This window comes from Pseudophaeobacter sp. (assembly GCF_048267565.1).
Lineage (GTDB): Bacteria > Pseudomonadota > Alphaproteobacteria > Rhodobacterales > Rhodobacteraceae > Pseudophaeobacter > Pseudophaeobacter profundi.
In genome coordinates this window covers 223,474-280,221 of the sequence record NZ_JBLWXG010000004.1, presented here as the reverse complement: position 1 = coordinate 280,221, position 56,748 = coordinate 223,474, and the positions used below count along the sequence as shown (strand labels likewise).

The window sequence follows — 56,748 nt, the reverse complement described above, 5'->3', positions numbered from 1 at the left end:
CGCATACGGCCCTGACCATAGCCGAGCATTTCCGCGACAAGCTGAATCGCGATGTAATGGTGTTGATCGACAACATTTTCCGCTTTGTCCAGGCAGGGGCGGAGGTCTCAGGCCTGCTGGGGCGCATCCCTTCGCGCGTGGGATACCAGCCGACACTGGGTACAGAACTTGGTGAGCTGGAAGAGCGCATCTGCAACACCGAAGCGGGCGCCGTCACCTCGATCCAGGCAGTCTATGTCCCAGCCGACGACTTCACTGATCCGGCCGCGACGCATGTATTTTCGCACCTCTCCGCTTCAGTGGCGCTTTCGCGCAAGCGGGCCAGCGAGGGGCTCTACCCCGCCATCGACCCGCTGAAATCCACCTCCAAGATGCTGACGCCCGGCACCGTGTCGGACCAACACTACCGTATCTCGCGCGAGGTGCGGCGCGTGCTTGCGGAATACGAGGCGCTGGCGGACATCATCGCCATGCTGGGTATCGAAGAGCTGACCGAGGCTGACCGCGCCACGGTGGCACAGGCCCGGCGGCTGGACCGTTTTCTGACCCAACCGTTCTTTTCCACCGAGCAGTTCACCGGATCGGCGGGCCGGTTTGTGACGCTGGACGAAACCCTCGCAGGGTGCGAACGGATCCTGTCGGGCGAGGTCTCCGGCCTGCCCGAAAGCGCGTTCTACATGGCCGGCACTATCGACGAGGTTACCGAAAGGCAGGCGCCATGAAGCTGACAGTCTTGACCCCAGAGGCCCAGGTGTTTCACGGCGATGTTGCCAAGGTAACGGCCGAGGCCACGAATGGCGCATTCACCCTGCTGCCGCGACATATAGACATGACAGCTCCGCTGGTCGCTGGTGTGCTGCTATGTGATCGCATGGACGGCAAGACGCAGTATTTCGGCATCGACGAAGGCATTCTCGTAAAATGCGCGGATGATGTAACGGTCGCGGTTCGGCGCGCCTTGCCGGGACGCGACCTGGCCGAACTACGACGGCGGGTGCAAGCGGAATTTGTCACCTTCGACGAAGAAGAAATGGCTGCACGCAGCGCACTGGCCCGTCTGGAGGCGGGCGTGCTGAGGCGCATACTCGAACTGGAGCGTCGATAGTGTGCGCACAGGAACAAGAGAAGGCGGACGCCATAGCACGCAAGGCCGAACGCAAGCAGCACGCCAAGGAAAGTGGCAAGCGCCGCACCTTCTGTTTTGGGCTGGGCATGTTCGGGCTGGTTGGCTGGGCTGTGGCGGTGCCGACGCTCCTGGGTGTCGCCGTAGGGGCATGGCTGGATCGCGCCGCACCGGGAGAGTTTTCCTGGACGCTCGCGCTACTGCTGGGCGGCGTCGCATTAGGGTGCATCAACGCCTGGTGGTGGGTCAGCAAGGAGAGCGGAAACGATGACTGACGCATGGGCCCTTGGAGCAAGTCTATTGCTGTCGCTGTTGCTGGGCGCGGGTTTCGGGGCGCTGTATTTCCGGCTGTTGTGGCGCGCTTCGCAGGATCTGACCGGGCTGCGTGGCGCGCCGGGCAACAGGCAACAGATTGGCGCTACGCGCCTGTTTCTCGGCTTTGCCATGCGCATGACCCTGACGCTGGTGGTTCTGGTATTGGCGCTGGCAGCAGGCGCGGAGGCCGCACAGCTGCTGGCAGGCGTTCTTGGCTTTGGCCTTGTTCGTCACATCACAGCCGGACGGCAAAGGCGAAGGGAATAGGCCATGGGACTGACCCCCGACACATGGATAGTCGTGATGCTTGGCCCGGTGCCGATCAATGCGACGATCTTTTTTACCTGGGTCGTGATGGCGCTGCTCGTGCTTTCCGCCCTGGTGGTGCGCCTGCGCCTTTCGCAGACCGGCGATCTCACAGCGGCCCAAAACTTCTGGGAGGCGCTTGTCGAGACCATGCGCACCCAGATCCGCGAGGTCAGCGGCCAGGAGCCAGGCCCCTATTTACCCTTCGTAGGTACGCTTTTCGTATTCATTGCGGTGTCGAACATACTGGCGGTGGTGCCCGGTTTCCAACCTCCCACCGGCTCGCTCTCGACCACCACGGCGCTGGCGATCTGCGTGCTGATCGCGGTGCCGCTCTTTGGGTTGGCGCGCAGGGGCGTTGGCACCTATCTGCGCTCGTACATTCAGCCGACACCGCTGATGGCGCCTTTCAACATTATTGGCGAAATATCACGCACGCTGGCGCTGGCGATCCGGCTATACGGAAACGTCATGAGCGGCACCGTGATCGCCGGAATTCTGATCTCGATTGCCCCTTTCTTCTTTCCGATCCTGATGCAGCTTCTGGGGCTGCTGACCGGGGTGATCCAGGCCTATATCTTCGCCATCCTCGCGATGGTCTATATCGCATCGGCAACGCATGAGCACCACGGCGCCGATGCCGCGAAAGGAGACTGACATGACCGACGCGACCCTGATCGGGCTAATATCCATCCTCACCGCCGGGCTGACCATCGCCATCGGTTCGATTGGACCGGCACTTGGCGAAGCGCGGGCCGCCGCTCAGGCACTGGCTTCGATCGCCCAACAACCGGACGAGGCCAACACGATCACCAGAACCCTGTTCGTCAGCCTCGCGATGATCGAATCCACCGCGATCTACTGTTTCGTCGTTGCGATGATCCTGATTTTCGCCAATCCGTTCTGGGATGCCGCGATGCAGGCGGGGACCGCAGCAGGAGGCTAGGTGATGCAAATCGACTGGATCACCGTCGCCGCCCAGATCGCGAACTTCCTGGTGCTGGTTTGGCTGCTTCAGCGGCTGCTCTATCGGCCCATCGTTCGGGCCATGCGGAACCGGGAGGCGGCGATCCGCGACCGGTTCGCCGAGGCCGAAAAGCGCGAGGCCGAGGCCGCCAGGGAAGCCGAGACACTGAAACAGCAACAGTTGGGGCTCCAACAGCGGCGCGCGGCGATGCTGGCACAGGCTCAACAAGAGGCGCAGGACCTGGAACAAAGACTGGAAGCAAAAGCGCACGAGCGCGTTGCTGCGCAGCGCGCCGCCTGGCAAAGGCAGGTCGACCGAGAGACGGCAGCCTTCCTTGTTGATCTTCGGCGCGAAGTAGCAGGGCATGTTGGGCGGGTGGCCCGCCGGGTTCTGGGCGATCTGGCCGACGTGCGTCTGGAAGAGGCGATGGCCGACACTTTCATCACCCGGCTGAACGGGCTGACAGGCAAGACGCTCGATAATCTGCGCGCCGAGGCCGAGGCCGGCGGCAGGATCACCGTGACCAGCGCCTTCGATCTGCCCGATCCGGTGCGCAACCGTTTGCGCAAAGCGGTGTGTGCGGTCCTGCACGAAGAGGCGCAGCCCGATTTTCTGCGCGACGCACAGATCGGCTGTGGGATCCAGCTGAAGGTGCGCGGCCAGACCCTGCACTGGAACGTGAATGCCTATCTCGACGATTTGGAAAAGGAAATCGGCGCGTGGATGGGCCGCGAGGACGGACAGGAGGCTGCGGAATAGCCATGGGAGTATTCGACGGCATCGCAAAGGACCTTCTGGCCACGCTCGACAGTGGGCTCGACGCCTACGACGCGCGCCTGCGCAGTGAACAGATCGGCACGGTTGTCCGGGTGGGCGCAGCAGTTGCGGATGTTGAAGGATTCACTGAACTGGGCGCAGACGAGCTGATTGCCTTTCCCGGCGGGCTTATGGGCGCTGCCCTGGATATTGACGAAAAACGCGTCGGGGTGATCCTGCTTGACCCGGCCGCAGCGCTGGCCGTCGGAAGCGAGGCACGGCCTACCGGCCGCGCCATCGACGTTCCCGTGGGGCAGGCGCTTCTGGGGCGGGTCGTTGACGGGCTTGGCCATCCCATCGACGAAGCCGGCCCGCTGCGTGCGACAGAGTGTTGGCCGGTCGACCGCCCAGCCCCGGCGATCCTTGATCGTGCCCCGGTTGAAGTCCCGCTGCAAACCGGGGTCAAGGCCGTGGACGCCGCCATCCCCATTGGGCGTGGCCAGCGCGAATTGATCATCGGCGACCGTCAGACCGGCAAGACCGCCATCGCCGTCAGCGCCATGCTCAACCACCAGGCAGGGCGGCCCGGCGGTCAGGGACCGGCTGCGAAACCGGGGCTCTGCGTTTATTGCGCCGTGGGGCAGCGCGCCTCGGCGGTTGCGCGCGTCATCGACACGCTTCGCCGCGCGGGCGCGCTGGAACGCACCGTGGTCGTGGTGGCAGGCAGCGAGGACACGCCGGGACTGCAGTTCATCGCCCCCTATGCCGCCACTTCGATAGCCGAGTTCTTCATAGCCCGCGGCGAGGATGTCCTTGTTGTCTATGATGATCTCACCCGCCATGCCCGCGCCTATCGCGAGCTGTCGCTGCTATTGCGCCGACCGCCAGGGCGTGAAGCCTATCCCGGCGATATCTTCTATATTCATTCGCGGCTTCTTGAACGTGCGACCCATCTGCGCCCCGAACGGGGCGGTGGGTCGCTGACCGCCCTACCGATTGTCGAAACCCAGGCGCAGAACATCGCCGCCTATATCCCGACCAACCTGATCTCGATCACCGACGGTCAGATCTACCTGTCCCCGGTTCTGTTCGAAAAAGGCATGCTGCCGGCGGTTGACCTTGGGCGATCGGTCAGCCGGGTGGGCGCCAAAGCGCAGCTGCCCGCCTATCGCAGCGTTGCCGGCGATCTGTTTCTGTCCTTTGCCCAGTTCGAGGAACTGGAGGTGTTTTCGCGCTTTGGGACGCGCCTGGACAAAGCTACGCAGCTGAAACTCACACGCGGTCGCCGTGTACGCGAGGCACTGAAACAACGCGAGCAGGCGCGGCCAGCGCCCCCCGAACAGATCGCGGTGCTATTGGCCGCAACCCATGGCTTGATGGACGCACTGCCGCTAGATCGCGTGGCCGATGCCGAGCGAGCCATATCCCAGGCGATCCGGGAGACGGAGGCCCCGCTCTGCCGCCGAATTGAGAATGGCGAGCCTTTTGACGACGACGCGCGCACGGCCCTCATCTCGACCATCCGGCAGGCCCTTGCGCCATTGACACAGGAGGGCGGCAATGGAGACGCTTGAACTGCTTCAGCGCCGGATCGCCACAACGCGCGACCTGCAATCCATCGTGAAGACGATGAAGACACTGTCTTCGATCACGATCCGGCGCTGCGAGCGCGCGGCCCAAGCGGTGCGCGCCTATGACGAAACCATCGACCATGGCCTGCAGATCGTTCTACGCGACAAGGAAGTCGCCGATGCCGCCATTGCCGCCTCTGAGGCGGAGCGGAAGACCGGGCCTATGGGGCTGATCGTGGCAGGGTCGGACCACGGGTTCTGTGGTCGGTTCAACAAAGTTGTCCTGAATGCCGCCTTGGAAAATATCCTGTCTGGCCAAGCCGAAAATGTCGCTCTGGCCGCGATCGGCACCCGCGCCGCCGAATTGCTGGCAGGCACCGGCCATACACCGGACGTGATTCATGCCACGCCAGGTTCGGTCGAGGGGCTGCGCGCGTCGACACGCAACCTGCTGGCCCTGGCCGATCACTGGCGCACGCAGCGAGGCATCGCCCGGCTGCGCATTGTCCACGCCGTCCAGACACCAGAGTCCCCTGCCCGCCCGGTGACCATGTCGCTGTTACCGGTCTCGCCCGCCTATCTGTGCCATCAGGCCAACCGGAAATGGCCGTCGCGGCACCTGCCCATCTATACCGAAGAGCGCAATATCGTTCTGACCTGCCTGATCCGCGAGCATGTCTTCGTCCGTATCTTCCGTGCTCTGGCTGAAGCGCAGGCCTCTGAACATGCCTCGCGGCTGGCTGCCATGCAATCCGCCGAAAAGGGCATAGGTGACCGGCTGGCTGAAATGAACAGCGCGTTCCGGTTTCGGCGCCAAGAGCAGATTACCAGCGAAATGCTGGACGTGCTGGCAGGGGCAACCGCGCTAGACAAGCGGTAGAAGCCGCCGCGTTGGGTAGGAACTGATCCCAAGGTTTCAAAGTACCAGATAAGAAAAGCCCGCAGTGGCCGTTGTCCGGCGTCAATGCCACCGCAAGGCAAGTCAGAGATGCTGGAGGCGCAACCCTGTTGAAAAAAAGGAGAGCGCAACATGATACGCACAGCCGCAGTCCTGGCCATTTTGCTCTTGGGAACCGGAGCGCCATTGCAAGCCCAGGGGCCGACAGAACAGCCCCATCCTTGGGAACCCGTGATAATCGAACCGATGGAGCGGGAGTTCTTGAATTCCTGTGCGTCCTGCCACGGTAGGGACGGAACGGGCGCGGGCTTTCTGACGCGCCTGTTTCGCGGTATCGACCCTGGTGACTTGACCCAGCTTTCGGCCCGCAATGATGGCACATTCCCGATGGAACGCATCTTTTCGGTCATCGATGGCCGAACCGAAGTCGCCGCACATGGCGATCGCCAGATGCCAGTCTGGGGTGATCGGTACATGGATGCCGTCATGTCTGAATACGGACCGGATGAAATCAACGAAACCCGGGTGCGCAACCGCATCTATGAACTGGTCCACTATCTGCAATCAATACAGGCAGTCGACACAGAGCCAGAGAACTAACACTGTCATCGTGCCTGCACCGACCTGATCCGGCAAGGTGATGCCGCTGTGGCCGATGATCACGCTGCCCCCATGCCCACCAAGACCCGCGCCGCGCGGATCAGCACCATCGGGTCCAGATCGGTGCGCACGACAGGCGGCGGCGGATCGGCCTTTCCGGTCAGGCTTGCCACGGCGGTGCGCGCGGATCGCACAGAGTACTCCACGGTAAAGACGCAGTCGCGGGGCAGTTCGACATATTGCCCGATCACCGCGAAGTTCCGGGCACCCTGGGGGCGCACGTCAGGGCGGTCGCCGAGGATGCGCGGCATGAACTGGCTGGTGATGAAGGGCATCCGGCAGGGCACGCAGCGGGCGTCTTTGAACCATTTTCTCCGTGCAGCCTTAAGGTTCAGGTGCCCACAGAGTTCTTCGATGATCTCGTTGCCCGTGGCCTCCCACATCGGTTTGGACACGAAATCGCCCTTGCGATCACCGCGCAGCCCATAGCCCCAAAAGACATATGTGCCATGTTTTTGCCCGCAGAAATGCGGCTGATGGATGAGCACGATAGAAAGCGTCCAGCCCGACGCGGCAAAGGTGATCAGCCCGCCCGTGCCCGTGCGATTGTTGGTGAAATCCTCCATGAATTCAAAGAAGTCAGGGCTGTCCATCGTTACGGAGAAGGAATGCCAGGCGGTCTTGCTTATGTCGCCGCAGAAGGCTTCGGGGTTACCCAACCCTTCATGCTCTGCCGCAAGGCTGCGCCAAAGCGCCCATGCACCGCCTTCGTGATCGTCGCGACCGGGTGCCTTGGTGTTTGACCCCAGAACCGACCCTTCGGTCATGGACCCCAAGGTGAGATAAACGCGGTCTGCCTCGCTGATCGGCACCCTTTCGTCACCAGCGAGGACCAGCGCGACAACGCGGCGATCCTGCCGGGTACCCTCGATCCTTACGTCGGTGACCTGCCCGCCGGTCGCAATCTGAACGCCCCTGTCCTGAAGCCAGGTCACAATCGGCCCGATGAGCGAGTCATACTGGTTGTAGCGCGTCCGCAAGATCCCGGCGATCCGGCTGAACCCGGGAAACAGGTGGATGAAACGTCGCAGATAGCGCCGCATCTCAATGAGCGAATGCCAGGGTTGGAACGAAAACATAGTGGCCCACATCAGCCAGAAGTTGCTATCGAAGAATTCGGGCCGGAACCATTCATCGATCTTGCGCGCGCCCAATGTGCGTTCCGAATGCAGCAACAGCCGGTTGATGTCGACGATGTCGTGAGCGCCAAGCGTGAGATCGTAGCGATCCTCGGCGGGCTTTCCGTCACGCACCAAGCGGCAATTGGATGAACCGGGCACCATCTTGTTGAAGGCCCGGATGTCTTGGCTGACCGTCAAGCCCGGATCGTCGGCAGAGGGGATCGTATCGAGCAGGTCGAAGGTGCAGGCGAAGTGGTCTTCGAACATCCGACCGCCACGAACCACGTAGCCGGATTCGGCTGCACCCGCGCCATCCAGCGACCCGCCGACGACGTCGCGTTGTTCGTAGATCCGGATACTCTTGCCTGCGACCCCGGCATCGCGGATCAGGAATACCGCCGTGGCAAGGCCGGCGATGCCGCCGCCGACGATATGGTGCTGCCCTTTGGCGTCGTCGCTCGGCATGGCGCGAGGCTCCTGTTCACTCTGGTTCCGCTCATCCTGGACAATCTGCCCGGATGCCTTGACCAGGATCAATGGCGAAGGTCGGGTTATCCGTCTGTCCCGCCAAAGAGCTTTACCCGCATCAACTTTGCAACGTCATGCAGGCTGTCGGATCGGTCTGATTGCTGGCCGCCACCCGACAGGCGCTTGATCCTGCACGGTGAGACGTTGAAATACCTGGCGATCTCATCGTCACTCAGCCCAAGGTCGCGAAAGGTCGCAACCGCCCGTTCGGGATGCCGGCCGAGCAGATCTTCGGCATCGTCTCGGCAATTCTGGTATTCGGTATGCCGCATTGGAAAAAGAACCCACGGTTTACTCTCAGAGGCGAGGACCGATGGGTCATCCGCTTTGAGTGCCGCATCATCAAATCTCGTCATTGCGTAACCCCCTCCAAAAGTAGAAACCAGATGGAGTATGGCGATTCTCAGATTCGCCACATTGTCAGTCGTCAATCGGGATGGTTTCCCGCGCCGTTGGACCATGTTACGTTGGCCATATTCCGCATATCGACGCGCATCGGTTGCCCGGAGATGCCCCCAGTCAATCAAACCGCACGTATTTGACAACCGTCTCAGAAATGAACGTACCGCAAGCCAATGTAGCTGCGCTGCACCCGATAAGTCTGGCTTTGGCGTCTATGGCGGGTATTTTCAGGATTTGACGATGCCGTGTGTTCCGCCATCGGGGAGGAGGTCACGGATAAGGGGAGGCAACATCTGGCAGGATTGGATGGTGCCACCGTTCCCGGTTCACGTTTCGCTTTCGTTGTCATCGTTTTTGCGCGACAGCGGCCTGACCACGGATACGACCGATTTCAGACAGGTCTCGATTTCCTTGAAATCGAGCACCTCCTTGCCCTCCAACTCGTCGATCAGCGCACGGACCTCTTTTTCGTGGCGGGTGATGATGCCGGTCGCCTCTGCCTCGGCATCTTTGAGAAGCATTGATACTGCATTGTCGACCCGGGCGGCGGTTTCATCGGCGTGTTCGCGCGGCTGGGCCATTGACTGGCCGAGGAAGGGATGGTCCTCACTCTGACGCAGGTCCACCGGGCCTATGTCGTCGCTCATACCCCACCGGGCAACCATCGAGCGGGCCAATTCTGTGGCGCGTTTGATGTCGTCGTCGGCACCGGAGCTGACAGTACCAAGCAGGTGTTTTTCTGCCGCGCGCCCCGCCAGCAGGATGGTCAACTGGCTTTTCAGGTAATTCTCGGGCAGGGTGTGATGCTCCTCACGCTCGAGCATGTGTGTGCCGCCCAGGCTGCGCCCGCGCGGAATGATCGTCACCTTGTAGAGCGGATCGGCCCCCGGTGTATAAAATGCCGCCGCAGTATGACCAGCCTCATGCACGGCCAGGCGGTGTTTTTCCTCGGGCTGGATTGCCAGCGTGCGCACGGTGCCCATCATCACCTTGTCGCGGGCCTCCTGAAGGTCCGCCATGGTGATGGAGACCGCGCTGCGCCGGGCGGCCTGGATCGCGGCCTCGTTCAGCAGGTTTTTCAAATCGGCGCCTGAAAATCCCGGCGTGCCATCCGCGATCGCACCCAGATCCGCAGGATCGGCAAGCGGCAGTACCCTGGCATGGATGTCGAGGATTGCCCGCCGATCCAACCGGTCGGGCAGATTGAGCACAACATGCCGATCAAAGCGTCCGGGGCGCAGAAGAGCAGGGTCAAGCACATCGGGTCGGTTGGTCGCGGCCAACACCACTACTGCCTCTTTACCCTCGAACCCGTCAAGCTCAGCCAGAATCTGGTTCAGCGTCTGTTCGCGCTCATCATGGCCGCCGCCAAGCCCAGTACCCCGGGTGCGGCCGATGCTGTCCAACTCGTCGATGAAGATGACCGACGGGGCAGCATTGCGCGCCGCCTCGAACATCTTGCGCACACGGCCGGCACCGACACCGACAAAAACCTCGATGAACTCGGAACCCGATGTCGAGAAGAACGGAACATCAGCCTCGCCCGCCAGCGCTTTGGCCAGAAGCGTCTTGCCGGTACCGGGAGCGCCCATCAAAAGCACCCCATGCGGCACTTCGGCGCCCACGCGTTGAAAGCGTTCGGGTTCGCGCAGAAACTCGACCAGTTCGGCCACCTCCTTCTTCGCCTGGTCCTGACCGGCCACATCGGCGAAGGTTGTCCTAGTTCCGCTTTCGTTGGGCTTGGAAAACCGTCCGCTGAACAGCCCCCCCAACCCGCCCGGGCCAAGGCCGCCCGCACCAAATCCGCCTCCCATCTGGCTCAGCATCCGCCGCTGGAACCAGAAATAGACCGCGAGGATCAGAACCCACGGCAGGAGATAGCTGAGAACCGACACCCGCCGGGGTTCTTCGGCGGTGATCTTGACGCCATGCGTCTCCAGCAGCGGCAGAAGCTCGGGATCGCCCTGTGAAGGTGTCACTGCGCGGAACCGCGGCGGCGCTGCGGCAACGTCATCCTCACCCGAGACCGTTATCGCGTGCTCCTCCAGAAGCGCCTGACCAATTTCACCGTTTCGGATCATCTGCTTGATTTCACTGTAGGAAACGATCTGAATGCTGGAATCAACACTGGTGAGTGAGGCAAACGCATAAGCCGCAAGAATTAGTGCCCAGAGAGCAAAAATCATCCGCCGCATCTGGGGGTCATCGGTTGGCGGTTTGCGAGACGGAGAGTTTGACATTCGCGATCCTTCCTGACTTCGTCCGGTGTCGCGGCAATGACGGCCAATTTAACCGGTCCCGAGTGAATAAGACATAGGACGCCTGGGTTTCGATACAGTCCGGTGGCGGCTCATTCGGCCAGGGCCACCCTTTCTTGAGGAATTCGCGTTTGCCCTTCAGCGACAGGTCAACCGGATCGCATTCCGTTTGAGCCAGGGTGCCGACGGGCAATGACATGTGGCCTACGCCTATTCCCAAAGTTCCTGAACAGATTTGCGCATGGCGTGCTTGACCTGCTCGAATTCGCCCCAGGATACATGCCGACGCAAAAGGTCGATGACCGCCGCCACTGCCCGGTCCGGCTCCTCCAAAGGATCCCTCTGAAACCGCGATGCGACCCGTTCGATCAGGTCACTTTTGTTGCGTGGCTTGGCTGGGGTTTTTGAAGGGTTCCAACCTTCAAAGTAAACGCCGCGCACCAGCACCGGAAGCTGCGCTGCAAGATCTGCGGCTTCATCAACCGTCAGAAAATCACGAATGGCGTGCAACGTTTCGTGTAGAAGCATGTATGCCCGTGGCTTTGAAAAACCGAGATCATCGCAGAGTTCATTCAGCCATTCGGCAAAAACCTGCGGGGCATGATCGAGCGTGGCGATACCGGTTGTGGACATGAAACACCTGTCGCTTGAATATCGTTGAACTTCATGATGGGTGGTAATCGCGCGCAGTGCATTGATGGCCGTCAATGCCGAGAGCGTCCCGGCCCGCGTTGACGGGATTTGCTTTTCTTTGCGCTCAACAGATCCGACAGGATGGTTCGACAGATTGCCCAGATCGGGGAATTCGAGATTTCCCGGCACGAGGAGCGCGAGGCACTGGAAGAGGTGACAGGCGGTGCGCGCCCACGGTGCCCCGAAGTGCATGCCATCGCAACGCAGGATCTGATCACGAATGCGGCGATCTCGGCCTTTTCACAGACCACTCTGGTCGACACCATCACCTTGACCAACAGCGTTGCCGCTGTTGCGGCAACCAGCGGCACCCTAGCCGACCGCATGCGCGTCCTGACATTTTCCCAGCTGATTACCGATACGATCAAGCGATTGCATCATCCGCTTGACGGCAGTCAATGAAACTGGCGCGCCATAGCCCCTATCATGTCCCCAAAACAAAGCTGAAAGGAGTTCCCAAATGGAAATTACTGCGGCAATGCACCGACAGGCCGATTGGGCCAGCGCCGACACGCCAGTCAGCGAGGTGGCAAAGATAATGCAGATAAACGATATAGGCGCGATTCCGATCGGCAAAGATGACAAGCTGGTCGGCATGGTCACCGACCGTGACATCGCGCTTCGGGTGGTTGCGGAGGGACGCAATCCGGCGAAAACAACCGCCGAGGAGATCATGACCAAGGGCATCGTCTATTGCCGGACGACCGAGACGGTGGAAGACACCATTCATCTCATGGATCAGAAGAAAATCCGCCGTCTTCCGGTCATCGACGATGACAAGCGGCTTGTGGGAATGCTGAGCCTCGGCGACATTTCCCACGCGGTCAGCAGGGAATTGTCCGGCGAGCTTCTGCATGCCGTGGCGGATCACCATCCCTGATCCGCAGCGCCTGCGTGCTCGATTTCCGTGATATCCGCGATACGGGGCCCAAAGATGCAGATTGAACCGATCATCTCCTATCACAATATTGATCACTCACCGGCGGTCGAGAACCTCGTGCGTCGGCGCATCAAGGCGCTGGAACGGCGGGATGACCAGCTCACCGGATGCGAGGTGACGATGGAGGCACCACAGAAAAGGAAACGGCACGGGCGCGTCTTCCAGGTTCGGCTCAACCTGCATCTGCCCGGCCCGGATGTGTCGATTTCCCGGGAAAGCGCCCAAGGCAGCGCGCAGAACGATTTGATTCTAGCCGTGAACCGCGCTTTCACCGCCGCCGAAAAAGCATTGAAAAAGCGCAAAAAGAAGATGGACGGTATTGAGGTAAAGCACCATCCGCCCGTGCATCACGGCAAAATCACCGAACTGGAGTCTGAGCTGGGATATGGCTGGGTCCAGGCCGATGATGGACGCAAGGTATATTTCCAGCGCGACAGCCTGACCTCTGACAACTGGGAGCGTCTGGACAAAGGCACCCGGCTCCGGTTTCGCGAGATGCAGGGCGACAAGGGCGCCTACGCCGCGTCGGTGACGATTGCAGATTGAGGGCAATCAGCAGTGGCGGAACCGCTGACATGCGAATAGCCACCGCGATCCGGGCCGACCTCTCGACATCATTCAGTGCGCGGGGCGATGGTTCTTCAACAGATCCTGCAGAGTGGCAAGGGCCTCGATTTCGTCTTCGTCCGCCACACGGGCCAAGGCTTTTGTGTCCCGGATCAAAATGCGGTTGGGTTCGAGAATGTCGATAACCCGTTGATCGTTGAGCGAATGCAGGGAGCGAGATATCGATTCCGGCCGTGTGCCCAGCAGATGGGCCAGATCGGCACGGCTGATAGGTATCTTGACCTCGATGCCCTGCGGACCTGGCTGCAGGATATGGTCGATATCGCGAAAGCGCGAACACATCAGGAGCAGGAATCCGGCAATCCGCCCGGCGATCTTCTGGTTAGACAGAATGATCAGCCACTCGCGCGCCCGATCCAGCTCATTGGTGATAGCCAACATCACAGCGCGTTCAAGGTCGGGCGATCGCGTCAGCAGGGCCTCGAATTCCGCACGGGGAAAGGCGCAGATTTCCGCGTCTGTCGCTGCCTCGATGGAAAACTCTGCCGCGCCGTCGAAAGCCCTTCCGAATGTGTCCCCCTCGACAAGAAGCCCGACGATATGCTCTCGCCCATCGGCCAAAGTCCTTTGAATTCGAAAAATGCCGGACTGAACGCAGCCGATGAAATCGCATTTCTCCTGCGCATGAATGACAGTTTGTCCAGCGCGATAGCTTTTCGAATGGCACATCGCGTTCAGCGCGTCCCGTGTTTCGGGGCGAAGCTGCGAAAACGCCATCGATCCAGACAAAGCCAAGCGCACCCCTTTGTGAGTCTTTTTCGTCATCCCCCCGTGCCCCCCAATTGTCAGACCAGTTCAACGAGTCGCGCCACCTTCGTGTTGATCACCAGTATTTGATCAGTACCATGATTCCGCCGCTACGACTACAAGTGGCAAACCGCTGAACCGGGGGCAGCGTTGACAGGTATCAATGACCTTTCGGTGCAAATCGGTTTCCATACCAGATGCGCAACCTGTGCACAGTGGAGGATGTGATGCGTCAAAAGACATGGGCCCTGATAAGTGATGGCGTCCGTGCCCGCATTCTGCGGCACCTTGAAGACGGCGATTCGCATGACCCGATAGAACTCGTCAGCAAGGCAAAATCGACGCATCTGCGCGAATATCTCTCCGACAAGGCGGGCCGCAGCTTCGCATCGGGCGGCGAAGGGCGGCGCTCTGCCATGGAACCCGGGTCCGACCCGGTCCTGCGCGACATGCAGGATTTTGCGCGGGAAACCCTCAGCGTTCTGGAAGACAACTTTCGTGAGGGGCATCTGACCCGACTGGCGGTTTTCGCCGCACCAAAGATGCTGGGCATCTTGCGCCGAGAAATATCCGCCACCCTGAGTCGTGCCGTGATCCTCGAACGCGATCTCAATCTTATCAACCTGCCGGAGACGGATCTGCGCGACGCCGTACTCCGGGCAATTAGAAAGGAGCCATAGACATGATTCAGACTGCACGTGATTTAGGAATGGGTTTGCCTCGGCCCCGAACCGAGATCCACGCAGCATTCAAAGCGTGTCGCACATGCAAGTTACGCGGTTCTCAACTTTGCCGCATCATCAAGAATGAGCCTGTTTTCGGCACTCATCCGCCAATTCTGCGCCGTTTTGGCCGCGGAGAGCGAATCTTCGAACAAGATCAGAGCAGCGGCTTTTTCGGAATTGTCCGACGCGGGTATGCACGAAGATCAGTAATAAAGGTGAGCGGTAAACGCATCCTGGTGGGACTAGCGATACCCGGAGACATCGTTGGCGGGCTTCTCAGTCAGGAGCATGGCTATGATTTCGAGGCCGCCACCGACATCGAAATCTGTTCTTACGACAGCGCGACGATCAAGCGGCAGCTGGAAATCAACCAGCCTTTCCGAAAGTCACTGCTGCAGGAAATGAACCATCAGCACCACCGACTTTTGGACGCGCTTTGGCACAATGGTTCGTTGACCAGCCGCGAGCGGATCATTGGCTTCCTCATCAGGGCAGTAGAGTTCATGCCGACCGAGCCACTCCCCGATGGGAGCCTTATCCTGAGCATGGAACTCGACCGGGGCGACTGGGGGGACCTGACCAATACCGTCGTCGAGACGATCAGCCGGACGTTGCGATATCTGGAAGGGAAAAAGCTGATCACCTGCCTTACACCCTACCGGTTCCGGATTCACGATCTCGACTCGCTCGCGACCATTGCGGGCGTGGAACTGCCCGCTCGTCGCGTGGCAGAGGGTGACCACTCAAAGCGGATGGAAACCTGCTTCAGGTCGCTGAAATCTGGCCACCGGATGACCGCCGTCAATGCACTGGGGCATGGTGCAAATAGATTAAACGCTGTCATGAAACCTGTGTCCGTGCAGAAGCGCGGCCTTGACAGAAGGAGACCTGAGGATGTCCAAGAAAAAGTCCGAGATTGAAGTTCGCAGAGAGACGCCACCAGCGACCGTCGAGGGGTGGCCATCAATGCTTTCGCTCAGAAACGAGATTGATCGGTTGTTCGACGATTTCGGTACGGGGTTCTGGCGGCAACCGCTGCTGCCGCGCCGGGTCCATTCATTGTTCCCCGAAAGCGCTGAGTGGGCGCTGCAGCCGGCGACGGAGTTCGTGGAATGTGACGGTGAATACCGGGTCACGGCCGAATTGCCGGGCATGACCGCCGAGGACATCGACATCAAGCTGAGCGATGGAACGATGACTATTCGCGGTGAAAAATCGGAGGAAAAGAAAGAGGAGAAGGAAGACTACCTCGTCAGTGAACGCCGCTACGGGGAATTCCAGCGCACCCTTTCCATGCCCTCCGGTGTCGACGCCGATGCCGTTTCTGCAGATTTCGCCAATGGCGTGTTGACCGTGACGTTACCAAAGACCCCGGAAGCGAAACAGAAGGAACGCAAGGTGGATGTGAAATCCGCCGCCTGAAGCCAACGGCGCAGTCCAAATCCCCGCCCCCAGATGGAGGCGCATTCTTGCCCCGGCAGCCTTGTCCCTGATCTGTCCCTTGACTGCCTGCTGCCGGGGGTTTCTTTTTGATCGCCGCCTTGTGGATCTGACCGAAGGCCATGGGTGTCCATTCAGCCGTGGCCGAACCGAGGTTTTGTCCCACAGTGACAGCCAAGACGGCTGGCGCGCCAGTTTCTCAAGCCCCCCCAATCCAGCAGCCAACCCAAATCAAAGAAAGGCCCGCCCCATGCCCGCAGCCAACGTTTCGAACGTTAACCAGCAACCCGGTAGAACATGCTCCCGTTGCAGCGGGTATGACCTCATTGAATGCGAAACCACGACGTCAATCTGGAGCGGGGAAAAACCTTATGTAATAGAACGAATCCCCGCACTGCGTTGTGCAACCTGTTCAGAAGTCCTGATTGACTGCGAGACCGCAGAAACCTTGAAGCAGATCGGTCATGAGGTTCTGAACGGAGGCATGACCGGGCGCAAGATCGAGGTGCCGGTGATTACCTTCCCGGCGTCCGCCTTCTAAGCAGCGCGCATTTTTCCCACCACACCGACGACCTTGTTTTAGCCATGGGTTTTGGCGCAACGTGGGCAGACGGTGCAGAAGAAATAAATATCGCCGGGCGTTCATGCCCTCGCGCTGGCCTGTCGCGTATGCTTGATGCTGCCGCGGCAGACTTGCACGTGAACCTGGCGGGGCGATCCGTCGGTTGGAAACTCCACGAGCATCCCGTCTTCACCCTTCCCATCCTGCGTATTGGCAGAACTGCCATCCCTACAATCGACCTGCTGCACCTCTATCGCAATGGACCCGGCCTGTCCCCGCACCGTCGCGCGGTAACCGGTCCAGTCCGAAGGCAGGCAGGGGGCGATGTGCAAGGCGCCGCCCCGCAGTTCCAGACCAAGGATCCCTTCGACCGCCAGGCGCCAGCCCCAAGCCGCGGCGCCGGTATACCAGGTCCATCCGGCCCGACCTTCAAACGGGGCCGCACCACCTACGTCTGCCGGCATGATGTAAGGCTCACCGCGATAGTCGAGCACCCCCTCAAGAGTTGTGCTGCGCCGCGCGGGGTTGATCAGGTTGAATATCCGGTAGGCTTCATCGCCGTCGCCAAGCCGCGCGAAGGCCAACCCGAACCACGCGGCCGCGTGGGTATACTGGCCACCGTTCTCGCGGACCCCCGGCGGATAGGCGCGAATGTAACCGGGATCGCGTGGCGTCTTGTCGAAGGCCGGAGTCAATAGCCGCACAAGCCGGTGTTCGGGGTCGATCAGATGGGCGACCGCCGACCGGAGCGCCTGTTCGGCGCGCGCCCGGTTCGGAGCGCCCGCCAGAACCGCCCAGGACTGGGCGATGCTGTCGATCTGACACTCGTCATTCTGCGCCGACCCCCACGGCACGCCATCATCGTCAAAGGCGCGAATATACCATTCGCCGTCCCAGGCGCAGGCTTCCGCAGCCCGCCGCAATTCCCCTGCACGCTTGCGCCAGAACCCTGCCTCATCCGCGCGGTCAGACAGATCGGCCAGATCGGCACAGGCATCGCCGCAATACGCCGCGAACCATGCCAGCCAGACACTTTCACCGCGACCCCGGCAGCCAACCCGGTCCATGCCGTCGTTCCAGTCTCCGCTGCCGATCAGTGGCAGACCGTGCGCCCCCTTGGTCGCGCCGCGCTGCATCGCACGCAGGCAGTGATCAAGCAGCGTTGCCTTTTGTCCGATCTCGAACGCAGCATAGCGGTCCTCTTCGTCCTCGGCCAATGGCGGGGCGGAAAGAAAGGGCACCTGCTCGGTCAGGATGGATGTGTCGCCGGTGGCGCGGACATAGGCATGAGTGGCGTAGACCAGCCAGAGCATATCGTCCGAACAACGGGTCCTGACACCGCGCTCCTCTGGTGGGTGCCACCAGTGCAGCACATCACCCTCTTCAAATTGGTGGCCTGCGCAATCAAGGATATGGGCGCGCACGCGATGCGGCTCGGACAGCAGGAACGCCATCATGTCCTGCAGCTGATCGCGGAACCCGACGCCACCGCTGGCCTGCTGGAACCCGGCGCGCGCGAGGATACGGGAGGCAAAGGACTGATACGGCAGCCATCGGTTCACCATCAGGTCGAAGGCCTCGTCCGGTGTCTCGACCCGGATCGCGCCAAGACGGTGCTGCCAGACATCCGCCACAGCCTGCGTGGCCGCAGCCGCCTTTTCAGGTGACGCAAAGGTCTCGGCGAAGGTTTCTACCTCGGCCAGGCTGGTGGCAGCCCCGAGCACGAAGACCACCTTTTCCGTCGCACCCGGCGCGATATCAAGATGCAACTGGTAGGCTGCGCAGGCGTCCTCCACTGTATCTGTCCGCCCCCAAGGACTCCACCGCCGCAGACCTTCGGGCAGTGCAGTACCACCGGGCCCCAGAAAGGCATCACGGTCACATGTCATCGCATGCGCCTGCCGGCTGGCAGTCAGGAACGCGATCTGGTCAGCAAATGCCGGTGACCAACTGCTTTGCGCGATCAGCGCCCGGGCCGTGTCGTGATAGCCTGTCCTGACATGCGGCTTGGCGATCGACGGCGTCGCCCCAAGTTGCCAGTCGGCATAACAGGTCGCAGTGATGCGCCGCGGGCGGTCGGTGGTGTTCGTCAACTCCAAGCTGATCAGCTTGACCGGCGCATCCTTTGGCACCGAAACCGAAAGCCGCTGTGTAAGCCCCTGCGAGAACCGCTGCCAAACCGTCTCGCCCGCCCGGTGCGTGGTGCGGCAGGGTGCCTGATCGCCCGCTGGCAACGGTGTGACCGTCCAGATCCGTGCGGTTTCTTCGTCTCGCAGATAGACCGCTTCCCCCTGTGTGTCTGAGACTGGATCGTTTGACCATGGCGTCAGGCGGAACTCCCCGCTGTTGAGGCTCCAGGTGAAACCCAGCCCAGATTCCGTGACGATTGTGCCAAACTTGTCGTTGGCAATGACATTGCACCACGGCACTGGGGTCTTCAGGCCCGGCTCGGTCTGTATGAAATAGTCCCCATTGTTGGGGATAAAGCCCCCGAGACCGTTGTCGAAAATCAGGTCTTTGGGCCCCTCAGAAGGCTCGAACGTCTCGGTCATCGGTTGGCCACCAGGGGAGAAGACCGGTGGTTTGACGTAGTTTTCCGGCGCTGTCGGCAGCGCCACATCCAGCGTTGGTGCAGCCCCATCAAGCGTCACCCGCGCAAGCGTTTCAAGGGCGCGCACCTGTGACCGCGAAATACGGTCAACGCTGTGCAGATGAATACCGCCGTCGCCGCCAATCCCCTCAGCGAGCCCGGCATCGCGAAGCGCATCGCGCAGTCTCGCGGCAATCGGCGCTTCGTAACTTGAAGCCTTCGTGCCAAGAACCACAAGATCGGACCGCAGGCCATTTCGTCTAAGCCAACGCTGCGCGCGCACAAGGAAGGGGAGAAGATCAGCCTTTTCTGCGCCCGCGACCCGGACCAGCATGATCGGGAGGTCACCAGAAACACCCAGCCCCCACAGGTCGGGTTGTCCTGATCCTGTGGTCTCTCCGGTCGCGGCGCTCCTTGCAGGCGGCCTAAGCAGATGGGTGGCCAGGCGCTGTGTTTCGGCCATTTCCGATGGTGTCAGCCCGACACGATTTGCCTCATCTGCGGCTGATCGGGCGGCATCCTCAAAGGCCCAGTCCAGTGCGGGAGCGGTCGCGTAGCGTTCTGCCGTGTCGATTGCCGCCTGCCGTGACCCGGCCGCAATCGTTAGAAAAGCGAATGTTGTACGCTGTCCCGGCGCAAGACTGGCCCGCGCCCGCAGCGCAGCAACCGGATCGAGAGTCCACCCTGTCGTCCCCGTCATTTCCGCGTTTGCAGCGGCGAGATAAGTTCCGTGGCGACCGACCAGCGCCCGCCTGTCCGTCTCGGTGCCCTCAAGGACCACGCCCCGGTCCTCACATAACAGCCGGTGCAGCATCACCGGCGGCGCATCTTCGGGTCGGCGTGGACGCCGGGTGAAATACACAGCGTTCATGTCCGACAAGATCTCGCTCCTGACGAAGAGCTTGCTAAAGGCAGGGTGGCGTTCATGCGCCGTATGCGGTGCAAGAACCGGTTCCGCATAGGTCGTGACGTCGATCACGCGGCGGCGGTCGTCATGATTGACCAGCGTAACGCGCCGGATCTCCACGTCATCGGCGGCAGCAACGCAAATTTCCTGTGTTGCGGCGATGTCATGGTGCTGCAGATGGAAGGACGCTTTTTCGGCGTGAAACATCACATCCATCCATTGTTCGGGCCTGCGCCGGAATTCCCATGTCGCGCCATCCTCGGCATCGCGTAGCAAAAGCCGCGCCGCGCCGTTGTCGCTGACAGGATTCCCGCCCCAGCTGGTTAGCGACTGCCCGTGCCGCCAGATGCTTCCCGTTGCTGCGCTCGACAGCCAGATTGACAGATGCCCGTTCCCGAGTGTGTGGACCTGCGGCGCATCTGTGTTCTCGGCGGGCCAGCCGTGCAACGGGCGAACGCGTCGTTCAATCTGCTCGGGCAGCGTCGAGCCTGCGTCTGGCAACGGCTCCGGTATATATTCCCACGGCACCCGTTCATGCATCAGCAGATCAATGGCGGAAATGCGCGGGTCCCGGCTAAAACGACGCACGAAAATACTGTCGTTGAGCGCGTTGCCAATGGCAGACAGAAGCATCCCCTGATGGTGTGCCATATAGGTGAAAACCGGCACATGGGTGCCTGTTTCGGGCAACCGCGAAGGTGTAAAGTCAACGGCATCGTAGAATCCGTAGCGCCCCCGGATGCCGAGCGCCTCAAGCCTGCGTAGATTGCGCACGACGGCCCCCGGTCGGACCGACAGCGCAAGCGCACTGGCGTAGGGGGCAACAACGTAGTCCTCTGCAAGTCCCTGGCGCATACCCAGCCCGGCCACGCCGAAGGCGCGATACTGGTAGTTCAGCGCCGTGTCCCGTGCGGAGAATGCAGCTTCCGACACCCCCCAGGGCAGACCGAGCCTGTCTCCGTAGCGACGCTGAATATCGACTGCGGCCTGCTCGCTCTGGCCCAGCAACTGACCCGGAGCACTGCGGATCAGAAGCGCCGGCATAAGGAACTCGAACATTGATCCGCTCCATGACAGGACCGTAAGTGGACCGGAGGACCGCGAGATCGGCCGCCCCAGATGGAACCAGTGTTCTGCCGGAACATCGCCTTTGGCGATGGCGACGAAACTGGCCAGCCGCGCCTCGGACGCGAGCAGATCGTAGCGGTGATCGTCCATCCGGTCGAAGCTGAGATTGTAGCCGATAAAGAACGTCCGGGTTTCCCGGTCATAAAGAAACGTGAAGTCCATTCCCATCGCAAGCCCGTCGGCCTTCTGAGCAAGGGCCAACAGGTTGTCGCGCAAAGCCACCTGTGCGGACTGTCCAGCGGAAATGGCGGCCTGTAGCTCTGTGCCGTCGACGCCGGTTTTCACAAGGTCTTCAATGCCGTCCTGCAGGCGTTTCAACGCATCCTCAAGCTGCGCGAGCGGCATGTCCGGACACAGCATTTTTGCGACTTCACCGGCGTGTTCCTCCAACTTCATCCACCCGTCGATCACCAACCACGGGCAAAGGGTGTCGAGATCACGCATGAAGCTTGCCGCGTGATGGCGGCTGCGCTCGAACCAGAAATGCAATTCTTCCGGATCGGCGCCAGGCGTGGCATCCAGGGCTTTCAGGATGGCCCCGGATAGCTTGGGCAAGTCTTCTTCAAGACTCCGACAAAGAGCCCTGCGCCACCCAGCGGGATCATCGCGAGCCGCTTCGGCTCTCTCGCAGAGGACGCGGATCCGCGCCCCTATCACTTGTGAAGGTTCAGTCGGCAGATCGCCGGTTGCCTCTGCCAACACTCCAAGCGTGTCGATGAAGCCGTCCCAGAGGGAGCGCGACAGCGCCGGGCCATTCGCGACCTCGATAAAGCCTTCGCGCAGCGTCAGAAGTGACACCGAGAGGTTGCCACTGTCCACTGTTGAGACATAGCGAGGCTCCAGCGACAGAAGGGTGCGCGTATCGAACCAGTTCACGAGATGCCCTTGGTGGCGCTCGATCCGTTCCAGCGCCTCCAGCGTATACTCAGTCCGCTGCGCGAGGTCACGCAATCCGACATGTCCGAGATCAAGTGCCGTAATGGACGACAGGAATTGCATCCCGATATTCGTGGGCGATGATCGGTGGGCGATTTTCGCCTCGGGATCGGTCTGGTAGTTGTCGGGTGCCAACCAGTTGTCTTCAGGTCCGGCGAAGGTCTCAAAATAGGCCCATGTGCGCCGCGCGATGTGGCGGAGCCAGGCAACGTCAATGTCGGAAAGACTGTCCTCTGCGGGCTGCCATGGTCGACATATCAGGTAGGCGATTTCTGGCGACAGGATCCAGAGCACCAGCAGCGGCAGTGCGCCAGGCAAGGCGGCAGGTGCCAGAACGGCCAGTGTGATCGTGATCGCGAGACCAAGCAGGGGGGCGCCCGCCATGTCGATCCAGAAACGCGCCCGCGTATTGGCACCGGTTGCAGCAACATGGGCGGCGGTCGACCATTCCAGCATGTTGCGCCGCGACACGGTGAGCCGCCACAGCGCACGACAGATAGCGTCGAGGCAGATGACGGCCTCATTCGCCATGAATGCGATTTCCAGAAGCCAGCGGCCCACGTGGTCACGCAGTTGTCGCCAGCGATCCTGCACAGCGCCGCGGCGACGCCCGCGCGATATTCCTGCGGCGATGTGGGTCACAAGATAGCTGCCGGGGGCTGCCACGGTCAGCAGTGTCCAGATCAGAGCCGCCTCGGGGATCACGAGCCAGCCGCACAGGGCAAGCAGCACAAGCGACGGAGCGATCAGGCTCCGGCGAAGATTATCAACGATCTTCCAACGATCGAGTGCAGACAGAGGATTGCGTAACCGATCACCGCTGCGCCCCGGTGCCTGTCGGCCAAGCCAGGGCAACAATTGCCAATCCCCGCGAATCCAGCGGTGCATGCGACGTGCAAAATCCGGGTAGCGCGCGGGAAACCCTTCATAGAGCACGAGGTCGGTTGCCAGAGCCGCCCGCCCGTGGAGCCCCTCGAACAGGTCGTGACTGACCAGCGCGTTTTCTGGAACCCGGTTCCTGAGGCTGCGCCGAAAGGCCTGTGCGTCATAAGCCCCCTTTCCGGTGAAAATCCCTTCGCCAAAAAGGTCCTGGTAAACGTCGGATACCGCACGGCTGTAAATGTCGATGGCGGTGTCGCCTGTGTAGAGCCGCGTAAACGGCGAAACGGCCCCCGCTTCGGGGGATATTTCGATCCTGGGCTGGATGAAGGTGTAGCCCGCGATGACACGCTCTCCATCCTTGTCGAATTCAGCGCGATTGAGCGGATGCGCAAGCGCGCCAATAAGGCTGTGTACCACGCCCGGGGGCGCAATTGTGTCGGCATCAAGCGTCACGATATACCGCGCGGCGCGCAACCTTTCGACATCCCCCTCGGTCAGGGGGAAGGCATCCGTGCCCCCGTCATCCAGGAAGTCATTGAACGCCTCGATCTTGCCGCGTTTGCGCTCCCATCCCATCCAGATGCCGTCCACCTGGTTCCAGCTGCGTCGGCGATGCAGCAGGACGAAGGGCGCGGTTTTCTCGTATCGGCGGTTCAACTCCCGGATACCGTCGACAAGTGCCGCCTCAAGCGCCTGGTCCCCCTCCGTTACTTGTTGCGTGGCATCGGCAGGATCGCTCAAGAGCGCGTAGCGCATCTGTGGATCCGGGTTCGTCAGCATGTGACGTTCAATCTGCGCAAGAAGGGGAGGAACCTCCTCGGGGCTGCGGAAGATGGCCGGGACGATAACGGCTGCCTCGACACCTTCGGGCAGTCCCTTTTGGAAATCCATCTTGGGCAGCCCCCGCGGCGGCACGGTCTGCGTGACAAGCCAATTGGTCACCGTCACCGCAATGATCGAAGCAGGCATCAGCAGCAGCAGACCACCAAGCGCAAGAGCAACGCCGCTTGCACCCCAGGTGATGAGCAGCGCAAACGGTATGGCAAACGCCAGTGCGGCAACTCCGACAAGGCCCGTGACATAGACCCATCCCGGTCGGCGCAGCGCCAGGCGGCGAAAGGCTTCGGTGCGCTTGCCCCGATAGCCCGTCAGCGCCTCGAACTCGGCACGGCCACCATCGACCAACCACCATCCGATATGGTTCTGGCGTGGCGATCCCGTATGATCGCGCGACATGCGAACCGCCTCGCGCGCGATGTCCGGCTCAGACTGTCCGGTCCCATCGGCAAGAACCTCGATCGCCTGCCGATACCGGTCTCGCGTGTCAAAATCCATCTCGGGATATAGCCCGTCGGGTGACCTGCGCAGGATTGCCTCGACATGACTTGTGGCTTCGACGAATGCTTTCCAGTCGATCCGCTCAATTGCGGCAAGCGCCACGATTGCCCGCGACAGGGCGTCGGTGGGATCACGCTCTTGCCAGTTCTCGGGTCTGTCCAACCCTTGAATGGGCGGCGCGAGTTCCGGGACAAGACAACAGAAGGTCGTCACGATTTCTTCAAGCGCCACGAGCCGAAGCATCACAGGGAATGCCCAAAGTTCGGCGAGGGAGAGCCCTTCCTCGCCTTGGAACTTGTTCACGAAAGCCGTCGCAGTCGCTGCGTCGATCTGCGCGTGTGTTTCATCAACGTAGCTGCGAGCTGCAAGAAACGCACGCGGCCCGCCCCATGCTTCCGACATGGCGGATCGGGCGAGACGGCGATAGAAAGTCGGCGGCATATCCTCACGCACCTGACGCACCGCCCGACGCACATGATACTCGTTATCAAGGAGCCACTCTGCCGCTTTCGAGGCTTCGGGCGGTGGCGCCCGGCAGATGCGCCGCGCCTCATCCAGCCAGGCGGGAATCTTGTCGAGGTGCTTCCATACGGGTACGGCCCTCGCGGGGCCAGGATCCACGCAATTGTGCTGTATTTGGGTTTCGGACGCAGTGGCGACCTGCTCTTGCAGCTGCGAGGCGGGCGGCGTCACGGCTCTTGCCGCAAGCCAGCGGGCCATCTCGGTGTTGTACCGCCTGCGCGATGAGTGCTCATCTCCGCGTTCCGGATCAGCAGAACTGGTGTCACAGCACGGGAGAGCAGATATTCTGCGGTGCTCCCGATGGGCAGATCCGGATCGTTTCCCAGCCCGCGGGCCGAAAGGACCACCAGCTCGCCCCGTTCCTCGCAAATCGCCTTCATCAGGGCTCGGCGTGGCTCATCTCCGCTGAGCCGACGGACACGGTTGCCGTGTCTGTGGGCGGGGAGCAATCGACGCAAACGCTGAATCCGATCTTCGGCTGTGCGTGCTGCCTCATCCTTGAGTTCACGCCAGAGCGCCTCATCCCCCTGTCCCGTCCGTCCAGTGCCGAACCCGCCGACATGCGAAACAGCGTGAAGGATGACCAGTTCTGCCGCGCGGATCCGCGCAATCGCGGCGGCGAAGCGAAGCGCGGCTTCCGACAGCGGCGAACCATCCATTGGGACTATGATACGGCGCCTCCTTGAGGGCTCACCTGCTATTTCGTCGGGAACGAGCAGAACCGATCCATGAAAGACCTCTGCAAGATGCCTGGCCGTCCCACCCAGGCCCCATCGGCTCGGCGGTCCGAAAGTCCCCGTGCCCAAGACCAGAAGATCCACATCGCAGCGCAGCGCCTCTTCGTGGATGCACCGCGCCGCTGAACCGCAAGCCACGATCGCACGTATCTCGGTGGTCGCCCCGGCCGTGTCGGACATCCGTAGCAGATCGGCAGTCTCATCTCGTTTGGTCAATTCCCAGTCGATCGGATCGGCGCAACGAAGCGTGGACGACACCGCGGGCACAACCCGCATGGCTGTCAGGTCAGCCCCCGTCTGGTTCGCCAGCAATACAGCTTGTTCCAGTATGCGCGCGGCATCAGGGGACCGGTCGAGACAAACCATCACATGGCGTAACAGGCGAGCGTCGCTCGCCTGCCCATGTGGCCGGTCCACGATGGTCGACCCGGAATGAATATCAGGCATGGGCAACCTCCCGTCCATGAGACGCTAAGTTATTGCTTGAAGCTTGGGCCTATATGCTACCCGCACAGGCCAAGCGTTCATTGACGGGGCGCAATTCGCCCGCCTTGCACCTGACACAATCATAGCGCGACCAGAGAGGTCTGATGTCATTGATAGCTGTCAATGAAATGGCATGGGCTGTGTTTAGAATAGCCGTGCTGGTGTGTGCAGATCTTGCTGTGATGTTTCGCCCGAACGCATTGTCGCGTGAGATCATTTCAGTGGGCGGCTCAGATACTCGGTCTGCGTCTTGAAGCACGACGCGTGAACACTGTTCAGCTGTCTTTGACGGGACGAGGTTCGGACAGCACACATGCGAGGCAGAGTTGAAATCGCGCAAGGAGGCGCTGGACGATGCAATCAACACCACGAAGGCCGCAGTGGAACAAGGCGTCGCCCGGCGGTGGCCTCGCGCTTGTCCACGTGATCGAAGCCGTCAATACGGTAGCAAAGCAGATGGACGGCGACAAACCCGCGCGTCAGGCGCTTGACACTTATGCCTGATCGCACCGCAATCGACATGCCGGTTGTACCAGAGCAAAACAGATTGCTTGCTGCGAGCTTGAACGAATACGCAGACCTGTTGGAATCCCAGGGCGACGATGGGTTCCGGGTCAAGGCCTACCGCACCGCCGCCCGCGAAATCTCCACGCTTTCTGATCCCCTCCAGCACCTTTTCGAAACCGGCGGCGCAAAAGCGCTCGTCGCGTTGCGCGGAATCGGACGCAGCATCGCCGCTGCAATCATCGAGATGTTGACAACAGGGCACTGGCAACAGCTCGACCGCCTGAAGGGCCGCCTGACGCCAGAAGCCCTGTTCGCATCCATTCCCGGCATCGGCGAGAAACTTGCCAGACGCCTGGTCGATACGCTGGACATCGAAACGCTGGAAGATCTGGAAGCCGCGCTGCGTCTTGGCGAAACACCTGTCCCCGGCATCGGGCCAAGGCGGCGGACCGCCATTCTGGCAGTGCTTGGTCAAAGATTGGCGCGACGTCGCCGAGCGGATACGACGGCGCATGGCGGTGATGAGCCACCGGTTTCGCTTCTGCTGGATGCAGACGATCTCTACCGCGCACAGGCCGAAGCCGGAGATTTGCAGCGCATAGCACCGAAACGCTTCAACCCAACCGGTGAGGCCTGGCTGCCGATCATGCACACCCGGCGCGGTGACTGGGATCTGACCGTGTTGTACTCGAACAGCGCGCGGGCACATGAACTGGATCGCACCCGCGATTGGGTCGTAATATATTTCCAGGACGCCGACGGCCCCGAGGGGCGCTGCACCGTGGTGACCGAACGGACGGGTTCGCTGGCCGGAATGCGTGTCGTCCGCGGTCGTGAGAACGAATGCAGACAGCACTACGAGAAATCCCCGGCCAGCGTCGCTGCCCGGCTGTAAAGAACGCGCCACCCCTGAGCCCCGGCCGCATCACCGTAGGCCCGATCACGGGTCAGGACCGGGACCACGGCAGCGCAAAAGCGCCGAGGTCCAAGGCCGTGATCAGCGCGACAAGCGCGCAGATCAGCGTACTCAACCGCGCGAATGACCCGGCAAGTCGCCGCGCCATTCAGTTTGAAATGGAACGCTCACCGCACCGCCAGATGATCGATGACGTTTGTCACCCCGGGGGCCGCCCAGGCCGCGCGCTCCGCACTCTTGCGTTCGCCCAGATAGCGGACTTCCCCCTCAAGCGTTACGGTGCCGTCATGAACCGCCACCCGGATCCCCGAGGCATCGAGTTCCGCATCGCGCACGAGAGTCTTCTTGATCCGCTCCGATACGTCCGAAACCTTTACAGAAGGGCGAACCTTGAGATGGTTGTTGATGCCGGTTACCCCCGTCATCCGACCGATGAGACGCTCTGCGGCATCAGCCTGATATCGCCATTCCACATTCCCCTCGAGGGTGACCCGGCCCTTGGCGACGGTGACATGGATTTTGTCTTCCGGCACCGATGTGTTCCACCTTAGCGAATTGGCGACGCGTTTCGCGATCTCATCGTCAGCTGTGATGTGGGCGCCAATTGGCCGGACCTCGATTTCATCAGCAATCGCACGAACGCCAACGACGGTTTCAACGATATCCCGCGTCGTGATCTTGTCGCTGTAGGTGCGCACATGCCCTGTCAGCGTCACGACACCCTGATCGACCGCCACGCCAATGTCAGCGGCATCAATGCTGGGCTCGAAATCAAGTTCGTCGATGATGTCTAGTCGTAGTTGCTTGTCAGTCATTTCTTCCTCCACTCTGAAAACCACATCGAGCAAGATATCTTTGCGGATTTCTATCGGCATTGATGGCTCGCAACGACCGTAGCAAAATGCGCTGGACGAGGACCTGACGGGAGTGGGAAAGACTTGGGGTTGGGTGCTATGAAGTCGTGGCTATTCAAATAGGAAGACCGCCACGGATCCACAAATTGCTATTGAAACGACTATTACAGGCGGCAGGAACCGATCTCATCTGGTTGGTCGCCGAATTGGACACCTGACTGGCCAAACCGAGGGCGACATCCGCACGAATCTGCACGCCGCCTGCGCATGATCGCGGTTAGCGACTGGTGCCGTATCCGTACGTTTGGGCCAAAGCTAGCCCTATGCTAAAGCCCAGCCACCCCGGTGAGGGTAAGGTCGGCCACCAGGTCTGCATAGTCTTCGCGGGCTTTTGATCCCGCGCCTGAATTCCACATGTAGTACCAGTTGAGCATGCCAAAAACTGACATGGTCGTGGCGCGTAGCTTGCTGGGGTCCTTGGCAAATGCTTCGGGTGCGACGGTCTGCAGCGTATCGCTGAGAAACTGCACCAATGCGCGCTGATAGGCCCGCAACAGTTTCTGCTGCTCTTCCGGCAGGGCCCCCATGGCGTTGGACTGTACTTTATGCTCGTCGTCCGCCCCCTGATAGGCCAGCAGGATTTCGGCCACCACCCGTCGCAGGCCGTCTTCAGGGGACAGGCCTGCAACGTCAACGCCGCAGACCCGGTCCCGCAGATCGCGCAGATAGGTTTCAAGCAGGCCGAAAAGCACGGCATCCTTGCTGTCGTAATAGTGATAGATGTTCGCCTTGGAGATCCCGCATTCGCGCGCCAGCTGGGTCATCGAGGCGCGATCATACCCTGCCTCGGCAAAAACCCTGGCGGCAGATTTCAAAATCTGGCCGCGCTTTTCGTCGTGATCTTTTGCAATCGTGCGGGCCATGGGCTCACATCTCTCCCTGTCTGTTACGCGTCGCGCTTGTCGATGACGCGCTTGGCCTTGCCCTGGCTGCGCTCTACTGTGCCGGGGTCGCCGACAATGACCTCTGTCGAGACACCAACCATATCTTTGATCCGCTTGGTCAACATCCGCGCGGCGGCGGTTTTGGACAGTTCATCTGCGGCCTCTGATGTGGCCTCGACAAAGACCCGCATCGCATCCATGCGGCCCGCCTTGTACAGCTCGATCTGGTAGTGCGGTGCCAAGCCGCCGGTGGCCATCAGCTGTTCTTCGATCTGGCTGGGGAAGACATTCACCCCGCGCAGAATGATCATGTCATCCGAACGGCCGGTGATCTTTTCCATCCGCCGCATCGTGCGCGCCGTCCCCGGCAGCAGCCGGGTCAAATCACGGGTGCGGTAGCGCACCATCGGCAGGCCTTCTTTTGTCAGCGTGGTAAAGACCAGTTCGCCCATTTCACCATCCGGCAGCACCTCGCCGGTCACCGGGTCGATGATTTCCGGCAGGAAGTGGTCTTCCCAAATGACTGGCCCGTCCTTGGTTTCCACGCATTCGCTGGCCACGCCCGGCCCCATGATTTCGGACAGCCCGTAGATATCAACTGCGTGCATGTCAAAGGCCGCTTCAACCTCGCGGCGCATGGCATCCGTCCAGGGTTCAGCGCCAAAGACACCCACCTGCAACGAGCTGTCGCGCGGATCCAGACCGATTTTATGGTATTGTTCCAGAATGTTGAGCATATAGGACGGTGTCACCATGATGCCATCGGGCTGGAAATCAGTGATAAGACCAACCTGTTTTTCGGTCTGGCCGCCAGACATAGGCACCACCGTAGCGCCAAGGCGTTCGATCCCATAATGCGCCCCAAGACCGCCGGTGAACAACCCATAGCCATAGGCGTTGTGCACCATATTACCTTTGCGCAGGCCCGCCGCACGCAAAGATCGCGCCACCAGATCAGCCCAGTTGGAGATATCGGTTGCGGTGTAGCCTACAACAGTCGGCTTGCCCGTGGTGCCTGATGACGCATGCAAGCGGATAATTTCCTCGCGCGGCACCGCAAAAAGCCCAAAGGGGTAGTTGTCGCGCAGGTCGTTTTTATAGGTGAACGGGAATTTCGACAGATCCGACAGCTGCTGCAAATCATCCGGGTGCACCCCAGCGGCATCAAAGCGCTCTTTGTACATGGGCACATTGTCATAAGCGTGGCGCAGCGACCACTGCAGCCGCTTTAGCTGTAGCGCGCGGATTTCATCAATCGAGGCAATCTCGATTGCATCAAGGTCGGCCTTGTTGGGGGTCAAATCTTTCATGGCGTTCTCCTCACCTATTCGTCAAACAACTGGCCCTTGATCGCGCGCGAAAGCCCGCGAAAGGCGGCGATCATCTCGCCGTTCTGATTTTCCACTGCCACATCATAGATGCCACTGCGCCCGGTCAGCGAAACCTCTGTCGCGCGGGCGATCAGCCGATCGCCCAGCCTTCCAGCGGCAGTAAATGTGATAGAGTTGCTTTGCGCGACAGTTGATTGATTGCGGCTGTTACAGGCAAAAGCAAAGGCGCTGTCGGCCAACATGAAAGTCACGCCGCCGTGGCAAATGCCATGGCCGTTGCAGTGATGCGCCTTGATCGTCAATTCCAGCGTGGCGCGGCCCTCGTCCACTTCTACGATCTCCATCCCGGCCCATTTCGAAGCCGCATCGCTGGCCCACATTGCCTCGGCGGATTTTTCGGCGCGTTGCCTTGGTGTCAGATTTGCACTCATACTCATTTCCCCTGAAACTTGGGCGCGCGCTTTTCGAGGAAAGACGCGACGCCCTCGGCGTAATCGGCGCTTTCGCCGCAGGTCTTCATGGCGTCTGCCTCCTGCTCCAGATGATCCTGCAGTGTCGCCACGGCGGCATCCTGAATGCAGTGTTTGCTAAGCCCCAGACCAAGCGTTGGACCATTGCCCAACTGCTGCGCCATGGCGCGGGCCTCTGCCATCAGATCTGCGTCCGGCACCGCCTTCCAGATCAGCCCCCAGTCTTCGGCCTGCTTGGCGGGCAGCGGCTGTGCGGTAAAGGCCAGCCCCTTGGCGCGGGCTTCGCCCAGCAGGCGTGGCAGATGCCAGCTGCCCCCCGTGTCCGGGATCAGGCCGACCTTGGAAAAGGACTGGATGAATTTGGCGCTTTCAGCGGCAAAGACCATGTCGCAGGCCAGGGCGATATTGGCCCCTGCCCCGGCGGCGACACCATTCACAGCACAGATCACCGGAAAGTCCAGCGCACGGATCAGGCGCACCAGTGGTGCGTAGAACGTGCGGACCGTGTTGCCAAGATCAGGTGGGCCATCCATCTTGCTGGGATCACGGTCACCCAGATCCTGCCCGGCGCAAAACCCGCGCCCGGCACCTGTCAGCAAAATCGCCCGCGCGCCGCCGTCGCGGGCGGCCTCGATCGCAGTACGCAGGGCATAGTGCATCTCATCATTGAAACTGTTGAGCCGGTCCGGTCGGTTCAGGGTAATCTCTACCCAGGCCCCATGATCCGCCACCAGAATTGTCTCTGACATCTCTCTCTCCCTCATCCAGCGCCCGGCCGCACCTGGGGTGTGGTCAAAGCTGTTTGACAAACTTCTTGCATAAACCGACCGGACGGTCAATATATCATGCAAAGCAAATCGAGGCCCCGCCTCGGCGACTCGTCCGGCCAGGTGCCGACAGCGCCCCAACCGAAACGCAAAGGAGACAGTATGAGCCTTCTAGATGTATCAAGTTTTGCCGCAGGCCAGTGGATCGCCCCAGGGGCGGGTGCCCGCAGCATCGCCAGCGCCGTAACAGGCGCACCGCTGGCACAGGCCGGCAATGACGCGCTGGACGTGCAGGCCATGCTGTCCTACGCCCGCGACACCGGCGGCCCTGCCCTGCGCGCCCTGACCTTTCATGATCGCGCCCGTATGCTCAAGGCGCTGGCGGCCCATCTGGGCCAGCACAAACAGGCGCTGTATGATCTGAGCTTTGAGACAGGCGCCACCCAGGCGGATCACATGATCGACATCGACGGCGGCATTGGCACCATGTTTGTCTTTGCCTCCAAGGGGCGGCGCGAAATGCCCGATGCGCAGGTCTACCTGGATGGCGAGGTAGAGCAGCTGTCGCGCAACGGCACCTTCCTTGGCCAGCATATCTGCACGCCGATGCAGGGGGTTGCGGTGCATATCAACGCCTTCAACTTCCCGGTCTGGGGCATGCTGGAGAAACTTGCGCCGACGCTGCTGGCGGGGGTTCCCGCGATTGTGAAACCGGCCACTGCCACCTGCTATGTGACGGAATTGGCTGTGCGCCTGATGCTGGACAGCGGCATCCTGCCCGCTGGCGCACTGCAACTGGTGTCCGGGGGGCTTGGCGATATGCTGGACCACCTGACCATGCAGGATATCGTAGGCTTCACCGGCTCGGCCCAGACCGCGCTGAAACTGCGCCAGACCCCGGTCATTCTGGAAAACTCGATCCGCTTTGTCGCCGAGCAGGACAGCCTCAACGCCTCTATTCTGGGCCCGGATGCCACCCCCGGCACGCCGGAATTTGATCTATTCATCAAGGAAGTCAGCCGCGAGATGACCACCAAGGCAGGGCAAAAATGTACTGCCGTACGCCGTATCATCACGCCCGAGACCCAGACCGAAGCGGTGATCGAGGCGCTCTCGGCGCGTCTGGCGAAAACAACCATTGGCGATCCGCGTCTGGACAGCACCCGCATGGGCGCGCTGGTCTCCAGCGGGCAAAAACGTGACGTGCTGGAAAAAGCCGCGATTCTGGCGACCGAGGCCACCCGCGTCTACGGCGATCCCGATGATTTTTCCGTGGATGGTGCCGATGCCGAAAAGGGCGCCTTTGTGCCGCCGATGCTGTTCCACTGTGAAAACCCCGATGCGGCCCAGCGGGTACATGACACCGAAGCATTTGGCCCGGTTTCCACCGTGATGGGCTACCGGGATCTGGATCACGCCGTAGCCCTGGCCAATCGCGGCGAAGGCTCGCTGGTGGCCTCCTGCATCACCAACGACCCAGAGGTGGCCCGCAGCGTTGCCATGGGATCGGGCGCCTACCATGGCCGGATCTATTTCAACAACCGCGCCTCGATGCAGGAAAGCACCGGGCATGGCTCTCCCCTGCCGCATATGGTGCATGGCGGCCCCGGACGGGCCGGCGGCGGCGAAGAGCTGGGCGGCATTCGCGGTGTAAAACACTATATGCAGCGCACCGCCATTCAGGGCAGCCCCGACATTTTGTCTGCAATTGGCCAGCAATGGGTGCCCGGCGGCACCGAGATCCCGGCCCCCGCGCATCCCTTCACCCGCAGGTTTGGCGAACTGGCAATTGGCGAGACCCTCAACAGCCCCGCGCGCGAAGTGACGCTGGACGACATCGAACATTTTGCCAAGTTCACCGGCGATACCTTCTATGCCCATATGGATGACGCTGCGGCGAAACGGAATCCCTTCTTCCCCGGTCGCGTCGCGCATGGTTATCTGCTGCTCTCCTTTGCAGCCGGCCTGTTTGTCGAACCCAACGAAGGCCCCGTTCTGGCCAATACCGGTCTCGACAATCTGCGCTTCATGAAACCTGTCTCGGCGGGCGACAGCATCAAGGTGCGGCTCAGCGTCAAGAAAAAGACCCCCCGGAATGAAGACTACGGCGAGGTGCGCTGGCATGTCACCCTGACCAATCAGGACGATGAAAAGGTCGCAGAATACGAACTGCTGACCATGAATGCCTTCTAGGGCAACAGCGATCTTTTGCGCTCCGGGCTGGTCTATCCGCCCCGGAGCGCCTATCTTAAGCGTATGAATAGCGCGCACTCCCAATGGTTTGAGACAAGTATTTCCCAGTTGAACACCCTGCAAAACCTGCGGGTCTGGTCGATCATTGTCTCGCTGTTTGGCGATCTGGCGCAAAAACCCGGTGACCGCATCAACGGCACCACCCTTACCCGGATCATCACGCCCATGGGCATCAAGCCCGAGGCAACCCGCGTCGCCCTGCACCGGCTGCGCAAGGACGGCTGGATTGAAAGCACCCGCTCCGGCCGGGCCTCGGTGCATTACCTAACCGACTATGGTCGCAGCCAATCGGCCGCCGTGACCCCGCGCATCTATGCCCGCGACCCCATCGCGCCGCAGGACTGGCATCTGCTGATCTGCGAAGACAGCAGTGGCTCGGCCGCGCTGGAGGCGGCGCTGCTGCTGCCGCAATATACCCGGGTCAACCGCTGCACCGCGCTGGGGTATGGTCCCCGCCCGGCCTCCCTGGACGCGGATTTCTTTGTTGCCAACCTGTCACAACCGCAGGTGCCCGATTGGCTACAGGCCCGGTTGTTTCCGCAGGACCTGATCACGAGCTGCCAGGCGCTGCAACGGGCCTTGGCAGAGCTTTCCCCTCCTGCGGATTTGTCGCCGGTGCAGGTGGCCACACTGCGCACCTTGATCGTGCATCACTGGCGCAGAATCGCCCTGCGCCACCCTGCCCTGCCGCCAAGCTTTCACCCCGCCGACTGGACCGGCGAGGCCTGTCGCACCCGTGTTTTTGACCTGCTTGACCAGTTGCCGCGCCCCAGCCTGTCGGCGCTGGATCCCGGCACTGTCGGCTAAACCGCCCCCGTTTCGGAGATATGCCCATGTCCGCTCTTAGCAGTCTTGCCATTCTGGCGCTTGCCGCCCCTGCCGCCCTGCTGGGCGCATCACATCTGAAAACCCGAAAGTTGGCCCGCGAGGCGCGCGACCTGGTGCCGCCCATTGGCCAGTTCTGTGCCACACCGCAGGGCAGGATCCACTATATCGACATCGGGCCGCGCCAGGCGCAGCCGCTGGTTCTGATCCACGGCCTCAGCGGTCAATTGCAACATTTCACCTATGCGCTGGCAGATCGTCTGGCCGCGGATCACCGGGTGATCGTGCTGGACCGGCCGGGATGTGGCTATTCAACCCGTGCCAGTGACGCCATGGCCCGGCTGCCCGAACAGGCCAAGGCCCTGCTCGCGGTCCTGCAGAGCCTCGAGGTGAAGCAGCCCGTTCTGGTGGGCCACTCGCTGGGCGGTGCAGTGGCGCTGGCCATGGCGCTCGCGGCGCCCGAACGCATCGCCGGCCTGGCGCTGCTGTCGCCGCTGACCCACCCGGCAGAACAGGGGCCAGAGGCCTTCAAAGGCCTGATCGTGCACAATAACATGATGCGACGCCTGATGGCGCAGACCGTGGCCATCCCCACCGCACAGCGCACTGCCGGCCCAGTTCTGAACCAGATCTTTTCCCCGGAAACCTGCCCCGATGACTTCCTGATCAAGGCTGGCGGTGCCCTTGGCCTGCGCCCCGAGAGCTTTGTTGCGGCCTCGGCGGATGCTTCGTTCCTCTATCCGGCGATTGAAACCCAGGCAGCGCGCTACGCTGCGCAGCTCAGCACTCCCGGCGCGATTCTCTTTGGGGCAGAGGACGCCATTCTGGATCCGCTGACACAGGGCAAAGTCATGGAGACCTATGGCCTTGACTGCCAGATCCTGCCGCAGCGGGGCCACATGCTGCCGATCACCGCACCGCAGCCCTGCGAAGACTTTATCCGGGCCACCGTGAAAGCCCTGGCCAAGGAATCGTAACAAACTGAATAAAGACGGCATTTTCCAGCCTCGGCAAAAAAAACGGCCAAAAGCGGGTTTCTTCTGCAATTGCGCCTTGACCCCAAGCGCACCATTCCGTAAATCGCCCCTCACAGAAGATGGCGCGGTAGCTCAGTTGGTTAGAGCGATCGACTCATAATCGATAGGTCGGGAGTTCAAGTCTCCCCCACGCCACCACTTCCCTTCTGTTCCATCACACAACTGACCCATAAATGACTACCGCGCGGGAATGCTTCCGTCTGCACCGCCAATCTTGCAGCCAGCTGACCGATTTCGGCTCTACCTTATGCCCTCCCCTCAGCGTGACCCGGCCAAAGCCCGCCCCGGCTAATCCCCAAGTGATACAGGCGGAGCCGTGCGGAACCACTGGGCGAGATGTTCGATCAGGGCGCGAATGCGTGCGGTCAGGTGGCGGCTTGGCGGATAAACCACATAGAGCGGCAGCGGCGCGTCCTCATGCGCGCACAACAGCAGCTGCAGTTGCCCTGCCTCGACAAAGCGCTGAACGGTGTAATAGGGGCAGCGCGCAATGCCCTGCCCGCCCAGCGCCATATAGCCCACCGCGCGGGGGGAATTGGCGCGAAAACTGCCGCCGACGGCAACCTCTGTTGTTGCCCCGCCTTCGTGAAACCGCCAGTGATCCGGCTGGCCGGAAGGCTGCAGCAGCAGGCAATTGTGATCGGCCAGCGCCGCCGGGGTGGCCGGGGTGCCGTGACGCGCCAGATAGTCCGGCGCCGCCACCACCACCCGGCGCATATCGCAGAGCCTGCGCGCCACCAATGTCGAATCCTGCATCTGCCCAAAGCGAATGGCCAGATCGATGCCCTCTTCGACAATCGGCACGTGGTGATCCGACAGCTGCATTTCTATCTGCACCTTGGGGTGCGCCTGCTGAAACGGCATCAAGGCCTGCACCAGCTCGCGGCTGCCAAAGCCGGTTGGTGCCGTCAACCGAATGAGGCCGCCCAGCTCTGACTGGCGTTCCTGAATGACGCCTTCCAGTTCATCAAGCTGATCCAGCAGCGGCAGGCAGCGTTCAAGATAGGCCTGTCCCGTATCGGTCAAGGTGACCGACCGAGTCGTGCGATGCAGCAACTGGGCACCCAGATGTTCCTCCAGCCGGGCGACATATTTGCTGGCCAGTTTGGTGCTGATGCCAATCTGACGCGCGCCGCCGGTAAAGGAGCTTTGACCCGCCACCGCGGTAAACGCCCGCATACATTGCAATATATCCATCCCTACGCCCCCTGGGATCCGTTTTGGTCAGGATATCAATTACCCCCATTATGTACATAGATAGTCCATAAATACATCAATTATAACCTCTTCGTTCTGAATGTATCTTTCCCCCATCACCGCGGCGGGGCCAAAAGCCCTAAGTCGCATCGCCCCATAGTCACCGCGCATGCGCGGCCTCAGATAGGAATACATCATGTCTACAACACTCCGCATTCACAGCTTTCCGCTCTCTGGTCACGGCCACCGGGTTGAGCTTTTCGCCAGCCTGGCAGGCATCCCGCATGAGGTGGTGCATGTTGACCTGGCCAACGGCGCCCAAAAGGCCGACAGCTTTCTGGCATTGAATCCCGCCGGCCAGGTGCCGGTGCTGGAAGACGGTGCAGTGGTGATCAGCGATTCCAATGCCATTTTGGTCTATCTCGCCCGCAAATATGCCCCCAGCTATCTGCCCAGTGATCCCGTCAAAGAAGCACAGGTACAAAAATTCCTCAGCCTGGCGGCAGGCGAGCTGGCCTTTGGCCCTGCGGCGGCGCGGTTGATCAATGTGTTTAACGCACCGCTGGATCCAGAGTTCTGTAAATCCGTCGCAACGCGCCTGTTGGCCAAGCTGGACCCCCATCTGGAGGGACGTGATACCTTGGTTGGCGACGCGGTCACCATCGCAGATGTGGCGCTCTATTCCTATCTGGCCCATGCGCCCGAAGGTGATATCTCGCTACAACCCTTCCCGAATGTGCGCCGCTTCCTGGCCAAAATCGAAAGCCTGCCCGGGTTCAAGCCGATGCCCGCCACCCCAGTCGGCCTGTCTGCCGCCTGATCGCCGCCTTTCTGGCACCAGGTGGAAATCGCAGCATCCAAAACGTCCCGGTCGCCTCGCTGGCCGGGGCTGGAAACCTGCGCCCCCTAGCCTGCCCAACCCAATGAGGCCCGAGATGCCCAAGACTCCCCCCCAAACCGCAGAGCAGCCAGATCCCGGCCACTCCCCCTTTCACGCGGGGGAGCAGGCGCTGCAACGCGCAAATGGCAGCCGCGACAGGATAGAGATGTTTGGCCGCCGCGCGATACGCCCATATCTGCCAGACCAGCACCGGGCCTTTTTTGCCCAGCTCCCCTTTGTGGCAGTGGCTGCGGTTGACAGTGATGGTCGCCCCTGGGCCAGCCTGTTTCCCGGCCCGCCCGGCTTTGTTCACGCCCCTGATGCATACCACCTGGATCTTGCCTTGCACGGTGCCGCAGCCGACCCGGTGCGCCAGGCCCTGCACCCCGGTGCAGCGATTGGCCTGCTCGGGATCGAGATGCACAGCCGCCGCCGCAATCGGCTGAACGGGCGGATTAAATCGCTGAATGCCAAACAGTTGCGACTGCGGGTTGATCAGAGCTTTGGGAATTGCCCTAAATACATCCGCCACCGCCAGCTGAGCCCGTCGCGCCCCACAACAGACAGGCGCACCGCCAGAGTTTCTGCCCGGTTTACCCAGCTGGACGGGGCGGTCCGTGACCAGATCGCGGCGGCAGATGTGTTCTTTGTCGCCAGCGCCATCAAGGCGCAGGACAACCCCGTCATTCAGGGGGTTGATGTCTCTCATAGGGGCGGACCTGTCGGCTTTGTCACAATCAATGGCAATAGCCTGATCATCCCCGACTATCGTGGCAACAACTACTTTAACACCTTGGGAAACTTTCTTCTGAACCCCAGGGCCGGGCTGGTCTTTCCTGATTTTGACAGCGGCGCATTGCTGCAACTCACTGGGCGAACCGCCTTGCTGACCCAAGACAGCCCCGAACTGCATGGGGTTGATGATGCCGTCGGCGGCTGGCGTTTCACCCTAGATGAAGGACTGCGCCTGCAGGATGCCCTGCCCTTTCGCACCACTGCCCAAACCCAAACTGACCAGTAACCCCATACTAAACCCCGGTGCCCCGGTGCCTGCAACATGAAGGATCCCAACCAATGGACAGCCGCCCACCCCTACCGCCCTTTACCCAAGACAGCGCCCGCCTCAAGGTCCGCCTGGCCGAAGATGGCTGGAACAGCCGCGATGCCGCCAAGGTGGCGCTTGCCTATACGCCCGACACCCGTTGGCGCAACCGGGCCTGCTTTGTCAGCGGGCGCGCCGAAGCGCAGCGCTTTCTCGCAGCGAAATGGAGCAGAGAGCTGGAATACCGCCTGATCAAGGAGCTCTGGGCCTTCACCGAAAACCGCATTGCAGTGCGCTATGCCTATGAATGGCACGATGACAGCGGCAATTGGTTTCGCTCATATGGCAATGAAAACTGGGAGTTTTCTGCAAACGGCCTGATGCAGAACCGCTTTGCCAGCATCAATGATCTGCCCATCACCGCGCAGGAACGCAGGTTTCACTGGCCGCTTGGGCGCCGCCCGGATGATCATCCCGGTCTCTCTGATCTCGGGCTCTGATTTCGCGGCAGATAGAGACGCAGACAGGCGCTAAAAAGTACATCTACGATATTTTCTTTGATCTAGCGCAAACAACGGGCTTGGGCTTGTCGCTAGGGTCGCGCATATCCTGCAACGAATCTGGCGACACATGGCCCTGCCTCCTTTTCATATACGACTTCAGCTACTTGGCGCAGTATTGCGCCAAGTATTGGGGTATGGCCTGGGCGCAATACTGATCATGCAGCTGTTGCTGCCGGGCCTTGGCCAGGCAGAGGCGGCGGAAAACTGGATCGAAATCTGCAGCGAGGTCGGCGTAGTCCGCATCGACACCATCGCAGAGACAGGAAACACCCAGAAAAAGGACTGCCCCGACTGCGGCACCTGCCTGATGTGTCTGGCGCAGATCACCCCTTCCCAGGCCTCTGCGCCGACCCAGACCAGAGCGGCCTATCTGACAGGGGCAAGCGGACAGGCTCTCTCGTTTGAGGTGGCGTCTAACCCGGCTCAGTTCTGGCATGATGGCCGGGGGCCGCCGCGCAAGCAGCAACAGAACATGACACGCGCGCGCGGCGCGTTCATAGCGCACACTCAATATAAGGAGGTGGCGCTGTGAAGCTAATGCGCACCCTTTCCGGCTGGGCTACAGCCCTGATGATTTCTCTCGCGGCGCTCGCAGCCCCGAGCCTGGCCTGGGCCGATAGCCTTGCCTCCTTTCTTGGCGATCTTGCGCCAGCCGAGCTGATGCCCGGCGCCGACAGCTTTGGCCCGATCCGCGCAGATGTTCCCGTCGCGCCGATCCTGCAGGGCGATGAGACCCTCGGCTATGCCTTTCTGACCTCTGATTTTGTTGGCACCACCGGATATTCCGGCAAGCCGATCCATGTGGTCGCCGGGATTGACCATGACGCGGTGCTGACCGGGGTCAAACTGGTCAAACACTCTGAACCGATTGTCCTGATCGGCATTCCCAATTCCAAAATGGTTGCGCTCACCGAGAGCTACGCCGGAATGGACCTGAAGGCCGAGGCTGCCACAGGCGGCGAGGCGCATGATCTGGATATCATTTCCGGTGCCACGGTCACCATCATGATCATCGATGACAGTCTGGTCCGCGGTGGCATCAAGGTCGCACGAACCCTGGGGCTGGGCGGTCTGGCCCCCAATCTGGCCACTGGCCCCAAGCGCGCCGTCGACATGACCCAGAGCGAAACCCACGATTGGCAGACCCTCGCGGGCGACGGGTCAACCCGGCGGATGACATTGGACATTGGCCAGATCAACGCCGCCTTTGAAGAAACTGGTGATGCCCGTGCCATCAAGCGCCCAGAGCCGGGCAACCCAGATGACACCTATATCGACATGCACCTGGCGCTGGTTTCCGTACCGTCCATCGGTCGCAGCCTGCTGGGTGAGGCCGAATATCAAAACCTGTCCGACTGGCTGCAAGAGGGCGAAGAGGCCATTCTGGTACTCGGGCGCGGCGTCTATAGTTTTAAGGGTTCCGGCTATGTGAGGGGCGGCATCTTTGACCGTATCCAACTGATCCAGGGCGATAATTCGGTGCGTTTTTTTGACAAACAGCATCGCCGCCTAGGCGCATTGGCCACCAATGACAGCCCCAGCTTCAGCGAGCTGGACATCTTCAAGATCCCCGCCGATGCCGAATTTGACCCGACCGCGCCCTTCCGCTTGCAACTCTTGGCGCAGCGGGCAGTTGGTGCCATCGACAAGAGCTTTCTGACCTTTGATCTGGGGTACAAACTGCCAGAATCCTATCTGCAGCCACTGGCCCCGACCGCACCTGTTGCTCTTGACAACGAAAGCGACGAGGCCGCCGCGAAATCGGCGCTTTGGCAGCGGATCTGGCGGGACAAGCAGGTCGAGATTGGCATTCTAGGGGCCATGCTTCTGGTGCTGACGGCGGTGTTTTTCTTCCAGTTCCAGTCCACCATGAACGCCCGCGTTTTCTACTGGTTCCGTATTGGCTACCTCAGCTTTACCCTGGTGTTTCTGGGGTGGTACGCCAATGCGCAGCTCTCTGTTGTCAACCTGATGGCGCTGGCCGGCTCCTTGCGGTCCGGCTTCACCTGGGATGCCTTCTTGATGGATCCGCTGGTCTTTATCCAATGGTTTGCCATCGCCGCCGCGCTCCTGTTCTGGGGCCGGGGCGCCTATTGTGGCTGGCTTTGCCCCTTTGGCGCCCTGCAAGAGCTGACAAACAAACTGGCCCGCGCCCTGAAGGTGCCGCAATGGACCCTGCCCTGGGGCCTGCATGAGCGGCTCTGGCCAGTGAAATACATGATCTTCCTTGGACTGTTTGGCCTGTCGATGGTCTCTATGCCGATGGCAGAGACCTATGCCGAGGTTGAACCGTTCAAGACCGCGATCATTCTGAAGTTTGTCCGCGACTGGCCCTTTGTCCTGTTTGCCTTGATCCTGCTTTTGGCCGGCCTGTTTGTCGAACGCTTCTACTGCCGCTACCTCTGCCCTCTGGGTGGGGCGCTGGCGATCCCGGCCCGGATCCGCATGTTCGATTGGCTGAAACGCTACAAGGAATGTGGCAGCCCCTGTCAGACCTGCGCCAATGAATGCCCGGTTCAGGCCATTCACCCCACGGGTGAAATCAACCCGAATGAATGCGTCAACTGCCTGCATTGTCAGGTGCTTTACCAATCAGAAACCAAATGCCCGGTGGTGATCAAAAAGATCAAACGCCGCGCCAAGACTGGCACCCCCGGTCCTGATCTCGCCCTTGGCCGCCCACCGGCCAATCACCCCAACGCAGAAAAAGTATCTGTTTCCTGAAGGAGGACATCATGTCTGAAGAAGAGAGAACAAACCTATCGGTAACCCGTCGTGGCCTGCTGGGGGCAACCGCTACCGGTGCCGCCCTCGCCGCCACTGGCGTTGGCTCCTCGATGCTGGGCGCAGGCCCTGCCCAGGCCGCCGGCAACAAAGCCAGCCTGGCACCCGGAGAGCTTGACGAATACTATGGTTTCTGGTCCTCGGGGCAAACTGGCGAACTGCGCATCATGGGTGTGCCCTCCATGCGCGAATTCATGCGGATTCCCGTGTTCAACCGGTGTTCTGCCACCGGTTGGGGCCAGACCAATGAATCGATGAAAATCCTGACTGAAGGCCTGCTGCCCGAGACCAAGGAATTCCTCGCGGCGAATGGCAAGAAAACCTACGACAACGGCGATTTGCACCACCCGCATATGTCCTTCACCGACGGGTCCTATGATGGCCGTTTTCTGTTCATGAACGACAAGGCCAATACCCGCGTGGCGCGGGTACGCTGCGATGTCATGAAATGCGACAAGATCATCGAAGTCCCCAACGCGCATGACATCCACGGCCTGCGGCCGCAGAAATTCCCCCGCACGGGTTATGTCTTTGCCAATGGCGAACACGAGGCACCGCTGGTCAATGACGGCAAAGTGCTGGATGAACCATCGGAATATGTGAACATCTTCACCGCCATTGACGGCGACGAGATGGAAGTGGCCTGGCAGGTGATTGTCTCGGGCAACCTCGACAACACCGATTGCGACTACCAGGGCAAATATGCCTTCTCGACCTCCTACAACTCGGAAATGGGCATGAACCTGGCCGAGATGACCGAGAGCGAGATGGACCACGTCGTGGTCTTTAACCTGAAGGAAATCGAAAAAGGCATCGCAGCCGGCGATTATCAGGAATTGAAAGGCGTCAAGGTTGTCGATGGCCGCAAGGGTGCGGGCAACAAATACACCCGCTACATCCCCATCCCCAACTCCCCCCACGGTGTGAACGCGGCCCCAGACAAGCGCCACATCATGGTCAACGGCAAACTGTCGCCCACCGTTTCGGTGATTGATGTCGAAAAACTGGACGATCTGTTCAACAACGATGCCGATCCGCGTTCTGCCATCGTGGCCGAACCAGAGCTGGGCCTTGGGCCACTTCACACCGCCTTTGATAACAAAGGCCGCGCCTACACCACCCTGTTTCTCGACAGCCAGGTGGTGAAATGGGACATTGCCAAGGCGATTGAGGCCTATGCTGGCGGAAATGCCGACCCGATCCTTGAAAAGATCGACGTGCATTACCAGCCGGGTCACAACTCCACCTCGATGGGGGAAACCTCCGAGGCAGATGGCAAATGGCTGATCTCGATGAACAAGTTCTCGAAGGACCGCTTCCTGAACGTCGGGCCGCTGAAGCCCGAGAACGAGCAGCTGATCGACATCTCTGGCGATAAGATGAAGATTGTCCACGATGGCCCAACCTTTGCCGAACCCCACGACAGCATCATCGTGCACCGCTCCAAGGTGAACCCGGTGAATGTCTGGGATCGGAACGACCCGATGTGGGCGGATGCACGCGCCCAGGCCGAGGCAGACGGTGTGGATCTTGACGACTATCAGGAAGAGATCATCCGCGATGGCAACAAGGTCCGCGTCTATATGTCGAGCCAGGCGCCAAACTTCAGCCTCGAGAGCTTTAGCGTCAAGCAGGGCGATGAGGTCACCGTCTACGTCACCAACCTGGATGACATCGACGACCTGACTCACGGCTTCTGCATGGCCAACTTTGGCGTCGCAATGGAGGTTGGCCCGCAGGCCACAGCCTCGGTCACCTTTATTGCCGAACGTCCCGGCGTACACTGGTTCTATTGCCAGTGGTTCTGCCACGCGCTGCACATGGAAATGCGCGGTCGGATGCTCGTCGAACCTCGGGGGGCCTAAGCAAGATGCGCTGGCTCCTGCTTATAACCCTGCTGATCGGGGGCGCCGCGCGCGCCGCCGACTGGCAGGTCCCCCATCGGGCGGGGGCCATCGCGGATACCCTCATGCAGGCGGCAGACGGGGATACCCTGTTTCTGGCGCCTGGCACCTATTATGAAAATCTGGTCCTGGATCGTCCTGTCACGCTGGATGGCCAGGGTCACGCCATACTGGATGGCAGCCAGCAGGGCAGCACCGTCACCGTCACCGGCCCCGGCGTCATCATACAGGGCATCACGGTGCAGGGGTCCGGTTCGGACCATGAAACAATCGACAGCGGCATTCAGCTGACCAAGACCGCCAAGGCCCCGGTGGTCCGCAACAATATCCTGCTGGGGAACCTTTATGGGGTCGACATCCACGGGGCGCGCGATGCCGTGGTGCAAAACAATGTGATCAAAGGTCGCCAGGATCGCCACATGAACCGACGCGGCAATGGTATCTATGTCTGGAACGCCCCCGGAGCGATCGTGGAAAACAACGATATTCGCTGGGGGCGCGACGGCATTTTTGTCAATTCCTCCAAGCGCAATATCTATCGCGGCAACCTATTTCGCGACCTGCGTTTTGCGGTGCACTACATGTATGCCGACAATTCCGAAGTCTCGGGCAATGTCTCTATCGGCAACCATCTGGGCTATGCGGTGATGTTTTCCACCCGCGTCAAGGTCACCAACAATATCTCTTTGAATGACCGCGATCACGGCGTGATGCTGAACTACACCAACAAGGGCATTATCCGGGGCAACTATGTCAAGAACGCCCGCAACAAATGCACCTTTCTGTACAATTCGCACAAGAACGAATTCTCTGACAACTGGTTCCAGGGCTGCGCCATCGGCATCCATTTCACTGCCGGCAGCGAAGGCAACAAGATGGCCGGCAATGCCTTTGTCGGCAATCGCCATCAGGTCAAATACGTCGCCTCCAAATGGGTCGAATGGTCCCATGAAGGGCGCGGCAACTACTGGTCCGACAATGCAGGTTTTGACGTCGATGGCGATGGCATTGCCGATAGCCCCTACCGGCCCAATGACAGTATGGACCATGTACTTTGGACCCAGCCTGCCGCCAAAATGCTGATGGGTTCGCCTGCGGTGCAACTGGTGCGCTGGTCGCAATCCACCTTTCCGGCGCTGCTGCCCGGTGGCGTGATCGACAGCGCCCCCCTGATGCGCCCGGTGAAACCCGCAGTGGCCAACAAGGTTGAAGAAAATGACTAAAACAGCTGCCTCCCCGGTTCTGGAAATCAAGGGGCTCGACAAGTTTCGCGGCAAGACCCAGGTGCTGCACGGCATTGACCTTTGCGTAAACGCAGGGGAGCGCCTGGCGCTTTTGGGCCATAACGGCGCAGGGAAATCCACCCTGATCAAGGCGGTTCTGGGGCTGATCCAGGCCGAAGGCGGCAGCATCCAGATCTGCGGTGCCCGCCCCGGCAGCGCGGCGGCGCGGTCTGATACCGCCTTTTTGCCCGAAGCGGTCAGCTTTCACCCCGCCCTGACAGGCCAGGAACAACTGACGATGTTTGACCGGCTGATGGGCGCAGGTGGGGATGTGAACGCCCTGTTGCAACGGGTTGGTCTTGGCGATGCAATGCAGCGCCGCATCGACACATACTCCAAGGGCATGCGCCAAAGGCTTGGCCTGGCGCAGGTGCTGCTGGGGCGACCGAAACTGGCGCTGCTGGATGAACCAACCAGCGGGCTGGACCCGATTTCCCGCCAGGATCTCTACGCCATCATTGATGAGCTGGCCGCCAAAGGCACCGCCGTGCTGATTGCCTCGCATGCGCTGACCGAAGTCGAAGCGCGCACCGATCGCATTGCCATCCTGCGCCAGGGCGCCAAGGTGGCGGATGACACGCTGGACAACCTATCGCGCAGGGCCGGTCTGCCGGTAAGGCTGCGGCTACAGACAACGGGGCCGGATGCCGATCAGGTTGCGCGCGAAACCGGCGGGCGGCGCATCAATGGTGCCTCGGTCGAGATCATCTGCACGCCGCAAGACAAGATGGCCGAGCTGCGCCGCATTGCCAGCATGGGCGACACGGTCGTGGACATCGACATGCAGCCCCCCCGGCTGGAAGACCTCTATCGCTACTATTCAACCCAAGAGGAGCAAAGCTGATGCGTATCCTCGCAATTTTCCGCGCCGAAATGCTGATCCTGCGGCGCAATCTATGGATTGTCATGGCTACGCTGATCATGCTGGCCTTTGCACTGGCGCTGTCCTTTGCCGGCTCTGCGCCGACGGGGACGCTGGGGGTTGATATGCTCACCGTTTCGGTTGCTTCGATGACGACGCTCTCGGTCTATCTGGCACCTCTCTTGGCGCTGATGATGGGGTTCGACGCCATTTCCGGCGACCGGGATCGCGGCTCACTGGCGCTCTTGCTCAGCTATCCCGCCGGGCGTGCCGAGATCCTGTCCGGCAAGTTTCTGGCGCATCTGACCGCGCTGAGCATCGCCATGACCATCGGTTTTGGCGCGGCTGGTGCCTGCGCGGCCTGGTTTGGCGGCGCAGGCGCCGAAAGCCTGATCGCCCTGGCGCGCCTGATCCTGACCTCGATCCTGCTCGGCGCGGTTTTTTTGCTGCTGGGCTATTGCCTGTCGGCACTGTCGGGCAGCACCACTGCTGCGGCGGGTCTGTCAGCCGGGCTCTGGCTGATCTTTGTGGTGCTTTACGATCTGGCCCTGCTGGGTGCGGTGGTGATGGACAGCGACGGAATCTTTACCCAACAGCTGTTTCCCTGGGTCATGGTGGCCAACCCGGCCGATGCCTTCCGTCTGTGGAATATCGCCGCCTCTGAAAGCGTCGCCCTGACCAGTGGCATGGCCGGTGCCGCCGCCAGCCTGCCCGCCTGGGCCGCGCCGCTCTCGCTCCTGCTCTGGCCCGTGCTGGGCTTTGCCCTGGCCCGCACCGCATTCCAAAGGCTGGAACCATGAAACCACTTCAACACATCTCTGCACGCCCCCTGCCCAGCAGCCTGACCCGCAGCATGTGTCTTGTGCTGGCCTGCCTGGCGCTATCCGCCTGCCAGGAAGAAGAGGCCAAAGCAGCGCCAGAACCCATCGCCTTGACCGAAACAGCGCTGAGCTATTTTTGCCAGATGAACATCGCCGAACATGGTGGCCCCAAAGGTCAGGTTCACCTAAAAGGGCATCCCGCCCCGCTGTTCTTTGCCCAGGTGCGCGATCTGCTGGCCTATCTCAAGGGGCCCGAGCGCGAGGCCGATATCACCGCCGTTTATGTCAGCGATATGGGCGTCGCCAAAAGCTGGGACAGTCCCGGCCCTGGCAACTGGATCGCTGCCGCTGACGCTATCTTTGTGATAGACAGCCCGGTGGCCGGCGGCATGGGGGCACCCGAGATCGTGCCCTTTGCCCAACGCGCCGACGCCACTGCCTTTGCCACCCGGTACGGCGGTTCCCTTGCGACCCTTGATGAAATCCCCGCCGAGACCGTCCTGGCCCCCGTCGATCTAGATCTGATACTGGAGACCCCCTCATGACTTCCCGCCTGCCCCGCCGCCGGTTTCTTGCCATTTCCGCCGCCTGCCTGGCCGCTGGTCCGGTTACCGCCGCAGCGCATCAGGCGCGCTGGCAGGGCCGCGCAATGGGGGCTTCGGCCCATATGGTGATTTCCGGCCTCCCCCAAAGCGCAGCAGCCCCGATTTTTGCCAAGGTCGAGGCCGAATTGCTGCGACTGGAAGCCATCTTCAGCTTGTATCAGCCGGGCGCGCAGCTGGTCCGGCTCAATGCGCAGGGCCATCTGCGCGCGCCCGCACCAGAACTGCTGGATGTGCTCAGCTTGTCGGCAAGCCTGAATACGGCAAGCCACGGCGCCTTTGACCCCAGCATTCAGCCGTTGTGGCAGGCGCTCGCCCTTGGTCAGGAAACAGCTGCGGCTCCGCTGGGTTGGCAACATCTGCGCTATGACAGCCAGGAAATCCGTTTTCTGCGTCCTGGCATGGCGCTGACGCTCAATGGCATTGCCCAGGGCTATATCACCGATAAAATTGCCGATTTGCTGCGGGCCGAAGGACTGCAGAACCTGCTGCTGGACATGGGCGAGATTGCCGCCATGGGGCAGCGCCCAGAAGGACGGCCATGGCAGGCCGGTATTGTATCGCCAGACGGCGATCTGCGCGCCCGGCTCAGCCTGTCGGATCGCGCCCTTGCCACCTCGGCGGCGGCGGGTACACTGGTTGGCAACGGCACAAGCCATATTCTGGATCCGCGCAATGGCGAGGGCGCGCAGCCCAGCCGCCTGGTGTCGGTCAGCGCCCCACGGGCGGCCCTGGCGGATGGGCTGTCGACCGCGCTCTGCCTGTTGCCCAAACCCGCCGCCCCGGCCGTGATCGCCCAGTTCCCCGGTGCCCGATTGGAATACAGCAGCTAAACCGCATGGCTGGCGTCTACAGGCGCGCAGGTCGCGCCACAGGTCGCACAACCGGGCTGGCACAGGGAAACCTGGCCAGCGCGCCACACTGTTCAGGGCGTAAATCTGTGCAATTTACGCACAAGCGCTGATGCGGCGCTCCTTAGTGTGCAACAAATGATCAATCTTCCCAATATGATGCAAAAATGGGTAAAGCTTCCTTGCCTTAACCGCCCGGAATTTTTACCCTTTGGACAAGATCCGCCAAGGGTCGGCCAATCAAACCGGGGATAGCTTTATGTCAAAATCGATTTTGGGCGCAGTATCGCGCCGTCATTTTCTAGCCACCAGCGCTGCCACGGCCCTGACAGCGGGTCTGGGCCTTTCTGCAAGCAAAGCCTTGGCGGCAGAGCCGATCAAAGTGGCCGGCATCTACACAGTTCCGGTAGAACAACAGTGGGTCAGCCGCATCCATGTTGCCGCTCTCGCTGCGCAGGACCGTGGCGACATCGCTTACAGCTACTCTGAAAACACCTCGAATTCTGACTATTCCCGCGTCATGCGAGAATATGCCGAAAGCGGCTACACCTTGATCATCGGCGAAATCTTTGGCGTCGAAGCCGAAGCACGCGAAGTTATGGCCGATTACCCGGATGTTGCCTTCCTCATGGGCTCTTCCTTCAAAGAAGACGCGGCGGTACCAAACCTCGCAGTTTTTGACAACTACATCCAGGATGCCTCTTACCTATCGGGCATCGTGGCAGGCGCCATGTCCAAGACCGGCAATATCGGCATGGTTGGCGGCTTCCCGATCCCCGAAGTCAACCGCCTGATGCATGCCTTCATGTCCGGCGCGCGTGAAATGAACCCCGATATGAAATTCCAGGTCTCCTTCATCGGCTCCTGGTTCGATCCGCCAAAAGCCAAGGAAACAGCCTTTGCAATGATCGAGAACGGCGCGGATGTGCTCTATGCGGAACGGTTTGGCGTTTCGGATGCGGCCAAGGAAAAGGGCCTGCTGGCCATTGGCAATGTGATCGACACCCAGTCGGATTACCCCGATACGGTTGCCGCCTCGGCGCTGTGGCATTTTGAACCAACGCTGGATGCCGCCATTGCAGCGGTCAAAACCGGGAGCTTCACCGCCAAGGACTACGGCCCCTATTCCTATATGGCCAAGGGCGGCTGTTCACTGGCCCCCTACGGCACCTTTGAAGGTAAGATCCCGCAAGAGGCGCTGGATCTGGTAGCCCAGCGCACCCAGGCGATCAAGGATGGCTCCTATACGGTGGCCATTAATGATGAAGAGCCAAAATCCTCTTGATCTGGGCCTGATCGCATGAACAACACAACAAAGGCGCAGGTTGTCCTGCGCCTTCAAGGTATTACCAAACGCTTTGGTCCGGTCACGGCCAATGAAGGCGTGAGCTTTGATTTGCATCGCGGCGAAGTCATTGCCCTGCTGGGCGAAAACGGTGCCGGCAAGACCACGCTGATGAACATCCTGTTTGGCCAGTACACCGCGGATGAAGGCTCGGTTGAATTGTTTGGCCAGACGCTGCCCCCCGGCGCGCCCCGTGCAGCGCTGGATGCGGGCGTCGGCATGGTGCACCAGCATTTCACCCTGGCCGACAACCTGACCGTCTGGGAAAATATCGTACTGGGGGTTGATCCTCTGACCGCGCCGCGTCTCAAGCCTGCACAGGCCAAGGCCCGCATTCGCGCCCTGTCGGATCAGTTTCACCTGAAGGTGGACCCCAACGCCAAGGTGGGCCGCCTCACCGTTGGTGAACGCCAGCGGGTCGAAATCCTGAAAGCCCTTTACCGGGATGCCAAGATCCTGATTCTGGATGAACCCACCGCGGTGCTGACCCCACAAGAAGCAGAGGCGCTGTTCGCCACTCTGCGCGAGGCCATCGCAACCGGGCTGTCTGTCATCTTCATCAGCCACAAGCTGCACGAAGTCATGGCGATTTCGCACCGGGTTGTGGTGCTGCGCCACGGCAAACTGGCGGCCGAACGCGCCACCAATCAGACCAATCGCGAAGATCTGGCGGCCCTGATGGTCGGCTCCGAAGTCAGCTCTCCCAGCATTGAAACCGCCGCGCCCGGTGCGCCGCTGCTATCGCTGCGCCGGGTCACCACCCCGGATCAGGGGGCCGCGCCCGGGCTGAAATCCCTGAACCTGGAACTGGCGGCCGGTCAGATCATCGGATTGGCCGGCGTCTCTGGCAATGGCCAGGCCGCCCTGTCGGATCTGTTGTCAGGGCTGATCACCCCAGCCAGCGGCGAGATGCAGCTGAACGGCACAGAGGTTCAGCGCTGGACGCCGCGCACCGCCATCGCCAAGGGCATCGCCCGCATTCCCGAAGACCGCCATAAAACCGGCACCATTGCCGATTTCGACCTGACCGAGAACGCGATTCTGGAAACCTATGCCAGCCGCTTCAGCCGCCGAGGCTGGATGAACTGGGCAAAGGCGCGCGCCTTCACCAAGGATCTGATCAATACATACGATGTGCGCTGCCCCGGCCCCGATATTCGCATTCGCCTGCTGTCTGGCGGCAATATGCAAAAGCTGATCCTGGGCCGCGTGCTGGAAGAGGCACCGCAGATCATTCTGGCCAACCAGCCAGTGCGCGGGCTTGATATTGGGGCGGTGAACTATGTACATGGCGCATTGGCCAAGGCCCGTGATCGTGGCGCGGCCGTGCTGCTGATATCCGAGGATCTGGATGAAATCATGCAACTTTCCGATGTGATCCATGTGATTTCTGAAGGGCGGCTCAGCCCCGGTTTTGGCCGCGGCACCATGCGCCCCGAAGATCTGGGGGCCTGGATGGCCGGCCATGGGTTTGACGCGGGAGCGCCAAATGCGGCTTGAACCGATTGCCGCCCCCAGCCCCGCCCGTCGCATTGTGCCGCCCCTGCTTGCGCTGCTGGCCACCTTCGCGGTGGCAACGCTGCTGGCGCTGATCGCCGGGGGCAATCCCTTTGCCGTCTTTGGCCTGATCGTGAAAGGCGCCTTTGGCTCCAAATTCGCCCTGCTGGAAACGCTCAACAGTGCCACGCCGCTGATCTTTACAGGGCTGGCCATTGCCGTGGCCTTTCGCGCCAAACTGTGGAACATCGGTGCCGAGGCGCAGCTTTATGCCGGGGCAGTGCTGACTGTGGTGCTGGGCACCGGGGCGCTGGGGCTGCCTGCCTATCTGATGCTGCCGCTTTGTGCCATCGCCGCAATGTTTGCCGGTGCCACGCTCTTGCTAGGGCCGGCGCTGCTGAAGACCCGGCTGGGCGTCGATGAGGTGGTCACCACCCTGTTGTTCAACTTCATCTTCTTGCTGTTTGTTTCCTACCTGCTGGAAGGCCCGCTGAAAGACCCGATGGGCATGGGCTGGCCAAAATCGGCCCGACTGCTGCCAGAGGCCCGCTTGCCACGTCTGGTCGAAGGGCTGCGGCTGCACTGGGGCTTTGGTCTGGCCTTGATCGCGGCACTGCTGGTCTGGGTGATCAACACCCGCACCACGCTGGGCTATGAGATGCGCGCCGTCGGCCAAAACGCCGAAGCCGCCGGTTTTGCCGGCATTCCAGTCACCAAAGTGATCCTCAAAACCGCACTCTTGTCTGGCGGGCTGGCAGGGCTGGCCGGCTTTTCCGAGGTCTCGGGCCTGAAGGGGGCGCTTACGCTCGATCTGTCACCCGGCTTTGGCTACACAGGCATCGTGGTTGCCATGCTGGCCCTGTTGCATCCGCTTGGTGTGGTGGTCGCGGCGCTGTTTGTGGCGGCGATCTTTGTTGGCGCCGACAGTATGAGCCGGGCCGCCGGTGTCCCCAGCTATATTGCCGATATCATGCTTGCCTCGGCGCTATTGTTCATGGTGCTGGCAATCCTGCTGACCAAATTCCGTGTGCGGAGAGACTGATATGGATCTGTTCGACATTCTGCTCTCGGCCAGTTTCTGGGCCGCCGCCATCCGCATTGCATCGCCCTTGATCTTTGCCACCCTGGGCGAGCTGATCTGCGAGCGCGCCGGGGTGCTGAACCTTGGCATCGAGGGCATCATGGTGGCAGGCGCCTTTGCCGGCTGGATTGCGGTCTGGGCGGGTCTGCCGCTGTGGGGCGGTGTGGCGGTGGCGATGCTCACCGGTATGATGCTGGGGCTGGTACATTCCATCCTCAGCGTGCCCTTTGGGCTCTCGCAGCATGTGGTGGGCATTGGCCTGACCCTGCTGGCCACTTCGCTGACCTTCTACACCTATCGCGTGGTCCTGCCCGAGGTATCATCGCCGCCCAAAATCACCGCCTTTCAACCCTATGAAATTCCACTGCTGTCGGATCTGCCGCTGGTTGGCCCGGCGCTGTTTTCGCAAACGCCGCTGACCTATGCCGGGTTTATCCTTGCGGCGCTGACGGCGCTGGTGCTCTACCGTACCCCGCTGGGGCTGGCGGTGCGCGCCGCCGGAGAGAACCCCGCTGCCGTGGCCGCACAGGGCCTGTCGGTGACCGCAATCCGCATGGGGGCGGTGATTGTTGGCTCTGGCTTTATGGCTGTGGGCGGTGCGTTTTTGACCCTTTCGGCCTTTGACAGCTTCTTTTTCGATATGGTGAACGGGCGCGGCTGGATCTGTATTGCACTGGTGGTCTTTGGCGCCTGGAAACCCGGCAAGGCGGTGATGGGCGCCATTCTGTTTGCCGCCTTTGATGCGCTGCAAATCCGCCTGCAACAGACCGGCATTGGCGCCGTGGTCCCCTATCAGGTCTTTTTGATGTTGCCCTATTTCCTATCCATTCTGGCCCTGGTGGTGATGTCACGCCGCGCCGAGATCCCAGCGGCGCTGATGGTGCCCTTCAACAAGGGAGAGAGATGATGTTTGACCTGCTGATCAAGGGTGGCACCCTGCCCGACGGCACCGCGCGTGATATTGCAATCACCGGAAATCGCATTGCCGCAATCGAACCACGGATCGAAGCCAGCGCCAAAGAGGTGATCGACGCCACTGGCGACCTGGTTGCGCCCCCCTTTGTGGACCCGCATTTTCACCTGGACGCCACCCTGTCCTACGGTCTGCCACGGGTGAATGCCTCTGGCACCCTGCTGGAAGGCATCTCGCTGTGGGGAGAGCTGCGCGATCAGGCCACGGTTGATGAGATGGTCGAGCGGGCCCTGACCTATTGTGACTGGGCTGCCAGCCTCGGCCTGTTGACCATCCGCAGCCATGTGGACACCACGCCGGATCACCTCAACACCGTCACCGCCATGCTGGAGGTGCGCGAAAAGGTGAAAGACTACATCGACCTGCAATTGGTCGCCTTCCCACAAGACGGGCTGTACCGCAGCCCCACGGGGCGCGAAAACCTGCTGCGCGCACTGGATATGGGCGTCGAGGTTGTCGGTGGCATCCCGCATTTTGAGCGCACCATGGCCGATGGTGCCGCTTCGCTACGCGACCTATGCGAGATCGCTGCCCAGCGTGGCCTGATGGTGGATATACACTGCGACGAGAGCGACGATCCCCTGTCGCGCCATATCGAGACCCTCGCCTATGAGGCCCAGCGGCTGGGACTGCAGGGGCGGGTTGCCGGGTCGCATCTGACCTCGATGCATTCGATGGACAATTACTACGTCTCCAAACTGCTGCCGCTGATCGCCGAGGCCGGGATCTCTGCCATCCCCAACCCGCTGATCAACATCGTGTTGCAGGGCCGCCATGACAGCTATCCCAAACGGCGTGGGCTGACGCGGGTAAAGGAAATGCAGGCGCTTGGCATCCCGGTTGGCTGGGGTCAGGACTGCGTGCGCGATCCCTGGTACTCATTGGGCACCGGCGACATGCTGGACGTGGCCTTTATGGGGCTACATGTGGCGCAGATGACCCACCCGGATGAAATGGCCCGCTGTTTCACCATGGTGACCGAGACCAACGCGCAGATCACTGGTGCGCAGGACTACGGGCTCAAGCGCGGCGCGCAGGCCTCTTTGGTGGTGCTGGACGCGGCCAATCCCACCGAGGCCGTCCGCCTGCGCCCCGCCCGTCTGGCCGTCGTGGCAAAGGGCAAGGTAATCGCCCGCAGCCCCCGTGGTGATGCCAAACTGTCACTGCCCGGTCGCCCGACCTCAGTACGGCGGCGTCATAGCCCCGGGGCTTGACCCCTCAGCAAATGCAGCCTAGCTAAGAGGCAGGCCGTAGACGCCTGCCTCCCGCTGACGCTTTGTCTTGGTAAAGCTCTACAACGTCCAATGACGATCTCTTTCCGCCAATCGCGCGGATGGCAACGCGGGTCCCATCTTCACCTAGGCGATTGACTTGAGAGATATGGGATATGACTGACACCCCTACCAATACCTTCACCAATGGCCCATTGGGGGCCATCTATGTCAAAACTGCGCTGCCGATCATACTGGTGATGGGCATGAATGGCCTGCTGTCAGTGACCGATGCGCTGTTTCTGGGCATCTATGTCGGGCCGGATGCGCTGGCTGCCGTCACCTTGATGTTTCCAATCTACATGCTGATTGTGGCGCTTTCGACGCTGGTCTCAAACGGCATGTCCAGCCTGCTGGCGCGGGCCTTTGGGGCGCAAGACCTTACCCGCGCGCGCGGCATATTTGCAGGCGCGCATGGGCTGGCGCTTGGCCTTGGGCTGGCGCTTGTTGTTCTGTTCTTCTTTCTCGGCCGCCCCATGGCGCTGCTGATTGCCGGGGGGTCAGAACACTTGGCCCAGATGGGACTGATTTACCTGCAAATCACCGTGTTTTTCTCCCCCCTGCTGTTTGTGCTCTCGGTCAATTCGGACGCGCTGCGCAACGAGGGGCGGGTTGGTTTTATGGCACTGATGAGCCTGCTGGTCTCGCTCGCCAATATCGGCTTCAACTATGTGCTGATTGCCCTGCTTGATATGGGCGTGGCCGGGTCGGCCTATGGCACGGCGGCGGCGCAGGCGCTGGCCTTTGCCATCATCCTGTGTTTCCGCCTCATCGGCCCAACCGAGCTGCGCCCGGCAGTGCCGCTGCGCAATTCCATGCTGCGCCACTGGGGGCGAATTCTGGCGCTGGGGGCACCGCAAAGTCTCAACTTTCTGGGGCTCGCGCTGGGGTCTGCGGCGATCATCACGGCGCTGCAGTGGTTTGGCGGTGCCAACTATCCAGACACGGTATCGGCCTATGGTATCATCACCCGCGTTATCACCTTTGCCTTCCTGCCGCTTTTGGGCCTGTCCTTTGCGATGCAGACCATCACCGGCAACAACTATGGCGCAGAGCTGTGGCACCGCTCTGATGCCAGCCTGCAGATCGCGCTGGTCGCCGCCTTTGTCTATTGCACCCTGGTCCAGGTGGTGGTGATGAATTTGCCGTCGCAGATCGCCGGTGCCTTTGTCGAAGACCGGGCCGTGATTGCCGAGGTGGCCCGCATCCTGCCGGTGATGACCTGTGTTTTCTTCCTGATGGGGCCGCTGATGATGATGGCAAGTTATTTTCAGGCCATCGGCTCTGCCACCAAAGCCGCCATTCTGGGGCTCAGCAAGACCTACGCCTTTGCAATCCCGCTGACTTTTCTGCTGCCGCTGCTGTTTGGTGAAATCGGTGTCTGGTATGCAGGACCAATGGCCGAAGTCATGCTGGCGGCACTCACCCTGCTGGTGCTGTGGAAATTGGCCCGGGAAACCCGGCTGCGCTGGGGCTTGTTCCAGCCCAAAGGCCACCAGAGCTGACGCGAGAAACGGGGCGATAGGCAGGTGTTTTGCCTATCGTCCCGCTTTATACATTTAGCAGACGACCAAGGGTCAGGTCTCAAACCCCAAGGAAGCGATCGGTCAGATCCGGCGTCAGCGCCATCATGTCCCCGGCCCAGACAGTCTGCCCCTTGTTCAGGATCACCGCCTTGTCGGCCACTTGGGCCAGCTCTTTCAGGGTTTTGTCCACCACCAGA

52 protein-coding genes and 1 tRNA gene (2 of these 53 cut by a window edge) are annotated in these 56,748 nt (G+C 61.1%); 39 read left to right on the top strand and 14 right to left on the bottom strand.

Features of this window, described 5'->3' with window-relative positions; all coding sequences use genetic code 11:
• The 10 genes from atpD to ACN0VH_RS12095 form a co-directional block, all read left to right on the top strand.
• Positions 1-722: the 3' portion of a F0F1 ATP synthase subunit beta gene (gene atpD, locus ACN0VH_RS12140; RefSeq protein ID WP_417700723.1), read on the top strand. Its footprint begins 703 nt before the window's first position; only the last 722 of its 1,425 coding nucleotides appear in the window; its start codon lies off the left edge, out of view; the stop codon is at positions 720-722.
• Positions 719-1,105: an ATPase gene (locus tag ACN0VH_RS12135; RefSeq protein WP_278923634.1), complete on the top strand. Its 387-nt coding sequence runs from the start codon at positions 719-721 to the stop codon at positions 1,103-1,105. The genes atpD and ACN0VH_RS12135 overlap by 4 nt, the downstream gene beginning before the upstream one ends.
• Positions 1,105-1,398 (top strand): AtpZ/AtpI family protein, encoded by a 294-nt coding sequence (locus ACN0VH_RS12130; protein ID WP_417700722.1) that lies wholly within the window; start codon positions 1,105-1,107, stop codon positions 1,396-1,398. The genes ACN0VH_RS12135 and ACN0VH_RS12130 overlap by 1 nt, the downstream gene beginning before the upstream one ends.
• Entirely contained in the window at positions 1,391-1,705 is a 315-nt protein-coding gene (locus ACN0VH_RS12125) for an N-ATPase subunit AtpR (protein WP_278923636.1), read from the top strand. Before ACN0VH_RS12130 ends, ACN0VH_RS12125 begins: the two co-directional genes overlap by 8 nt.
• 3 nt (positions 1,706-1,708) lie before the next feature.
• The gene (locus ACN0VH_RS12120; protein ID WP_278923637.1) at positions 1,709-2,401 is read left to right on the top strand and encodes a F0F1 ATP synthase subunit A; all 693 of its coding nucleotides are present in this window, start codon (positions 1,709-1,711) and stop codon (positions 2,399-2,401) included.
• A gap of 1 nt (position 2,402) precedes the next feature.
• Complete coding sequence (locus tag ACN0VH_RS12115; protein ID WP_278923638.1) at positions 2,403-2,690, top strand: F0F1 ATP synthase subunit C; 288 nt, start codon at positions 2,403-2,405, stop codon at positions 2,688-2,690.
• A 3-nt stretch (positions 2,691-2,693) separates the two neighbouring features.
• Positions 2,694-3,470, top strand: coding sequence for a F0F1 ATP synthase subunit B family protein (locus ACN0VH_RS12110; protein WP_417700721.1), 777 nt, complete (start codon positions 2,694-2,696; stop codon positions 3,468-3,470).
• A gap of 2 nt (positions 3,471-3,472) precedes the next feature.
• Positions 3,473-5,041: a F0F1 ATP synthase subunit alpha gene (locus tag ACN0VH_RS12105; RefSeq protein ID WP_417700720.1), complete on the top strand. Its 1,569-nt coding sequence runs from the start codon at positions 3,473-3,475 to the stop codon at positions 5,039-5,041.
• Entirely contained in the window at positions 5,028-5,918 is an 891-nt protein-coding gene (locus ACN0VH_RS12100; RefSeq protein WP_278923641.1) for a F0F1 ATP synthase subunit gamma, read from the top strand. Before ACN0VH_RS12105 ends, ACN0VH_RS12100 begins: the two co-directional genes overlap by 14 nt.
• A 150-nt stretch (positions 5,919-6,068) precedes the next feature.
• Positions 6,069-6,536, top strand: coding sequence for a c-type cytochrome (locus ACN0VH_RS12095; RefSeq protein ID WP_417700719.1), 468 nt, complete (start codon positions 6,069-6,071; stop codon positions 6,534-6,536).
• Between the two features lie 59 nt (positions 6,537-6,595).
• Here the strand turns inward: ACN0VH_RS12095 and ACN0VH_RS12090 are convergent, their stop codons facing one another.
• The 4 genes from ACN0VH_RS12090 to ACN0VH_RS12075 all read right to left on the bottom strand — a co-directional run bounded on the left by ACN0VH_RS12090 (position 6,596) and on the right by ACN0VH_RS12075 (position 11,613).
• Positions 6,596-8,182, bottom strand: coding sequence for an oleate hydratase (locus tag ACN0VH_RS12090; RefSeq protein WP_417700718.1), 1,587 nt, complete (start codon positions 8,180-8,182; stop codon positions 6,596-6,598).
• Between the two features lie 86 nt (positions 8,183-8,268).
• Positions 8,269-8,601, bottom strand: a complete 333-nt coding sequence (locus tag ACN0VH_RS12085) for a hypothetical protein (RefSeq protein WP_417700717.1) — start codon at positions 8,599-8,601, stop codon at positions 8,269-8,271.
• Positions 8,602-8,973: 372 nt separating this feature from the next.
• Entirely contained in the window at positions 8,974-10,887 is a 1,914-nt protein-coding gene (gene ftsH / locus ACN0VH_RS12080) for an ATP-dependent zinc metalloprotease FtsH (RefSeq protein WP_417700716.1), read from the bottom strand.
• Between the two features lie 228 nt (positions 10,888-11,115).
• Positions 11,116-11,613, bottom strand: a complete 498-nt coding sequence (locus ACN0VH_RS12075; RefSeq protein ID WP_417700715.1) for a DUF2267 domain-containing protein — start codon at positions 11,611-11,613, stop codon at positions 11,116-11,118.
• Positions 11,614-11,679: 66 nt separating this feature from the next.
• On the opposite strand from ACN0VH_RS12075, the gene ACN0VH_RS12070 reads away from it, so the two are divergent.
• Genes ACN0VH_RS12070 through ACN0VH_RS12060 form a run of 3 tightly spaced genes read left to right on the top strand, consistent with a single transcriptional unit; the run spans position 11,680 to position 13,084 of the window.
• Complete coding sequence (locus ACN0VH_RS12070) at positions 11,680-12,000, top strand: hypothetical protein (protein WP_417700714.1); 321 nt, start codon at positions 11,680-11,682, stop codon at positions 11,998-12,000.
• A 58-nt stretch (positions 12,001-12,058) separates the two neighbouring features.
• Positions 12,059-12,478: a CBS domain-containing protein gene (locus ACN0VH_RS12065; protein ID WP_278923649.1), complete on the top strand. Its 420-nt coding sequence runs from the start codon at positions 12,059-12,061 to the stop codon at positions 12,476-12,478.
• 54 nt (positions 12,479-12,532) lie between these two features.
• Complete coding sequence (locus ACN0VH_RS12060; RefSeq protein WP_417700713.1) at positions 12,533-13,084, top strand: HPF/RaiA family ribosome-associated protein; 552 nt, start codon at positions 12,533-12,535, stop codon at positions 13,082-13,084.
• Positions 13,085-13,156: 72 nt separating this feature from the next.
• On the opposite strand, the gene ACN0VH_RS12055 is transcribed toward ACN0VH_RS12060, so the two are convergent.
• Positions 13,157-13,906 carry a Crp/Fnr family transcriptional regulator gene (locus tag ACN0VH_RS12055; RefSeq protein ID WP_417700784.1) on the bottom strand — a complete coding sequence of 250 codons (750 nt, stop codon included), beginning with the start codon at positions 13,904-13,906 and terminating at the stop codon, positions 13,157-13,159.
• Between the two features lie 233 nt (positions 13,907-14,139).
• Here ACN0VH_RS12055 and ACN0VH_RS12050 point away from each other — a divergent pair, with 233 nt between their 5' ends.
• From ACN0VH_RS12050 to ACN0VH_RS12040, 3 genes are read left to right on the top strand one after another with little or no spacing between them, the layout of a single operon-like run.
• Positions 14,140-14,592 (top strand): host attachment protein, encoded by a 453-nt coding sequence (locus ACN0VH_RS12050; RefSeq protein WP_417700712.1) that lies wholly within the window; start codon positions 14,140-14,142, stop codon positions 14,590-14,592.
• Between the two features lie 2 nt (positions 14,593-14,594).
• Positions 14,595-15,557 (top strand): Crp/Fnr family transcriptional regulator, encoded by a 963-nt coding sequence (locus ACN0VH_RS12045; protein ID WP_417700711.1) that lies wholly within the window; start codon positions 14,595-14,597, stop codon positions 15,555-15,557.
• The gene (locus ACN0VH_RS12040; RefSeq protein ID WP_278923654.1) at positions 15,532-16,059 is read left to right on the top strand and encodes an Hsp20/alpha crystallin family protein; all 528 of its coding nucleotides are present in this window, start codon (positions 15,532-15,534) and stop codon (positions 16,057-16,059) included. Before ACN0VH_RS12045 ends, ACN0VH_RS12040 begins: the two co-directional genes overlap by 26 nt.
• 660 nt (positions 16,060-16,719) lie before the next feature.
• On the opposite strand, the gene ACN0VH_RS12035 is transcribed toward ACN0VH_RS12040, so the two are convergent.
• Complete coding sequence (locus ACN0VH_RS12035; RefSeq protein WP_417700710.1) at positions 16,720-25,140, bottom strand: GH36-type glycosyl hydrolase domain-containing protein; 8,421 nt, start codon at positions 25,138-25,140, stop codon at positions 16,720-16,722.
• Positions 25,110-26,126 carry a universal stress protein gene (locus tag ACN0VH_RS12030; protein ID WP_417700709.1) on the bottom strand — a complete coding sequence of 339 codons (1,017 nt, stop codon included), beginning with the start codon at positions 26,124-26,126 and terminating at the stop codon, positions 25,110-25,112. The genes ACN0VH_RS12035 and ACN0VH_RS12030 overlap by 31 nt, the downstream gene beginning before the upstream one ends.
• Positions 26,127-26,519: 393 nt before the next feature.
• On the opposite strand from ACN0VH_RS12030, the gene ACN0VH_RS12025 reads away from it, so the two are divergent.
• Together ACN0VH_RS12025 and ACN0VH_RS12020 are read left to right on the top strand one after the other, a co-directional pair.
• A complete protein-coding gene (locus ACN0VH_RS12025; protein ID WP_278923657.1) occupies positions 26,520-26,669 on the top strand; it encodes a hypothetical protein in 150 nt (49 codons plus the stop codon).
• Positions 26,662-27,567, top strand: a complete 906-nt coding sequence (locus ACN0VH_RS12020; RefSeq protein ID WP_417700708.1) for a helix-hairpin-helix domain-containing protein — start codon at positions 26,662-26,664, stop codon at positions 27,565-27,567. Before ACN0VH_RS12025 ends, ACN0VH_RS12020 begins: the two co-directional genes overlap by 8 nt.
• A 188-nt stretch (positions 27,568-27,755) precedes the next feature.
• Here the strand turns inward: ACN0VH_RS12020 and ACN0VH_RS12015 are convergent, their stop codons facing one another.
• From ACN0VH_RS12015 to paaG, 5 genes are all read right to left on the bottom strand, one after another.
• Positions 27,756-28,403: a BON domain-containing protein gene (locus tag ACN0VH_RS12015; protein WP_417700707.1), complete on the bottom strand. Its 648-nt coding sequence runs from the start codon at positions 28,401-28,403 to the stop codon at positions 27,756-27,758.
• Between the two features lie 365 nt (positions 28,404-28,768).
• Positions 28,769-29,365 carry a TetR/AcrR family transcriptional regulator gene (locus ACN0VH_RS12010; protein ID WP_278923660.1) on the bottom strand — a complete coding sequence of 199 codons (597 nt, stop codon included), beginning with the start codon at positions 29,363-29,365 and terminating at the stop codon, positions 28,769-28,771.
• A 23-nt stretch (positions 29,366-29,388) separates the two neighbouring features.
• Positions 29,389-30,696, bottom strand: a complete 1,308-nt coding sequence (paaK, locus tag ACN0VH_RS12005; protein WP_278923661.1) for a phenylacetate--CoA ligase PaaK — start codon at positions 30,694-30,696, stop codon at positions 29,389-29,391.
• 14 nt (positions 30,697-30,710) lie between these two features.
• On the bottom strand, positions 30,711-31,136 hold the full coding sequence (gene paaI, locus ACN0VH_RS12000; protein ID WP_278923707.1) for a hydroxyphenylacetyl-CoA thioesterase PaaI: 426 nt from the start codon (positions 31,134-31,136) through the stop codon (positions 30,711-30,713).
• Positions 31,137-31,150: 14 nt separating this feature from the next.
• The gene (paaG, locus tag ACN0VH_RS11995; RefSeq protein ID WP_417700706.1) at positions 31,151-31,936 is read right to left on the bottom strand and encodes a 2-(1,2-epoxy-1,2-dihydrophenyl)acetyl-CoA isomerase PaaG; all 786 of its coding nucleotides are present in this window, start codon (positions 31,934-31,936) and stop codon (positions 31,151-31,153) included.
• Positions 31,937-32,116: 180 nt separating this feature from the next.
• Between paaG and paaZ the strand changes: the two genes are divergently transcribed.
• The 4 genes from paaZ (at position 32,117) to ACN0VH_RS11975 (ending at position 36,207) form a co-directional block, all read left to right on the top strand.
• Positions 32,117-34,147 (top strand): phenylacetic acid degradation bifunctional protein PaaZ, encoded by a 2,031-nt coding sequence (paaZ, locus tag ACN0VH_RS11990; protein ID WP_417700705.1) that lies wholly within the window; start codon positions 32,117-32,119, stop codon positions 34,145-34,147.
• A 63-nt stretch (positions 34,148-34,210) separates the two neighbouring features.
• Positions 34,211-35,014 (top strand): PaaX family transcriptional regulator C-terminal domain-containing protein, encoded by an 804-nt coding sequence (locus tag ACN0VH_RS11985; RefSeq protein WP_417700704.1) that lies wholly within the window; start codon positions 34,211-34,213, stop codon positions 35,012-35,014.
• Positions 35,015-35,040: 26 nt separating this feature from the next.
• Positions 35,041-36,009, top strand: a complete 969-nt coding sequence (locus tag ACN0VH_RS11980) for an alpha/beta fold hydrolase (protein ID WP_417700703.1) — start codon at positions 35,041-35,043, stop codon at positions 36,007-36,009.
• Between the two features lie 121 nt (positions 36,010-36,130).
• Positions 36,131-36,207 (top strand) — tRNA-Met (locus tag ACN0VH_RS11975).
• Between the two features lie 150 nt (positions 36,208-36,357).
• On the opposite strand, the gene ACN0VH_RS11970 is transcribed toward ACN0VH_RS11975, so the two are convergent.
• Positions 36,358-37,266: a LysR family transcriptional regulator gene (locus tag ACN0VH_RS11970; RefSeq protein ID WP_278923666.1), complete on the bottom strand. Its 909-nt coding sequence runs from the start codon at positions 37,264-37,266 to the stop codon at positions 36,358-36,360.
• Positions 37,267-37,462: 196 nt separating this feature from the next.
• On the opposite strand from ACN0VH_RS11970, the gene ACN0VH_RS11965 reads away from it, so the two are divergent.
• The 17 genes from ACN0VH_RS11965 to ACN0VH_RS11885 all read left to right on the top strand — a co-directional run bounded on the left by ACN0VH_RS11965 (position 37,463) and on the right by ACN0VH_RS11885 (position 56,530).
• The gene (locus ACN0VH_RS11965) at positions 37,463-38,086 is read left to right on the top strand and encodes a glutathione S-transferase family protein (protein WP_417700702.1); all 624 of its coding nucleotides are present in this window, start codon (positions 37,463-37,465) and stop codon (positions 38,084-38,086) included.
• Positions 38,087-38,201: 115 nt separating this feature from the next.
• Complete coding sequence (locus ACN0VH_RS11960; RefSeq protein ID WP_417700701.1) at positions 38,202-39,167, top strand: pyridoxamine 5'-phosphate oxidase family protein; 966 nt, start codon at positions 38,202-38,204, stop codon at positions 39,165-39,167.
• 53 nt (positions 39,168-39,220) lie between these two features.
• Positions 39,221-39,688: a nuclear transport factor 2 family protein gene (locus ACN0VH_RS11955; RefSeq protein ID WP_278923669.1), complete on the top strand. Its 468-nt coding sequence runs from the start codon at positions 39,221-39,223 to the stop codon at positions 39,686-39,688.
• Positions 39,689-39,908: 220 nt separating this feature from the next.
• Complete coding sequence (locus ACN0VH_RS11950; protein WP_417700700.1) at positions 39,909-40,283, top strand: hypothetical protein; 375 nt, start codon at positions 39,909-39,911, stop codon at positions 40,281-40,283.
• 5 nt (positions 40,284-40,288) lie between these two features.
• Positions 40,289-42,475, top strand: coding sequence for a NosR/NirI family protein (locus ACN0VH_RS11945; protein WP_278923708.1), 2,187 nt, complete (start codon positions 40,289-40,291; stop codon positions 42,473-42,475).
• Positions 42,476-42,486: 11 nt separating this feature from the next.
• Complete coding sequence (gene nosZ, locus ACN0VH_RS11940) at positions 42,487-44,400, top strand: TAT-dependent nitrous-oxide reductase (protein ID WP_278923671.1); 1,914 nt, start codon at positions 42,487-42,489, stop codon at positions 44,398-44,400.
• Between the two features lie 5 nt (positions 44,401-44,405).
• Positions 44,406-45,662, top strand: a complete 1,257-nt coding sequence (locus ACN0VH_RS11935; protein WP_417700699.1) for a nitrous oxide reductase family maturation protein NosD — start codon at positions 44,406-44,408, stop codon at positions 45,660-45,662.
• The gene (locus tag ACN0VH_RS11930) at positions 45,655-46,566 is read left to right on the top strand and encodes an ABC transporter ATP-binding protein (RefSeq protein WP_417700698.1); all 912 of its coding nucleotides are present in this window, start codon (positions 45,655-45,657) and stop codon (positions 46,564-46,566) included. The genes ACN0VH_RS11935 and ACN0VH_RS11930 overlap by 8 nt, the downstream gene beginning before the upstream one ends.
• The gene (locus tag ACN0VH_RS11925) at positions 46,566-47,384 is read left to right on the top strand and encodes an ABC transporter permease (RefSeq protein WP_417700697.1); all 819 of its coding nucleotides are present in this window, start codon (positions 46,566-46,568) and stop codon (positions 47,382-47,384) included. The genes ACN0VH_RS11930 and ACN0VH_RS11925 overlap by 1 nt, the downstream gene beginning before the upstream one ends.
• On the top strand, positions 47,381-47,950 hold the full coding sequence (locus tag ACN0VH_RS11920) for a nitrous oxide reductase accessory protein NosL (protein WP_278923674.1): 570 nt from the start codon (positions 47,381-47,383) through the stop codon (positions 47,948-47,950). The genes ACN0VH_RS11925 and ACN0VH_RS11920 overlap by 4 nt, the downstream gene beginning before the upstream one ends.
• Positions 47,947-48,840: an FAD:protein FMN transferase gene (locus ACN0VH_RS11915; protein ID WP_417700696.1), complete on the top strand. Its 894-nt coding sequence runs from the start codon at positions 47,947-47,949 to the stop codon at positions 48,838-48,840. The genes ACN0VH_RS11920 and ACN0VH_RS11915 overlap by 4 nt, the downstream gene beginning before the upstream one ends.
• Positions 48,841-49,117: 277 nt before the next feature.
• Positions 49,118-50,143 carry a BMP family protein gene (locus tag ACN0VH_RS11910; protein WP_278923676.1) on the top strand — a complete coding sequence of 342 codons (1,026 nt, stop codon included), beginning with the start codon at positions 49,118-49,120 and terminating at the stop codon, positions 50,141-50,143.
• A gap of 15 nt (positions 50,144-50,158) precedes the next feature.
• Positions 50,159-51,703, top strand: coding sequence for an ABC transporter ATP-binding protein (locus ACN0VH_RS11905; RefSeq protein ID WP_417700695.1), 1,545 nt, complete (start codon positions 50,159-50,161; stop codon positions 51,701-51,703).
• Complete coding sequence (locus ACN0VH_RS11900) at positions 51,693-52,742, top strand: ABC transporter permease (protein WP_417700694.1); 1,050 nt, start codon at positions 51,693-51,695, stop codon at positions 52,740-52,742. The genes ACN0VH_RS11905 and ACN0VH_RS11900 overlap by 11 nt, the downstream gene beginning before the upstream one ends.
• A 1-nt stretch (position 52,743) precedes the next feature.
• The gene (locus ACN0VH_RS11895) at positions 52,744-53,688 is read left to right on the top strand and encodes an ABC transporter permease (RefSeq protein WP_027241382.1); all 945 of its coding nucleotides are present in this window, start codon (positions 52,744-52,746) and stop codon (positions 53,686-53,688) included.
• On the top strand, positions 53,688-54,968 hold the full coding sequence (locus ACN0VH_RS11890; protein WP_417700693.1) for an amidohydrolase family protein: 1,281 nt from the start codon (positions 53,688-53,690) through the stop codon (positions 54,966-54,968). Before ACN0VH_RS11895 ends, ACN0VH_RS11890 begins: the two co-directional genes overlap by 1 nt.
• 173 nt (positions 54,969-55,141) lie before the next feature.
• Positions 55,142-56,530, top strand: coding sequence for an MATE family efflux transporter (locus ACN0VH_RS11885; protein WP_417700692.1), 1,389 nt, complete (start codon positions 55,142-55,144; stop codon positions 56,528-56,530).
• 79 nt (positions 56,531-56,609) lie between these two features.
• Here the strand turns inward: ACN0VH_RS11885 and ACN0VH_RS11880 are convergent, their stop codons facing one another.
• Positions 56,610-56,748, bottom strand: the final stretch of a protein-coding gene (locus tag ACN0VH_RS11880; RefSeq protein WP_278923680.1) for an ABC transporter ATP-binding protein. 551 nt of this gene lie beyond the right edge of the window; only the last 139 of its 690 coding nucleotides appear in the window; its start codon lies off the right edge, out of view; the stop codon is at positions 56,610-56,612.

Excerpts from the sequence above, each read along its gene's own strand:
- ACN0VH_RS11960 (WP_417700701.1), top strand. The coding sequence starts at position 38,202 with ATGCCCAAGACTCCCCCCCAAACCGCAGAGCAGCCAGATCCCGGCCAC.
- ACN0VH_RS12095 (WP_417700719.1), top strand. The coding sequence starts at position 6,069 with ATGATACGCACAGCCGCAGTCCTGGCCATTTTGCTCTTGGGAACCGGA.
- ACN0VH_RS12010 (WP_278923660.1), bottom strand. The coding sequence starts at position 29,365 with ATGGCCCGCACGATTGCAAAAGATCACGACGAAAAGCGCGGCCAGATT.
- ACN0VH_RS11935 (WP_417700699.1), top strand. The coding sequence starts at position 44,406 with ATGCGCTGGCTCCTGCTTATAACCCTGCTGATCGGGGGCGCCGCGCGC.
- ACN0VH_RS12090 (WP_417700718.1), bottom strand. The coding sequence starts at position 8,182 with ATGCCGAGCGACGACGCCAAAGGGCAGCACCATATCGTCGGCGGCGGC.
- ACN0VH_RS12105 (WP_417700720.1), top strand. The coding sequence starts at position 3,473 with ATGGGAGTATTCGACGGCATCGCAAAGGACCTTCTGGCCACGCTCGAC.
- paaZ (WP_417700705.1), top strand. The coding sequence starts at position 32,117 with ATGAGCCTTCTAGATGTATCAAGTTTTGCCGCAGGCCAGTGGATCGCC.
- ACN0VH_RS12100 (WP_278923641.1), top strand. The coding sequence starts at position 5,028 with ATGGAGACGCTTGAACTGCTTCAGCGCCGGATCGCCACAACGCGCGAC.
- ACN0VH_RS11910 (WP_278923676.1), top strand. The coding sequence starts at position 49,118 with ATGTCAAAATCGATTTTGGGCGCAGTATCGCGCCGTCATTTTCTAGCC.
- ACN0VH_RS11945 (WP_278923708.1), top strand. The coding sequence starts at position 40,289 with ATGCGCACCCTTTCCGGCTGGGCTACAGCCCTGATGATTTCTCTCGCG.
- ACN0VH_RS12120 (WP_278923637.1), top strand. The coding sequence starts at position 1,709 with ATGGGACTGACCCCCGACACATGGATAGTCGTGATGCTTGGCCCGGTG.
- ACN0VH_RS11925 (WP_417700697.1), top strand. The coding sequence starts at position 46,566 with ATGCGTATCCTCGCAATTTTCCGCGCCGAAATGCTGATCCTGCGGCGC.
- paaG (WP_417700706.1), bottom strand. The coding sequence starts at position 31,936 with ATGTCAGAGACAATTCTGGTGGCGGATCATGGGGCCTGGGTAGAGATT.
- ACN0VH_RS12070 (WP_417700714.1), top strand. The coding sequence starts at position 11,680 with ATGGTTCGACAGATTGCCCAGATCGGGGAATTCGAGATTTCCCGGCAC.
- ACN0VH_RS12025 (WP_278923657.1), top strand. The coding sequence starts at position 26,520 with ATGCAATCAACACCACGAAGGCCGCAGTGGAACAAGGCGTCGCCCGGC.
- ACN0VH_RS12020 (WP_417700708.1), top strand. The coding sequence starts at position 26,662 with ATGCCTGATCGCACCGCAATCGACATGCCGGTTGTACCAGAGCAAAAC.
- ACN0VH_RS11970 (WP_278923666.1), bottom strand. The coding sequence starts at position 37,266 with ATGGATATATTGCAATGTATGCGGGCGTTTACCGCGGTGGCGGGTCAA.
- ACN0VH_RS12085 (WP_417700717.1), bottom strand. The coding sequence starts at position 8,601 with ATGACGAGATTTGATGATGCGGCACTCAAAGCGGATGACCCATCGGTC.
- ACN0VH_RS11915 (WP_417700696.1), top strand. The coding sequence starts at position 47,947 with ATGACTTCCCGCCTGCCCCGCCGCCGGTTTCTTGCCATTTCCGCCGCC.
- ACN0VH_RS12115 (WP_278923638.1), top strand. The coding sequence starts at position 2,403 with ATGACCGACGCGACCCTGATCGGGCTAATATCCATCCTCACCGCCGGG.
- ACN0VH_RS11980 (WP_417700703.1), top strand. The coding sequence starts at position 35,041 with ATGTCCGCTCTTAGCAGTCTTGCCATTCTGGCGCTTGCCGCCCCTGCC.
- ACN0VH_RS12040 (WP_278923654.1), top strand. The coding sequence starts at position 15,532 with ATGTCCAAGAAAAAGTCCGAGATTGAAGTTCGCAGAGAGACGCCACCA.
- ftsH (WP_417700716.1), bottom strand. The coding sequence starts at position 10,887 with ATGTCAAACTCTCCGTCTCGCAAACCGCCAACCGATGACCCCCAGATG.
- ACN0VH_RS12135 (WP_278923634.1), top strand. The coding sequence starts at position 719 with ATGAAGCTGACAGTCTTGACCCCAGAGGCCCAGGTGTTTCACGGCGAT.
- ACN0VH_RS11895 (WP_027241382.1), top strand. The coding sequence starts at position 52,744 with ATGGATCTGTTCGACATTCTGCTCTCGGCCAGTTTCTGGGCCGCCGCC.
- ACN0VH_RS12125 (WP_278923636.1), top strand. The coding sequence starts at position 1,391 with ATGACTGACGCATGGGCCCTTGGAGCAAGTCTATTGCTGTCGCTGTTG.
- ACN0VH_RS12015 (WP_417700707.1), bottom strand. The coding sequence starts at position 28,403 with ATGACTGACAAGCAACTACGACTAGACATCATCGACGAACTTGATTTC.
- ACN0VH_RS11890 (WP_417700693.1), top strand. The coding sequence starts at position 53,688 with ATGTTTGACCTGCTGATCAAGGGTGGCACCCTGCCCGACGGCACCGCG.
- nosZ (WP_278923671.1), top strand. The coding sequence starts at position 42,487 with ATGTCTGAAGAAGAGAGAACAAACCTATCGGTAACCCGTCGTGGCCTG.
- ACN0VH_RS11900 (WP_417700694.1), top strand. The coding sequence starts at position 51,693 with ATGCGGCTTGAACCGATTGCCGCCCCCAGCCCCGCCCGTCGCATTGTG.
- ACN0VH_RS12030 (WP_417700709.1), bottom strand. The coding sequence starts at position 26,126 with ATGCCTGATATTCATTCCGGGTCGACCATCGTGGACCGGCCACATGGG.
- ACN0VH_RS11920 (WP_278923674.1), top strand. The coding sequence starts at position 47,381 with ATGAAACCACTTCAACACATCTCTGCACGCCCCCTGCCCAGCAGCCTG.
- ACN0VH_RS12050 (WP_417700712.1), top strand. The coding sequence starts at position 14,140 with ATGCGTCAAAAGACATGGGCCCTGATAAGTGATGGCGTCCGTGCCCGC.
- ACN0VH_RS12110 (WP_417700721.1), top strand. The coding sequence starts at position 2,694 with ATGCAAATCGACTGGATCACCGTCGCCGCCCAGATCGCGAACTTCCTG.
- ACN0VH_RS12065 (WP_278923649.1), top strand. The coding sequence starts at position 12,059 with ATGGAAATTACTGCGGCAATGCACCGACAGGCCGATTGGGCCAGCGCC.
- paaK (WP_278923661.1), bottom strand. The coding sequence starts at position 30,696 with ATGAAAGATTTGACCCCCAACAAGGCCGACCTTGATGCAATCGAGATT.
- ACN0VH_RS11885 (WP_417700692.1), top strand. The coding sequence starts at position 55,142 with ATGACTGACACCCCTACCAATACCTTCACCAATGGCCCATTGGGGGCC.
- ACN0VH_RS12060 (WP_417700713.1), top strand. The coding sequence starts at position 12,533 with ATGCAGATTGAACCGATCATCTCCTATCACAATATTGATCACTCACCG.
- ACN0VH_RS11955 (WP_278923669.1), top strand. The coding sequence starts at position 39,221 with ATGGACAGCCGCCCACCCCTACCGCCCTTTACCCAAGACAGCGCCCGC.
- ACN0VH_RS11905 (WP_417700695.1), top strand. The coding sequence starts at position 50,159 with ATGAACAACACAACAAAGGCGCAGGTTGTCCTGCGCCTTCAAGGTATT.
- ACN0VH_RS11930 (WP_417700698.1), top strand. The coding sequence starts at position 45,655 with ATGACTAAAACAGCTGCCTCCCCGGTTCTGGAAATCAAGGGGCTCGAC.
- ACN0VH_RS12045 (WP_417700711.1), top strand. The coding sequence starts at position 14,595 with ATGATTCAGACTGCACGTGATTTAGGAATGGGTTTGCCTCGGCCCCGA.
- ACN0VH_RS11985 (WP_417700704.1), top strand. The coding sequence starts at position 34,211 with ATGAATAGCGCGCACTCCCAATGGTTTGAGACAAGTATTTCCCAGTTG.
- ACN0VH_RS11965 (WP_417700702.1), top strand. The coding sequence starts at position 37,463 with ATGTCTACAACACTCCGCATTCACAGCTTTCCGCTCTCTGGTCACGGC.
- ACN0VH_RS11950 (WP_417700700.1), top strand. The coding sequence starts at position 39,909 with ATGCAGCTGTTGCTGCCGGGCCTTGGCCAGGCAGAGGCGGCGGAAAAC.
- ACN0VH_RS12035 (WP_417700710.1), bottom strand. The coding sequence starts at position 25,140 with ATGGCCCGCTGGCTTGCGGCAAGAGCCGTGACGCCGCCCGCCTCGCAG.